The following is a 57671-nucleotide window of genomic DNA, read 5'->3' on the forward strand; positions in this document are numbered from 1 at the left end:
AAGCGGGTGTCAGGGTGACGGTGATGGTTGCGGCGCTCTCACTCTCTCTTCCAACTCTCTCTCTCTCTTCCAACTCTCTCCATTTTTCCCGGACGAAGGCCTGCGCAGGCAGGCCGCAGATCCGGGATCGACCGAAGATCACTTCAAGCGATGCGCTTCCCGTAGATCCCGGCACTCCGCCCGGCCTTCGCCGGGCATTCGACCGGGAAAAACGGGGGGGTGTTTGGATGCTTTAGATGATGATTGCTGCTTCAGCACCCCCGCTTCCCCACCGGGGAGAGGGAAACAGGGTGAGGGGCGGCCGCGGAGCGGCCTGCTTAAGACTTTTCTCAGCGCTGACGCGCGCCCCTCATCCGCCCTGCGGGCCCCTTCTCCCCGGTGGGGAGAAGGGGGAGCGCCGGGAAAAACGGATGTCTTGAGGTTGAAAGTGGCGGTCAGGCTCAGCGCTTGCCGGTGATCTGGCGTTCGGCGCGTTCTTTTTCGACGCCCGGCAGGTGGGCATCGAGATAGGCTTCCACGTGGCGCTGCAGCTCTTCGAGATGGTCGGAGAAGAGGTGGTTGGCGTCGGGCACGACTTCGGTCGTGATCTCGATACCCTTTTGCACACGCACCTTGGACATCACACGCTCGACATCGTCGGCCGGCACGATCTTGTCGGCGCCGCCATGAACGATGATGCCCGAGGCCGGGCAGGGGGCGAGGAAGGTGAAGTCATACATATTGGTCGGCGGGGCAACCGAGATGAAGCCGGCGATTTCCGGGCGGCGCATCAGAAGCTGCATGCCGATCCAGGCGCCGAAGGAGTGACCGGCCACCCAGCAGAAGCGGGCACCCTGGTTATAGCCCTGCACCCAGTCGAGCACGGTGGCGGCATCGGACAATTCGCCCAGGCCCTGGTCATAGCTGCCCTGGGAGCGGCCAACACCGCGGAAATTGAACCGCAGCGTCGCGAAACCGCGCTTGCGGAACGCGTCGTACATCATGTCGACGGTGGGGTTTTCCATATTGCCGCCGCCCAGCGGGTGGGCATGCAATATCAGCGCAATCGGGGCGGTCGGGTCTTCGCTCGGGCTGTAGCGCCCCTCAAGCCGGCCGGCGGGGCCGGGGATGATCACGTCAGGCATTCACACTCGCCTTTTTGGTCGTTCCAGTTCGCGTCCTGCAAATATGCGGCATTTCGTCCATTGCAACGCGGCGGACGGCAGCCCATATTCCTGACTGTTCTACTCGGTTATTGGCCGAACGCCGCATTCGCGAAGCCCGTCCGTTCCGGAAAGGCGGGTCTTAGCATGATCGGTACGCGGGATGCGAGCGTTTAAGGAGGTAAACGCATGAAGCTGAGCACAAAGGGACGTTACGCCGTGATGGCGATGGCCGATCTGGCCCTGGCCAGCCAGGACGGGCCTGTGACGCTGAGCGATATTGCCTCGCGCCAGTCCATCTCGCTGTCCTATCTGGAACAGCTCTTCGCCAAGCTGCGCCGCGCCGACATTGTCTCTTCGATCCGCGGCCCCGGCGGCGGTTACCGTCTGAGCCGCAAGCCGACGGAAATCCGCATCTCCGACATCATCGTCGCCGTCGACGAGCCGCTGCGCGCCACGCGCTGTTCCAGCGCCAAGGGCTGCCTCGCCGACGGGCGCCGCTGCATCACGCACGATCTGTGGGACGAGCTGGGCCGGCACATCTATCTCTTCCTGTCCTCGATCACGCTGGAAGACGTGCTCGAACGGCGCCTGCTGGGCGCTGCGAGTGGTGCTCTCGGTCGCATGGAGCGGCCCAAGCCTGTCGCCGAGCCCGCCACGGTCTGAGCCGATGCGGACATATCTCGACCATAACGCGACCACGCCGGTGAGACCGGACGTGATCGAGGCGGTGGCGCACGCCATGCGCCTGACGGGCAATGCCTCTTCAGTGCATGCCGACGGACAGGCCGCGCTGCGTCTTGTCGAGACGGCGCGGCGCCAGGTGGGCAAGGCGCTGTGCGCGCGGGCCGAGGATGTGATCTTCACCTCCTGCGGTACCGAGGCGCTGAATCTGGCGCTGCACAGTGCGATCCGGGCCGGCGGCGCCGGCCGCATCCTGCATTCGGCCATCGAGCATGAAGCCGTCGCCGACACCGCGAAGGCCTCCGGCCTGCCGGTCGAGGAAATTCCTGTCACGGCGGCGGGGCTGGCCGATCTGGGCTGGCTGGAAGACCGGCTGGGCCATTGGGACACAGCGCGCGATGGCCGCCCGGTACTGGCGCTGATGCTGGCGAATAACGAGATCGGCACGATCCAGCCGGTCGCCGAAGCTGCCGCCCTGGTGCGCGAGCATGACGGGCTGGTCGTGGTCGATGCGATACAGGCTGTGGGCAAGATCGCTGTCGATTTTGCCGGTCTGGGCGCCGACTACATGGCGATCTCGGCGCACAAATTCGGTGGCCCGCAGGGCGTGGGCGCGCTGATCGCCGCCTGCAATGCCCCGATGGAGCGGCAATTGCGCGGCGGCGGCCAGGAGAAAGGACGCCGTTCGGGCACGCTGAATGTCGCCGGTATTGCCGGACTTGGCCTGGCGATCGAACAGGCCGTGGCCGGTCTGGACGATTTCGCCCGCCTGGCAGACTGGCGCGATGCCATGGCGGCCGGGTTGAAACAGGCGGCGCCGGATATCCACATCCTGGGCGAGGGCGCGCCGCGCTTGCCCAATACGCTCGGCATTGCGGTGCCGGGCTGGAAGGGCGAGACCCAGGTGATGGCGCTGGATCTGGCGGGTTTTTCCGTCAGCGCAGGCTCGGCCTGCTCGTCCGGCAAGGCGCACGGATCGAAGATCGGCAACGCAACCGGGCTGGACGCGGATGCATCGCGCGGCTTCCTGCGTGTCTCGCTGGGTTGGAATTCGATGGCGGATCAGGCAGACGCCTTCGTGAAAGCCTGGAGCGAGGCTCACGGGCGCGCCCGACCCGAACATTCAAACGCACTCAAGGCGGTGAGCTGACATGGCTGCGGTCAAGGAAACCATTGAAGACGTCAAGAAGCTCGAGGCCGACAAGTACAAGTACGGCTTCACGACGGACGTCGAACAGGAATTCTCGCCCAAGGGTCTGGACGAGGAAACGGTGCGCTATATCTCGGCCAAGAAGGGCGAGCCGGCCTGGATGACCGAGTGGCGCCTGAAAGCGCTCGAGCGCTTCTTCCAGATGAAGGAGCCGGACTGGGCGAAGGTGAAATACCCGCCGATCGACTTCCAGGACATCTATTACTACGCCGAGCCGAAATCCGGCGCGAAGTATGACTCGATCGACGACGTGCCCGAGGAAATCCTCGCCGATTTCGAGAAGCTGGGCATTCCGCTGAAAGAGCAGGAAGTGCTGCTGGGCGTGAAGGGTTCGGAGAACCGCGTCGCCGTCGATGCCGTGTTTGACTCGGTGTCCGTTGTCACGACCTTCAAGGCGGAGCTTGCCAAGGCGGGCGTGATCTTCTGCTCGATCTCCGAGGCGCTGCGCGATCACCCCGAACTCGTGCGCAAATATCTCGGCTCGGTCGTGCCGGCGTCGGACAACTACTTCGCCACGCTGAACACGGCGGTCTTCTCCGACGGCTCCTTCGTCTATGTGCCGCCCGGCGTGCGCTGCCCGATGGAGTTGTCGACCTATTTCCGCATGAATGCGGAAGGCACGGGCCAGTTCGAGCGCACGCTGATCATCGCCGACAAGGGGGCTTATGTCTCCTATCTGGAAGGCTGCACGGCGCCGATGCGCGACGAGAACCAGCTGCACGCCGCTGTCGTGGAACTGGTCGCGCTGGACGATGCCGAGATCAAGTATTCCACCGTCCAGAACTGGTGGCCGGGCGACGAGAACGGCAAGGGCGGCGTCTATAATTTCGTCACCAAGCGCGGCGATTGCCGGGGCAAGAATTCCAAGATCTCCTGGACCCAGGTGGAGACCGGTTCGGCGATCACCTGGAAATACCCGTCCTGCGTCCTGAAGGGCGAGAACTCACGCGGTGAATTCTATTCCATCGCCGTCACCAACGGGCATCAGCAGGCCGATACCGGCACCAAGATGATCCATCTGGGCAAGGGCTCGACCAGCCGCATCATCTCCAAGGGGATTTCCGCGGGCCGGTCCGACCAGACCTATCGCGGCCTGGTCTCGATCCATGCCAAGGCGGAAGGCGCACGCAATTTCACCCAGTGCGACAGCCTCTTGATCGGCGATCAGTGCGGCGCCCACACCGTGCCCTATATCGAGTGCAAGACGCCCAAGGCCGTGCTCGAACACGAGGCGACGACGACGCGCCTGTCCGAGGACCAGCTCTTCTATGCCCGCCAGCGCGGGCTGGACGAGGAGGCCGCCACGGCGCTCCTGGTCAACGGTTTCGTGCGCGAGGTCCTGCAGGAACTCCCGATGGAATTCGCCGTGGAGGCCCAGAACCTCCTCAAAGTGAGCCTGGAAGGGAGTGTGGGGTGATGGAAACCGCACTGCCCGGAGAATGGGAGGCGAGGCTGGAGTCAGAAGCTCACATCGATAGGTCGACGATCCTTGGCTGGTTGGTGGCTGACGCCATTGTCGAAGTCTTCCCAAGCGATGGTCAGCTTCGCCGAAAGTCACTGCAAGAGGCGATTTTTAGACTCAATCGAGCGCGTCCAGAGGACGCAGCGCTGTTGAGCGCTTCGCTCGATGAAATGGCGAAATACGTACTGCATGACACGCACGGCACTCACGGACGGGAATGATGCTCAAGATAGAAAACCTCCACTGCAAGGTCGAAACCGCCGATGGCGAGGAGAAGCCGATCCTGAAAGGCCTCTCGCTGGAAGTTCCGGCGGGCGAGGTGCATGCCATCATGGGGCCTAACGGGTCCGGCAAGTCGACCCTGTCCTATGTGCTGACCGGGCGCGAGGGCTATGACGTCACCGGGGGCGCAATCGCGTTCGGTGGTGAGGATATCGGCGAGATGGAGCCGGAAGAGCGTGCCGCAAAGGGCCTCTACCTCTCCTTCCAGTATCCGGTGGAAATCCCCGGCGTGCCGACCATCACCTTCCTCAAGGAAGCCCTCAACGCCCAGCGCAAGGCGCGCGGCGAGACGGAAGTGTCGGCGCCGGAATTCATGAAGCTGATCCGCGAGAAGGCGAAACAGCTCGGCGTGTCGATGGACATGCTCAAACGGGCGGTGAATGTCGGCTTTTCCGGCGGCGAGAAGAAGCGGATGGAAATCCTGCAGGCGCTGGTACTGGAGCCGAAATTCCTGATCCTGGACGAGACGGATTCGGGCCTCGATATCGACGCGCTGAAAACGGTGTCCGACGGTGTGAATGCCCTGCGGGCGCCTGATCGCGGCATGTTGGTCATCACCCACTATCAGCGCCTTCTGGACCATATCACGCCGGACCGTGTGCACGTCATGGCAAACGGCCGGATCGTGAAGTCCGGCGGTCCCGAGCTCGCCCGCGAGCTGGAGGCGGAAGGCTATGACAAATATCTCGGCGAGGCGGCGTGATGCAGCTCGCTATTTATCACCAACACGCACAATTTTTCCCGGCCGGAAGTCTGCGAAGGCAGGCTGTAGAGCCGGGACCTAGCGTCATTCGGTCTCGCTCGCCGGACGTTCGGTGGATCCCGGATAACGCTGACGCGCTTCCGGGAAAAATGGATGGGTTTGAGGTGGAGATATGACGACTGCTGCGCTCACCCACACGCCCGCTGAACAGGCTCTTATAGAGGCGCTGCAAGGCGCCACCGGCTGGCGCGCGCAATTGCGCGAGGCGACGCGTGAACAGGGCCTGCCGACCAAGCGCAACGAGTTGTGGAAATGGTCGGACCTGCGCCGGGCCGCCAATGATGTCTCCGCCGCCGGCGAGCTTGTTGTTGATGGGCTCGACGCGGCGTTCCTGCGTCCGGATGACGGGGCACGGCTGAACCTGACGCTGACGGCGAAGCCGGGTGCCAGCGCGGCCGATGCGGAAGTCACCGTGCCGGCGGGGCATGCGGTGACGCTGGTCGAGCATTACCGGGCCGAGGCCGGAGCGCTGGGCAATTGGCATCTGAAGATCACGCTGGAAACGGGCGCGCGGCTTGACCGTGTGTGTATTGCCGCCGATGCGCCGGACGGTGTCTTCGTGTCGTCAGCCGAGATCGTGCTGGCGCCGGGCGCGGTGCTCAATCAGCGCACGCTGGATTTCGGCGCGAAGCTGTCGCGGATCGAAACGCATATCACGCATCCGGGCGAGGGCGCTGATGTGGATCTGGGCGGGGTCTATCTGCTCGATGCCAAACACCATGCCGACACGACGACGGTCGTGCATCACACGGGACCGGGCGGCCAGACGCGCCAGCTGGTGAAGGGCGCTGCGGCCTCGCACGGCCATGGTGTCTTCCAGGGCAAATTCATCGTCGACCGGGCCGCCCAGCAGACCGATGCGCGCATGACGCACCGGGCGCTGATGCTGGACGACCGCGCCGAGATCGACGCCAAGCCGGAGCTGGAAATCTATGCCGACGACGTGCAGTGCGCGCACGGCAATGCGCTGGGCGCGATCGACGAGACGGCGCTGTTCTACATGCGCCAGCGCGGCCTGCCGGCGCCGAAGGCGCGGGCGCTGCTGATCGAGAGCTTCCTGGCCGAACCGCTGGACGGCATCGCCGATGAAAGCCTGCGCGAAACCCTGAAGGGCGAACTGCGCAACCGGCTGGAGGCGCTGTCGTGACCGATAGGATCGTTTCAGTCGTGGCATCGCGCTTGACCTCCCTCTCCCTGGGGAGAGGGATTGAGGGAGAGGGGGAAGACATCGCCTTTCGAACTTTCAGCGCGGCCACCGGGATTTCCCCCTCATCCGCCCTTCGGGCATCGTCTCCCGCGGGGAGAAGGGGATGTTTGCTGGCTGGAGGGGCCGCATGACAGCCCACAAGAATATTCCCGCCAGCCTCAACATCGACGCCATCCGCGCCGAGTTTCCGATCCTGCAGCGCGAGATCAATGGCCGGCCGCTGGTCTATCTGGACAGTGCGGCCTCGGCGCAGAAGCCGGAATTCGTGATCGAGAGCGTGGCGGGCGTCTACCGCGCCTCCTACGCCAATGTTCACCGCGGGCTTCACACCCTGGCAAACGAGACGACCGAGGCCTTCGAGGCGGCGCGCGAGGATGTGCGCCGTTTCCTCAATGCCAAGAGCGCAAACGAGATCGTTTTCACGCGCGGCTCGACCGAGGCGATTAACCTTGTTGCCCACACTTTCTGCCAGATGCTCAGCCCGGGCGACGAGATCATCATCAGCCGGATGGAGCATCACTCCAATATCGTTCCGTGGATATTATTGAGTGAAAAGAATGGTTTCACCCTCAAATGGGCAGATGTCACCGAGGCTGGTGAACTCGACTACGAACAGCTGGCAGGCTTGGTTAATGACCGGACCCGCCTGATCGCGATCACGCATATGTCGAACGTGCTCGGCACGGTGAACGACATTGCCCGTATCCGTGCGATTCCGGGGGCGGGAGATACCCCGCTGCTGCTCGACGGATCACAATCGGCGGTGCATCTGGCGGTCGACGTGCAGGCCCTCGATTGCGACTTCTTCGTCTTCACCGGCCACAAGCTCTACGGCCCGTCGGGCGCCGGCGCGCTCTATGCCCGCGGCGACTGGCTCGACCGTCTGCCGCCCTTTATGGGCGGCGGCGAGATGATTGCCGACGTGTTCGAGGATCGCGTGACCTTTGCCGACGTACCGCACAAGTTCGAGGCGGGTACGCCGGCGATTGCCGATGTGATCGGCCTGGGCGCAGCGATCCGCTGGGTCGAACGCCATGACCGCGTGGCGGTGATGGAGCATGAGCGGGCGCTGATGGACCGGGCGATGACCGGGCTGGCGGAGATCGACGGTCTCACCGTGATCGGCACGGCGCAGGACAAGGGCGCCATCATCTCCTTCCACATGGAGGGCGCACATCCGCACGATGTCGCCCAGATCCTCGACAAGTACGGCGTGGCCGTGCGGGCCGGCCACCACTGCGCCCAGCCGCTGATGCGCCGTCTGGGGCTGAGCGCCACGGCGCGGGCCTCCTTTGCACTCTACAATACGTTCGAAGAGGCCGATGCGTTTGTCGACGCATTGAAAAAGGCCCGCCAGTTTCTCATCTAGGCTTTGAAATGACACAGACTACAGACCGGGACATGATCGATCTGTCCGCGCCGCGGACACCCGCCAAACCGGCCACGCCGGTTGAAGTCGCCGAGGCGGTGTCGCCGCCGGCGGGCGCGATTCCGCAGGACGAGCTGGCGCGCATCACCGATGATGTCGTCGCGGCGCTCAAGACGGTGTATGATCCGGAAATCCCGGTCGATATCTATGAGCTCGGCCTGATCTACAAGGTCGACCTTGAAGACGACCGGACCCTGAAGGTGGAAATGTCGCTGACGGCGCCGGGCTGTCCGGTGGCCGGCGAGATGCCCGGATGGGTCCAGGAGGCCGTGGAGAAGGTCGACGGGGTCGAGCGCGCCCTGGTCGAGCTGACATTCGAACCGCCCTGGACGCCGGACCGCATGTCCGACGAGGCGCGGCTGGCGCTGAACATGTTCTAGACGCAACTGGATGCGAAGCATGATGACCCGACGCGAAAGACCCAAGGCCGTCACCCTGACCGACGCCGCTGCTGCGCGCGTCAAGGAGATCATGGCCAATCGCGGCGCCGGCTTCCTGCGGGTCGGCGTCAAGAATGGCGGCTGTGCCGGCATGGAATACGAGATGGGCTATGTCGAGGCGCCCGAGGCGCTGGACGAGCGCGTCGAGGACAAGGGTGTGGAGATCGTGCTGGAATCGAAGGCGCTGCTTTTCCTGCTGGGCACCCGGATCGATTACGAAGTGACGCCGTTGCACGCCAAATTCGTGTTCAACAACCCCAATCAGACTGATGCCTGCGGCTGCGGGGAAAGTGTCACCATCGTCCCGGCCGTGAGTGCCTGATCTCCATGAAGCTGATCATCTCCTCGACCTCGCCCTATTCGCGCAAATGCCGTGTCATGGTGCGCGAATTCGCTCTGGGCGATGCGATCGAGGAGGTGGAGGCCCACCCCTTTGATGACGATCCGGACCTGCTCAGGGCCAATCCGCTGGGCCGCGTGCCGTGCCTCCTGATGGATGATGGCCAGGCGCTGACCGAAAGCGCCCTGATTGCCGACTATATCGCTGAACGGGCCGGCGAGCCCTGGCCGCGTGACTGGACGGATCGCCGCCTGGAAGCGCTGGGCAGTGGGCTGCTCGATCTGACGGTCATGCGCCGGGTCGAGATGGTGCGCGATGAAGGCATCCGGTCGGACTTCTGGATAGGCCGGCGCGAGCGCGGCATCCAGCGCGCGCTGGATGAGCTGGAAGCGGGCATGGGCGAGGCGGATAATCCGCACGCCCAGGGGCCGCTGACGATGGCCGTGGCGCTGGGCTATCTCGATTTCCGCTATCCCGAGTGTGACTGGCGATCGGGGCGTCCGCGACTGGTGGCCCTGCACGATGCCTGGGCCTCGCGGGCGAGCTTCCAGTCGACCCAGCCGCCGGCCGACGGATAGAGCCGCAAAGAAAAATGCCGCCCTTGAGGCGGCATCATCTTTTCCCGGCAGAGGCGCGGCTTGATCAGGCCGCGGCAGACCGGCTCGCCGTGCTCGCGTCGCTGGTCGAGCGGTTCCGCCCTTCCGTCTTGGACTTGTAGAGATTGGCGTCCGAACGCTCGATCAGTTCCTCGATCGACTCGCCGTCGCGATAGCCGGCAATGCCCAGCGAAACCGTGATATTGCCCAGATCCTCATTGGTGGATTTGCGCAGCAGTTTCTTGGATTCGACCGTCTTGCGGATCTTTTCCGCGATTTCCGTGGCCGTCGCCGTGTCGGTGTTCGGCATGACAATACCGAATTCCTCGCCGCCATAGCGGGCCACGACATGGTGTTCCAGCGAGTGACGGGTCAGGCAGCCGGCAACAAAACGGATGATCTGGTCACCGGTCTGGTGACCCCAGGTGTCGTTGAAGCGCTTGAAGAAGTCGATGTCGCACAGGATCAGGCTCATCGGCGTGCCATCGGACTCCGAAGCCCGGCGGGCGCGGCGCAGCGCTTCGTCGAAACGCTTGCGGTTGGCGATGCCGGTGAGGGCATCGGTCATGGCTTCTTCGCGGACCCGTTCCAGATGGGTCTTCAGCTTGGTGACTTCGTTGGACGTCGCCTGCAACTTGTCCTCAAGCGCCTGGCTGCGCCGTTGCATGCGCGCTGTGGCGGAAACCAGCGATTCGACCAGGCGCTTCATGCCGGCCGCATCCGGGCTGGCGACGAGTTCGTGCGTGGCGCCTTCCAGGGCCTTGCCGTAGGCGACAGTGTCGCGTTCGGCCGCTTCCAGCGACTGCTTCACGGCGCCGAGCTCGCGGCTCATCAGGCTGCCGCTCTCCAGGATCGCATCCTGGATGGCTTTCCACTGGAAATACTGTTCGAAGAGTTCCGCGTTTACGGTTTCGCTGAAGACCTCGCCGGCCTCGATATGGGTGCGCAGGGTTTCACAGAGTTCCGGATTGGTATCGCTCGCGAAGCAGATCCAGACGGCGTAGTTTTCCGGCGTTGGAGCGACGTCAAACTGATCCATGAGCTCGAGCGCCTTGTGCGCGAACTCACGTCCTTCCTTGCCTAGCAATCGACCGTTCACGAGATACGTCCTTCCCTTGGCGAACGAGCTTCTTCGTCCGCGACAATCGGAAGCCTAGGGGAGAAAGGAAAAGAAGAGGTAAAAATTGCTCATATCGTATGAGGGCGACGCAGATTGTACAGTCGTTTCATACGATTTCAGCGGGTGCGCCGCCGCTGCCCCGGCCGGTGCCGGAGCGGCGGCGTGCAGCAGGATCTAGGTCATGAAGTCGGGCACGTGATCGCCGAAACCGACGACGCGACTGTCGTCGTGATCCTGGCGCCGGCGCGACTTTTCGCGGGCAGGGCGGTTGCCGGACGGCTTGTCGTCACGTGCCGAAGCTGCGGGCTTTTCCGCCGGCTTTTCGGCTTTCTTTTCAGACGCCTTGCTGCCGCCACGCGTGCTGCGGCTCTTGCGCGATGCCGGCTTCTCGGCATCCGGAGCCGATGCCTTCACACCGTCAAGTGCCAGTTCCGGCACGTCCTGCTGGATCAGTTTGAGAACAGCAGACAGGGACTTGTCGTCGGCCGATGTCGTGATCGTGATCGCTTCACCGGTCTTGCCGGCACGGCCGGTGCGGCCGATGCGGTGGACATAATCATCGGCATGGTGCGGTACGTCATAATTGAAGACGTGGCTGACATCGGGGATGTCCAGTCCGCGCGCGGCGACGTCCGATGCCACCAGGAAGCGCAGTTCGCCCGACTTGAAACCGGCCAGCGTCGCGGTCCGCGTTGACTGGTCCAGATCGCCGTGAATCGGGGCGGCAGAAAAGCCGTGGCGCTGCAGCGAGCGGGCGACGATGTCGACATCGCGCTTGCGGTTGGCGAAGATGATGCCGTTCTTCACACCGTCGCGGTTCATGGCGGCGCGCAGGGCAGCGCGCTTGTCCTTGGCAGCCGAGGAGGCGGCCTTCACCAGGTATTGCTGGATATTCGCACTGGTCGTCGCCGGGCGGGCCACTTCGATCCGCTCGGGATCGTTGAGGAAGCGGTCGACGAGGCTTTTGATCTCCTTCGGCATTGTCGCCGAGAAGAACAGCACCTGGCGGCGCGGCGGTACCATGTTGAAGATGCGCTCGAGATCCGGAATGAAGCCCATGTCCAGCATGCGATCGGCCTCGTCGACGACGAGGAATTGCACGCCCGTCATCAACAGCTTGCCGCGCTCGAAATGGTCGAGCAGGCGGCCCGGCGTGGCGATCAGCACGTCGGCGCCCTTGTTGAGGATCTCTTCCTGGGGCCCGAAGGCAACGCCGCCGATCAGCAGCGCCATGGAGAGTTTCTGACCCTTGGAATAGGTCTCGAAATTCTCGGCGACCTGGGCCGCGAGCTCGCGCGTGGGCGCAATGATCAGCGAGCGCGGCATGCGTGCCTTGGCACGGCCGCGCGACAGGCGCTCGATCAGGGGCAGGGTGAAGGACGCGGTCTTGCCCGTACCGGTCTGGGCAATACCAAGGACATCGCGACCGGCCAGGGCGGGCGGGATGGCGCCAGCCTGGATCGGTGTCGGGTCGGTATACCCGGCAGCTTCAATCGCTTCGAGGAGTTTCGGGCTCAGTCCGAGTTCAGCGAACGTCATGGCGTCCTTTGTTTGACACACTAAGAACAGCGGCCGCGCCGTTAAGGCGCGGCCGCAGGTGGGCGCAAAATACGGACACCGTTCGTTGTGTCAACGCAACAGGGCCGAAAGCCTAGCGTCTGTAGGCGTATGGCGTGTCGTCCGTGATATTGATGTAACGGTCACGCAATTGAGTCTGGCGCGATTCAAGCGCAGTCGGTTCGCCGTCGATGAGGACTGCGACCGGTGCACTCATCACTTCCAGCGGGTCGCCATCCCACACTACGACATCGCCGGCATAGCCCGGAGCGAGGGCGCCATAGCGGTCGCCGACGCCATAGATTTCCGCCGGTGTCAGCGTGATGGCGCGGAAAGCCTCATCCCAGGGAACACCGTTGGCAACGGCATTGCCGGCATGCTGCGGCACCAGGCGGGCGTTGAAATACCCGTCCGCTGTCGGCGCCGTGGAATAGGCGACATCCACGCCGGCGTCCTGCAGGCGCGCGGCGTTCTGCAGCGAGGCGCCGAGCGCATCGAAGGAAGAAGGCAGGTCTTCCAGCGGATCGACGATCACCGGAATGCCGGCCGCGGCCAGCTCCTCGGCAACCATCCAGCCTTCCGCTGCGCCGACCAGGATCAGCTGGATCGGTGCATTGTCGGCCTTGAAGCGGATCGCCCGGCGGATGTCCGCCGCGCGGTTGACGGCCATGACCAGCGGCACGCGGCCACGGGCCACGGGCAGCAGGGCCGCCGCGTCATAGCGGTTCAGCGCATCGCCTTCATGATCGCCCGAGAACCGCCCCGGATAGCCGCGAGCGTCCGCCAGCGCGGCTTCCAGGAAGGCCCAGGCCGCCGGGCGCGAGCCGCCGGCACGGCCGGCGCCCGATTCGGACAGGTCGGCATAGACGAAGCTCCCGGCCTGGAAGAGCGAGTCGGCCTCGCCGCTGGTATCGATCAGCGCGCCCTGGCCAGCGAAGATATTGTGGCCGGTGGACGGGAAGATCGCGGCCCGCGTGACGCCTTCCATCCGGTTGGTCGCCAGATAGGTGCCCGCAGGGTTGAAGCCGTCGGCGACGTCGAGGGCGACCGAGAAGGGCGACTCGTTTGCGCTGTCGTCCGTAGTCGAGCCTTCCAGGGCGACCTCGATCAGGCCGAGCTGGGAAAAGGCCGCAAACACGCCGGGTGTGACCCAGTTGCCGGAGGCATCGATCACCGTGGCATCTTCGGGGATTTCCGCCCCCGCACCGACCGCGACGATATCGCCGTCACGCACGATCACGGTGGCATTCTCCAGAATGCCGGCATCGGTATTGGTGACGACCCGGCCATTGGTCACGGCATAGGTCTGGGCGGCAGCCGGTGCAGCGAGGGCCACACTGGCCGCCAGAACTGAAATCAGCTGTTTCATTACTGCTCTCCTTCGCCGGGCTGGCCGAGCATGAAGTCGCGGACGGGCTGGAGATCGGTATTGCGCCGGTCATAGCTCAGCGCACCGTCGATCCAGACCTGGTCGGCCCGCGTGTAGGTGGAAAAGGGATTGCCGGACCACAGCACCACATCGGCGCGATAGCCTTCCTGCAGCGAACCGGTCTCGTCGCCGATGCCCAGCGCCTGCGCCGGACGCGAGGACGCCCAGGCCCAGGCTTCGGCCTCGGAAATGTCCAGACCCGCACGGCGCCCGTCGGCGAGCGCCTTGGCGATTTCCTGGTTGAGCCGCTGGATGCCGTTGGCGTCGTCCGAGTGGATCATGGCGCAGGCGCCATTGGCGTGCGTCATGGCCAGGTTTTCACGGACCGTGTCATAGGCTTCCATCTTGAAGCCGCCCCAGTCCGCCCACACGGCGGCACACACATTGTGCTCGGCCAGCAGGTCGGGGATCTTGTAGGCTTCGACGGCGTGGTGGAAAGTCGTGACCTGGTAGCCGAACTCCTCGGCCATATCCATGATCTGGGCCATCTGGTCGGCGCGGTAGCAGTGCTGCTGCACCAGGATTTCGCCTTCCAGCACACCCATCAGCGTGTCGAGCTCGAGATCCTGCGTCGGCGGATCGACATCCTCGCCATTCTCCGCCGCTTCCCAGTATTCATGCCAGCTGTCGCGATAGTTCGACGCTTCGATCCAGGAGGCGCGGTAGCCGGCCATATTGCCCATGTCGGTAGCCGGCGAACGGCCGCGATTGCCATAGACGCGCGACGGGTTCTCGCCGCAGGCCATTTTCAGCGTGTAGGGCGCATCCGGGAATTTCATCTCCTGCACCGTACGCCCCGGCACATTGCGCAGGGTGATGCCGCGGCCGCCGAACAAATTGGCCGAGCCGGGCAGGACGTGCAGCGTGGTGACGCCGCCGGCCAGCGCATGCTCGAAACCGGGGTCCTGCGGCCAGACCGAGTGCTCGACCCAGACTTCCGCCGTCACCGGCTCGGTCGCCTCATTGCCGTCAGAATGGGCGCTGACGCCCGGCGACGGGTAGGCGCCCAGATGGGAGTGGATATCGATAATGCCCGGCGTGACATAGCGCCCGGCGCCATCGACGACGGTTGCACCGTCCGGCGCTTCCAGGCCGGTGCCGACAGCGGCGATACGGCCATTCTCGATCAGCACATCGCCATTCTCGATCTGCCCGCCGATCCCGTCGAGCACCGTGGCGCCGCGGATCAGCGTCGTGCCGCTGGGCCGCGGCGTATAGGTGGACGGATACGGGTCGAGATTGATCCGGACGATATCGCCGGATCCGCCCGAATTGCTGCCCGCGGACCCGGATTCGCCGGAGGAGGCGGTGTCCGAGCCATTGCTGCAGGCAGCCAGGGCGATTGCGGCTGTACACACCGCAAGGGCTGGCAGGCTTGGCTTCAGTGTCATCGTGATATCCCCATTTGCATCCGCAGGCCTTGTACCGCCGGCGGAGGAGCGGGGATTGAACGCGCTTCGGGGCCAAGCGTCAAATGCTGCCTTGCGGACAATTCAGACCGCGCCGGGTTCTTCGCCGAACAGCACGGCCAGCCGGGCACGCAGGCGTTCGCGCGATATCGTGCGTCTGCGCTCCGGCGGGGCACAGCGCAGTGACCGCATCATGCCGAAAGCGCAAATCGACATGAGGAAGGCGTCCGTCCGTGTCGGTGCGCGCGAACTTTTCAGAGAGGCCATAAGCCCCGCCGACGTCGTGCCGCGCGTGGCAGCGAGATGCAGCATCAGTCCCGACAGTTCCGGATCGCGCCTTGCGGCGAGGAATGTCTCTTCCATGGCGGTCAGTTCCGGGCGAATCTGCCCGTCGGCGCGATCGAGCGGTTCCGACATGGTCTCGACAAAATCGTCCACCGATTGCGAGGCCGGCGGCAGTGCCGGGCGCTGTTCCTCGATTTCCCGCACGAAGCCGAGATAAATGCGTTCAAACGTGGCCCGCAGGATCGCGTCGCGGCCGTCGAACAGGCGCGTGGTGGCCGACAGGGCGACGCCGGCTTCCTCGGAAATCGCCCGGTGGGTCAGGGCTGCGGCACCGTCGCGGATCAGAACGCGCGTGGCGCCGTCGAGAATGCGCTGCGCGGTGGGAGTGTCGGGAATGGCCCCCCGGTCCGCGCGCTGCCGGTCTGCCGCACTGGCCATGCGCTCGATCCGTTCCCGCCAGGGCGCGGCGTCCTGCCAGCGGCCCTGTGCCGTGTCAGCCAGGTAGCGCGCCGTGGATATGACCCAGGCGGAGGTTGCGGTCCCGCTTGCGGACGGCACCATGAGCGGTACGGCCGTGAAAAAATCGGCGAACATGCTCGCCTTTTCCGGAGACATCCCGAAAGCCGGCATGACTTCGGCGAAGAACCCGGTTGTTGCGGTGTCCCAGTCGCGCGCGATGTCGGCGAAGGCGCCGGAACGGGCTGCCTGCAGGGCGGTGTCGGCCGCGATCAGCGTGCTGTCCTGCCCGGCGACGGCGCGGTGAAGGCAGAGCGCAGCGAACCAGTCGGACAGCAGCGCCGGTTCCGTTTCAAGCCGCTGAACCTGACGGGCCTCCTCTTTCAGCCATGCGGCATCGGCGCGTTGGGTCTGGCGGGCCGCCTCGACCAGCAGCGCTTCCTTGGAGCCGAAATAATAATTGATGGCCGATACGGGAGCCGCTGCGGCAGTGCCGATGGCGCGCGCAGTTGCTCCGCGCACGCCGCTCCGGGCGAACAGGCTGGCAGCGGCGTCGACAAGGGCGTTGCGGGCTTCGGGTTGCGGCGGCGCCTGGGCGGTCGTCGTTTCGGGAAACATCATGGCATCGACACTAGCTGTGTTCGAACAGGCACACCAGTACAAGTGTGAATGGGTACAAATGTTCGAAATGCGAGCAAGGATCAATACGCGCCCGAAGCGGTTGCCCTGGCCGTTCGGCCGCAAACCCTTGACAATTCAAAATAATAGTAGGCAGTTTCACATTTTTATAACGGAAACGACGGAATTTCGACATGAGAGTGTCGTCCAAACTTCATTGGGTACAAATGTTCGAATTCGCTATGGCGTCCCGGGTTATCCACTCAGGGGGCGATCATGTCGCGTACGCATCTTCTCACTTCAATCTGTTCGATGGCGCTTGCAGGGGCCGGTCTTGCCGCGGCCGGGGCGCAGGAGGCCGCCGATACCGATGTCATTACCGTCACGGCATCGCCGATCCGCGATTCCCAGGCTGCGGCGATCAGCCTGAAGCGTGAGGCCGACAACGTGCTCGACGTTATCTCCGCGGATACGATCGGCCGCTTTCCGGACCAGAACCTGGCCGACAGCCTGGGCCGTCTGCCGGGCGTCGCCATCGAGCGCGACCAGGGTCAGGCCCGCTTCATCAATTTCCGCGGTGCGCCCTTCCGCTGGACCGCGATCGCCTTTGACGGCATCGACGTGCTGGGCGCCGAAAACGGCCGTATCCCGCGTTTCGACAGCTTTCCGTCAGTCATCACCTCGGCGGTGGAAGCGCACAAGGCGATCACGCCCGACATGCCGGGCGAAGCGGTTTCGGGCTTCGTGAATATCCGCACCTTCAACCCGTTCGACCGGGAGGGGCTGAGCGTATCGGTGGAAGCCGGTGCGGGCGAGCAGGAACTCGGCGGCGGGGATATCGGCAAGTACAATGCCCGGCTGTCCTGGTCCGGCGAGCGGTTCGGCTTCGCGCTCTTCGGCTCGAACAATTCGCGCGAACAGGTCACCGACAATCGTGAACTCGATCTCGAGATAGACGCCGGCGGCACGCTGACGGTCAACGAGCTCGACTTCCGCAACTATCTCGTCGAGCGTGAAGACAACGCCTATGGCGGCTATCTGGAATTCCGTCCCGAAGGGCCGGTCTCGCGTGTCTTCGCATCGACGCTGTATTCCGAGTTCATCGATCGTGAACAACGCAATCAGTACGTCTTCGATTTCGCGGGCGGAGCCGGCGCGCTTGGCGGTACGGTTTCTCCCGGCGCGACGGGTTATGCGCCCCTGGTGCTCGTCAGTCGCCTGCTGGAATACGGCGAGTATCACAACTCGACCTGGACCAACACGATCGGCGCCGATGCCGACATCGGCGCATGGTTCGTCGAGGGCCGGCTGAATTACACCGAAACGAGTAATGACACGGACCTGCCGATCGCCTACAGCGCCGGCGGTACGGCAGCCGCGGCCTTCGACGTCAGCGACGTCAACGCGCCGCTTGTGAGCGTCTACCAGCCCTTCAGCCAGACGGCCGCAAACCCGTCGACGCTGCCTTACGGGGCCAATCTGGCCTATATCATCGACATGGCGCTCGACACCGAAGCCTGGAAGCTGCGCATCGACGGTGAGCGCGCCATCACCCTGTTCGGTCGGGACACCGATCTGCGCACGGGGTTTCAGTACGATACGCGTGAAGCGGTCGGCAACGGCCTGAGCTTCTCGATCGGCAGTTTCCCGTCCTCGATCGACATCGCCAGCTTCGATACCGGCGAGGCGTGGAATACCGGTTTCAGCAATACGATCGGCGGCACTTACTACGACAATAACGGCCTGCGCGACGCTTGGGACGCGGCTGCGGGCGGTCTCGGAATATCGCCCTCTGCCGACCAGCTGATCGAGATCGAGGAGGATATCCTCGCCGCCTACGCCATGGCGACGACGCATTTCGACGGCGGCAATATTGTCTATGGCGCCCGCTTCGAGATGACCGACTACAGCACGGACGGTCCCCAGCTCGCCTCGGCCTATTCGGACGACTATGTGAGCGTGCTGCCCAGCGTGCACATCAATTTCGACTTGCGCGACGACCTCAAATTCCGCGTCTCCGCGTCCACGGGCCTGTCCCGGCCGACCTATACCGAATTGCGCGCCTCGGCCTCGGTCGACCCGACCAGCCGGACGGTCAGCGGCGGCAACCCGACGCTGGACCCGGAAACGACCTGGGGATTCGACGCCGCGCTGGAATGGTATTTCGCACCGGCCAGCCTGCTCTCGGCGGGGGTTTTCTACCGGCATGTCGATGACGTGATCTATGTCGACACGACCACGATCGACGGCGGTCTCTACCTGCCGTCGGCCGCCGGCGAGGACTGGACGCTGGCCGGCCCGGTGAACGGCAATGAAGGCGAGCTGTCCGGTATCGAACTCAACTTCATCGGCCAGGCGACCGATCTTCTTCCGGCGCCGCTGGACGGGTTCGGCGTGTCGGCCAATCTCACCGTGCTCGACAGCTCGTTCGACACGCTCTCCGGTAACAGCTTCTCGCTGCCGGGCACGTCGGACGTGATCTACAATGCCTCGCTCTTCTACGAGAAGGCGGGCTTTTCGGCGCGCGTGAACTATCAGTATCGCGACGCCTGGCTGTCCACGACGGAGAATGACAGCCTGGCCGAATACTGGGACGAGCAGGAGCGGGTCGACGCGTCCTTGCGCTACGTCCTTCCGGTCACGCCGGGCGGGGCAGGTGTGACCCTGTTCGCCAACGCCAACAATCTCACCGACGCCATCGATGTCCGCTATGCGGGCACGCGTGCGACGCCGAACCAGGTGGAGGGCTATGGCCGCCGCTTCCTGTTCGGCATCCGCGTTGACTACTGACCTCTCGAGCTACGAAGCCGGTGGGCCGGATGCTTTCGGGTGTCCGGCCGCCAAAATTCAGGAGACCCCCGATGTATCGCAATCTGTTCGCCGGCATTGCCGCGATCGCGCTGACCGCCGCTGCTCATGCCGAGGCCCCCGTGGCTGAAGCCATCCGGACCGCGGATGGCATGATCGCAGTCAGCTGGACCCTGGAAGGCCCGGTCGACGTGTTCGTCGCGCACGAGGCCGATGCCGGTATCGAGGAGGCCACACCACTGTCCATGGATGATGAAGACCGCAACTTCACCTACCAACCGGCCGGAACCGGCCGCCCCTATTTCCTGCTCCGCCCCGAAGCGGGTGCAGTGATCGAGGTGGCTGAACGTGTCCTGCCGCTGGAAGGCGGCCGCAATTTCCGGGATCTGGGCGGTTATCGTACGGCGGATGGCCAAAGCGTCAAATGGGGCCGGCTCTACCGCTCAGGCGCGATGCACGAGCTGACGGCGCAGGACTATCAATACCTGGCCGATCTCGATATCGCCGTGATCTGCGACTTCCGCGCCAATTCGGAACGGGCCGAGGAGCCGACCGAATGGGCTGGCGGACCGGTCGAGCATATCGACTGGGATTATGAAATGGATACGTCCGGCTTTGCCGCGGCATTCGCAGGCGAAATGTCGCCTGAGCGGTCGGCTGCGGCGATGACGGAGTTCTACCGCCAGGCACCGACCGAGTTTGCGCCGCGCTATGCCGTGATGTTCGAGCGGCTTGCCGCGGGCGACCTGCCGCTGGCCTTCCACTGCACCGCCGGCAAGGACCGCACCGGCGTGGCGGCCGGACTGATCCTGACGGCGCTGGGCGTGCCGCGCGAAACCATCCTTGCCGACTATGCCATGTCCGACGATCTCGTCGATTACATGGCCGAACTGCGCGAGGAGCGCGAGGCGATCGATCCGGAGGATCCGATGGCGTTCTGGGCGCAACTGCCCGAAGCGGTCATCGCGCCCTTCATGGCGTCCGATCCGGCCTATCTCCAGGCGGCACTCGAACAGATCGAGGCCGATCACGGCAGTGTCGAGGCCTATCTTCTCGAAGCGCTGGATGTCAGCGAGGCGGACCTTGCCGCAATGCGCAGCGAACTGCTCGAATAGGGCCGGGCAAAGCCCTTGAACAAAAAGGGCCGGCGCGGGGTGTCCGGGCCGGCCTTTCTTGTCAGGTGCGCCTGCCTGTTACTGATAGTCGCCGCGGGGACGATCGATCAGGCCGCCGAAGAAGATGGCGTTCATGAACATCTTCTCCGAACCGCGGAAAGTGGCGCGGAAGTTGGGATTGTCGGCGAACAGGATCACCGAGCCCCGGCCCAGCCGGCGGGCGACGACGGCCGGCGTGCCGGTGATCTCGTCGAGACGCCGCTGCGAGGCATAGCCCGACAGCAGCGGGTCTTCCGGATACTCCACGACGACGGCGAACGGATCGTCCTCCGGACGCGCCAGGGTCAGCGTGGTGTTGCGGTGAAGCGGGACGAAGCGGTCGGTATAGCCGAAGCCGATCGGGTGGCTGGTATCCAGATCGCCGGCAAAGATCGCACCGCCGATGACGTGTTCGGCATCATCCACCGGCATGGCGGAATAATTGCGGCGGGCCAGCGGCTCGTCGTTGCCGGTCTCGTCCTCCTCATCCTCGACATCGAAGAAGGTGCGTTCGGCCATGCGGGCAGCCTGGCGGGTGGCGATGATCACACCGCCGTCCTCGCGCACCCATTGCTCGACGCGTTCGCGGGCGCTGGAGGGCAGGGCGGTATTGCCGCCACCGACGATCACCATGTGCGTATAGCGCGACCAGTCGAGGCCCGAGAGATCGTTCTTGCGGCGAAGCGTGACGGGGATGTGCATGCGGTGATCCAGCTGGTGCCAGACTTCACCGGCATCATAGGTCGCCAGCCCGTCCTCGATCAGAACCAGGACTTCCGGGCGTTCCACCGCACGGAAACCGCTGCTGTCGCCGATGTCCGGCGTGCCCGAGGCGGTCGAGCCGGAGGTCACGGCATAAACGGCCACCCCGTCCTCGGCGGCGATATCGCTGACCATGGCGTGGATGGCGTCACGACCGGTGTCCTGGCCGACCAGCGGCACGAAGACACTGCCCGGGCCGAAATCGATCCGGCCTTCGCTGGTCGAGATGGTCGCCGGTTCGGTGGCGACACGCACGCGGATATCGGCGTCCAGCAGGCGGTAGAGCGCACGCGGGGCGTAATAGTCTGACCAGCGCAGGACATAGCCGTAGGAGGAGGCCGGCGGGGCCGGCTGCACGACCGGCTCGGCGGTCACTTCATCACCGAGGATGGCGGCGTTGAAGCTGCGGCCGACGGCGGCGTAGTCGAGATCGTAGGCCAGCGGCAGGGTCCAGCCGGACACGTCGTAGAAGATGTTTTCCTCGAACTCGGTGACCCGGTCGAACATCGAACGGATCATCGTGTATTGCGGCTGGGCCAGCTCGACGACATAGGCCTCGCCGGCGCGCCAGGTCCGGCCGTCGACGGTGATGTCGCGGGCCAGCGCGTTGACGCGGATATCGTGACGTTCCAAGAGGTCGACAAACAGCCCCGCCCGCACCGGATCGCCCTCGGCGGAGAAGACAAAGGCGCGGTCGGCATCATTGCGGCCGGCTTGCAGGGAGTTGGCGAAGAACTCGCGCTGATAGTCCGCGATCTCGCGGTGCTGGGCGAGGGCGCCAGACACGGTCGTCAGCGACGTGCGGAAATGGGTGCGCACATTGTCGGCATGGCTGACGAGGCCCCGGTCGCTCTCGATCAGGCCGCCGCGGGCCGCGCCGATCTCGAACAGGATGCCCAGCGAGCCATTGACCTGCGGATAGGTCGAGCCCTTGCCGACATAGAAATTGTCGAAGCCTTCCTCGGAGGTGTAGAGGCGCGCCTCGCTGTCCAGGAAGGCGATATGGTGCTGGGCGATGCCCTGGGTCAGTTCGCGCGCCTGTTCCGGGATCAGCGGATTGCGGCGACGCGGCTCACCGGGGTGAAAGTAGAAAGTGCTCTCGGTGCCCATTTCGTGGAAATCGGCCGAGACCATCGGCTTCCAGCGATGCCACTGGCTCAGCCAGGCCTGGCTTTCCGGCTGGGTCTGCAACAGCCATTGGCGGTTGAGGTCGAACCAGTAGTGATTGGTCCGCGCCGAGGTCCACAGATTGTGCTGCTCGTGATCGGGATCGGTGACCGGAACGGTCGCGCCATAGGTCTCGACATGGTTCACCCGGCGCGAATGGCCGTCCGGATTGAAGATGGCGGTGATCAGGATGACGCTCTCGCGCAGGTCCGCCTCGACTTCCAGGCCTTCGGCGGCGGCATAGTGGTAGAGCGTCGGGATCGCCGCATCCATGCCGGCCGACTCGGCGCCGTGGACGCCGTAGTTGAGCCAGATCACCGCCGGCGCGTCCGGATCGGCTTCGGCGCCGGGCTCGAGACTGGCCAGGTGCGCCTCGCGAATCTCCTCGATCCGGGCGTGGTTCTCCGGCGAGGTCACCGTGAAGAACAGGATCGGCCGGCCTTCATGAGAATAGCCGATCGTCTCGACCGTGATCCGGTCGGAGGTTTCGGCCAGCTGGGTGAGGTAGGCGACCATCTGGTCGTGGCGGACCGGGCGGTCGCCGACGCCAAAGCCGAGCACATCCTCGGGCGCCGGAACGCTCTCGTCATACGGCGTCGCGTCCAGCTGGAAAAATTCGATCGGTTCAGCCTGGGCAGACGCGGCGGTGAGTGCCGCCAATGCGCCGGCCAGAGCGGTCAGTCGAGCCATGATATCCCCTCATCATCGTGTTTGAGAGGAAAGCTAGCGCTCCGGCCGCGCAACGCCAATGCCCATGACAGAAGTTGCCTCGCGCGACCGTGACCGGGCGATGGGTTGATCCGGGCTCCGGACCCGGCATGGTGGCGCGTGTGCAGCAATCCCGAAGGAGAACGGTTATGGAGCAGCGCACGCTGGCCGTTGCCGGCCTGCTGGCAGCCGGCCTGGCAATACTTCCCGCCGCGCAGGCCCGGCAGGCAGAGCTTTCCTGTGCGCCGGTGCACCAGATCCGGATTTACGAGGTGCCGGCGGAGAACGAGACGGTTTTCCACGCGCGTTTCCGCGACCACGCCGCCCGTATCATGGCGGCTCACGATTTCGACATCGTCGAGACATGGGCCTCGCGCTTCGAAGGCCGGGTCGAGTTTGTCTATCTGTTGCGTTGGCCGGATACCGAAACCATGCAGGCGCGCTGGGCGGATTTTATGGCCGACGAGGAATGGTCGGCGATCAAGGCGGAGACCGGTGCGCGCCACGGCACCTTTGTAACCGGTATCGAGGACAGGACGCTGTGCCCTGCTGACGGGTCGCCGGGCGGGATTGCGGAGCCGGACTAGAGATCCAGCTCGGCTTCGTCGACGAAGGCGGCATTGTCCTGGATGAATTTGAAGCGGGCTTCCGGCTTCTTGCCCATCAGGGTCTCCACCAGCGCTTCCAGGGTCGGCAACTCGTCGGCATCGATCACCACCCGGGCCAGCGTGCGCTTGTCGGGATCCATGGTGGTCTCCTTGAGCTGGGACGGTGTCATCTCGCCCAGACCCTTGAAGCGGCCGATCTCGACCTTGGCGTTCGGCTTGAACTCGTCGGCCAAGATCTGGTCGCGGTGCGCATCGTCGCGGGCATAGAGCGTGCGGCTGCCCTGCGTCATGCGGTAGAGCGGCGGCTGGGCCAGGAAAAGCCGTCCGGAATGAATGAGTTCCGGCATGGAACGGTAGAAGAAAGTGATCAGGAGGGCCGCGATGTGGGCGCCGTCGACATCGGCGTCGGTCATGATCACGACGCGCTCATAGCGCAGATCGTCCAGCTGGAAACGGCTGCCAGTCTGACAGCCCAGCGCCTGCAGGAGATCGGAGATTTCCTGGTTGGCGGCGATCTTGTCGGCCGTGGCCGAGGCGACGTTCAGGATCTTGCCGCGCAGGGGCAGAATGGCCTGGGTCTGGCGTGAGCGGGCCTGTTTGGCGGAGCCGCCGGCCGAGTCGCCCTCGACGATGAACAGCTCGGTGCCGTCGGCGCCGGAGCGCGAACAGTCGGCCAGCTTGCCCGGCAGGCGCAGGCGCCGCGAGGCGGTCTGGCGCTTGACGTTCTTTTCCTTGCGGCGGCGCATCCGGTCGTCCGCGCGCTCGATGACAAACTCGACGAGTTTCGTCGCTTCCTTGGGTGATCCCGCCAGCCAGTGATCGAACTGGTCGCGCACGGCCGTCTCGACCAGCTTGGCCGCTTCCGGCGTCGCCAGGCGTTCCTTGGTCTGGCCCTGGAATTCCGGGTCGCCGATGAAGACGGAGACGAGAGCACCGGCCCCCCCCAGCACGTCTTCCGGCGTGATATTCGCCGCCTTCTTGGCGTGGGTATGTTCGGCATAGGCGCGCACGCCCTTGGTCAGTGCCGCGCGCAGGCCCTGTTCGTGCGTGCCGCCCTGGGGCGTCGGCACGGTGTTGCAGTAGGACTGGCAGAAGCCGTCGGCCTCGCTGCCATAGCCATTGCCCGACCAGGTAACGGCCCATTCCACACCGCCGGCGCCATCCTCGCGCTCGACCTTGCCGGAGAAGGTCTCCGCCGTGATCAGCGCGCTCTTGGCCGCCATTTCGGTCATCCGGTCGGCCAGGCCGCCCGGGAAGCACAGGATGTCATCGGCCGGGGTCTCCGTGCCTTCGACGAGGGAGGGCGCGCAGCGCCACTGGATCTTCACGCCGCGACGCAGGAAGGCCTTGGAGCGTGCCATGGCATAGACGCGCGCCGGCTTGACCCGCATCTTGTCGCCGAAAATCTCCGGATCGGGCCGGAAGCGGATCTTGGTGCCGCGGCGATTGGGGGCGGGGCCGACCTTCTCGATCGGACCCAGCGGCAGGCCGCGCGAATAGGACTGGCGCCACAGCGTCTTTTCGCGGGCGACCTCGATCTCCATCGCTTCCGACAAGGCGTTGACCACGGAGATACCCACGCCGTGCAGACCGCCGGAAGTCTTGTAGGCGCTGTCGGAGAATTTGCCGCCGGCGTGCAGCACGGTCAGCACGACTTCCAGCGCGGACTTGTCGGGATATTTCGGGTGCGGATCGACCGGGATGCCGCGGCCATTATCCGTCACCGTGATGAAACCGTCCTCATCGACTACGACCTCGATCCGGTCGGCCCAGCCGGCCACGGCTTCGTCCATCGAGTTGTCGAGGATTTCCGCGAACAGGTGGTGGAAGGCGCGCTCGTCGGTGCCGCCGATATACATGCCCGGCCGGCGGCGCACGGCCTCCAGACCTTCAAGAACCTCGATATGGGCGGCCGAATATCCCGGCGCCGGCGCTTTTTCCGGTGTCGGGGCGGGGGCCCCGCCGAACAGGTCGTTGTGCGAGTTCTGCGAAGACATGGTCCCAGCATGCACCAGGCGCAGCGATTCGGGTATTTTTCAGAGCAGCCAGAACCGGCCGCGCGACAGGCGGCGTTCGCAGCGATCGATCTGGGCCTGATAGCTGGCGGCATCGCGAGCCACGCTGTTGGCCGCATTCATCAGCCAGCCCTTGGAGCGGTAGGTGCCGCGATTATAACCGCCATGGCCCTCATGATAGGTCAGGTAGAGCTCGCGCGCCTGGTGCGGCTGGACGCCGGACAGCTGACGGCTCTTGGACGAATACCAGCCAATGAAATCCACAGCATCCTCGAAATCGTCGCGATCGGCGCCGCGGCGTCCCGTGTCGCGGCGATACCAGTCCCAGGTGCCATCGAGTGCCTGGGCATAGCCATAGGCGCTGGACGGACGGCTGGTCGGGATGATGCCGAGCAGACGGTTACGGGCGGGGCGGGCATGGGCGTTGAAGCTGGATTCGCGGCGCAGGATGGCCATCTGTACGCCCGGCGGAATGCCCCAGCGCTGTTCGGTGCGCTGCAGGGCGCGCCACCAGGCGCGATTGTCTTCCAGGATCAGGCAGGCATCGGTGACCTGGTCCGGCGGACGGTGTCCGCAGGCGGAAAGGCCCACAAGGGCGCACAAAAGAAGAAGGCTCGCACGCATCATGCGCGCGAGCCTCGCTTATTGTGGTTAACCGGCGGTTGCCGGAGCGTGTTTTCGCAAGATCAGAAGACCATGCGCATCACGAGACGGGCCGTGTGGCGGATGAAGTCGTCACGCACATCGGCGTCATAGTCGAGCGAGAAGGTGGAGTAGCCCGAACCGGCGCTGACACCGAAGCCGAACAGCAGGCCGGAGCCCGGCAGCTGTTGCGAGCGCAGGATGAAGGTGTCGTCATAGTCGGCGAAGCGCGCTTCGGTTTCCAGGATGTCGTTGGAGAATTCGCTGCGATAGCCCAGGCGGACAACCGGCGACCACCAGCGGCTGGAGTTCTCGTACAGCGCGCCCATCGTCAGGACGGCCGAGCCCGAGAAGCTCGTCGAGTCACGGTCGGCGATTGACAGGTCGACGCCGATGCCGCCGCCGGTCTCGGTATAGCCTTCCTCGAACAGGTGCAGGTAGTCGACCGAGAGCGCCGGGCGGGCATAATAGCGGCCGCCGAACTCGAAATCGCGCGAGACACGGGCCGAGCCGGTGATGTGATAACCGGTCCACTCGGCCGACGGGCTGGCGTCGAACTCGCCAATCACGACACGGCGATTATGTTCGAAACTGTCGAAGCCGGCACCGCCATAAATGTCGAAATTGACACCGGACATGCGCGAGCCGGCATAGACGCCGAGCTGGCCGGTGAGCGCCGTCATCGGGTCGTCAACACCCTCGACTTCGGACACTTCGCTGGCCGCCCCGACGAAATTCACACCGACGGCGTAGAAGGGGCCGGCCGGGCGGTCGAAGCCCACGGCGACACCGATGCCCTGACCGCGATAGCCCGGACCGAAGGCCGTGCCGGCGCGGTCGGCGAAATAGCCGAATTCCTGCACCCACAGACCGCCGGTATCTTCCGGGCTGCGGCGCACGGCTTCCAGGCGGTTGGCCAGGGCACCGATGGCACTGTCATTGCTCGCCATGGCGAACTGGATCGCGCTGGCAGCGTATTCCGGCAGCAGCTGGTCGTAGGCGTCGAAGAAGGCGTTCTGGTTGGTGAGCGACGCAATCGCAGCCCCCAGCGACTCGTTCTCGCCCCAGCTCTCGAAGGCACTGGCATAGGCCGCGGCCTGGTTGGCATTCATGCCGAGTGCGTCCGCGTCCTTGCGCTCCAGCGTGAGCACGATGACGTTGTCGTCGTCGGCAGAGCGTTCCAAGCTGGTATTGTAGAGGAAGGGCGAGGGCGAGTCGTTGAGCGTCGCCAGGTCTTCCTCGACGGTCAGCGATCCGGCCCGGACGAGTTCGAACGTGCCGCCGCCGCCGATCAGGTTGGACAGCGATACCGACAGACGCGAGCCGGTTTCAAACGTGATGTTCCCGGAGGAGACGATGCGGCGGACGTCATTATTTTCCGCATCGACCTGCAACATCAGGACCGAGCCGTCGCCGAAACGGCCTTCGGAAATCTCCAGATCACCGCTTTCCACGAGTTCCAGCGTCGCGAAATCCAGCGCGATGGAGAGGTTGCCGTCGGAATCGGAAATCGCGCTGGTGATATACGGCAGCGCCGCCCAGATTTCCTCGTCGGTCATCGGGTCGACAATGCCTTCCTCGATAAGGCGCAGGATTTCGGCGTGGACCGTCGATCCGTCGACCACCAGGGCATCCTGCCCGTCGCCGAAGGAAATCGCGCCATTGATGCGTCCGGCTTCGACCGTCAGCGTGTCGTCGCCGCTGCCGAACAGCACATCGCCGATCATGTAGATGGACGTGTCGAGCACGGTCGGCTCGGTCGTGTCGTCATCGCCATCGTCCGGGACGGCTTCCCAGTGCTGGCGATAGGTTACGCCGGTGGTGTTGCTCGACACATCGAGTGCGACCGTGCGGTAGTCCGGATTGTCGTCGGGTTCGATCAGGTCGCCGTCGGAATCATAATAAGCAGGGCGCGGGGTGTGAGACGCGAGGATGCGGCCGGTATTCTCGATCGAGCGCAGCGTACCGGAGCGGTCGACGATTGCGTAGCCGCTGCCGCCATTGCCGCCAGAGGCGACGATCTGGCCCGAATTGACCAGTTCTTCCAGCACCGCACCATCTTCGATGACGATGGTATAAGCACTGCCGAAGGCTGTCGCATCGACGGTATTCTGGGACGTGGACGATATCGCGCCTTCATTGGTCAGGATCGGCAGGATCGCGCCCTCTTCGAGATGCAGGGCGACTGCGGTCGCTGCGATCGTATCGGAGAACGAGATCGCAGAGATCGAGCCAGTATTCAAGAAGCCGTGCAGGAGCTCGGCCGTAAACACCGAGCCGTTCCCGTCGTCGCCGCCGCCGATCAGAATGCCGGTGGAAGACGTGTCATTGAGGTCGGAGGTTGTGGTGATAGAGCCGCGATTGACCCAAGAATAACCCAGCGGCGTTTCCGGGACGCTTTCGTCCTCGTCTTCGGTCGTATCGTCGTCCTCGACTGCGGGCTGGATGACTTCGCCGAAGGTGATATTGCCGTCTGACGCCAGGATCTGGACCGCAGGCGCCTCACCGCGATGCGACACGGTGGCGGTGCGACTGACGCGGTTGTCGTCGGTCGGTGCGTCGAAGAGGATACCGCCCTCAATGCTTGACTGGATCAGGATCGTCGCCGCTGCCTGGAAAACATCGTCTTCGTCGAGCGTGGCCAGATATTCCTCGTTATTGGTGTAGCTGCTGAACTGGTAGCCAGTCGTGCTCACTGCGCTGTTCAGATAGAAGGCGCCACCAACATCGCCGGCCAGGACGATCGCCGAACTGTCCTCGCCGCGTGCAGCGACACTGCCGGTTATCGCGAAATCGCCGGTGAGCGTGTCCTGGATATCGATACCGACGGACCGGTCACCGACTATGGAAACAGAGCCCTCGAGGCGGACTTCCCCCTCGATGCCCGTGAGCACCCGGATGCCGGCGGAGTCATTGCCGCGAACGATAATTGAACCGGAGCTGTCCATGTAGATATCGCCGACGAAGGCGCCATCCCCGTCAACCAGAACACCGACGCGGTTGCCGCCAATCGCAGACGGTCCGTCCAGATCGCTGAACCCGGTATCCTCGTCTTCGCCGTCGTCTTCCGGGTCGCTTTCGGACTCTACCGTGATGGGGCCGCTGATCGTCAGATTGCCGGTATTGCCGCCGACAACATGAACACCGATCCCGCCATCATCGTCGCTGACCACATCGATCGAGCCATCGATCGTGACGTCGTTATTGCTGTCCAGCGTGACGGCCGTGCCCGGCGTGGAGAGGGCCACCCGGCCATTCGCCGTGATCACGATATTGTCGGCACCGCCCCCGGAGCCCGCCGTGGATGTCGCGACCGGCGTCGTGATCTCGTCATTGATCTCGCGATCGGCGAGGGCGGACGGGGCGGCGACGGTCAGCGTGGCGATAGCGCTGGCAAACATGAGACGGCGACGCATGCGAACTCCTGACGAGACTTCCCGAGACAAGCACAGGGCGAATGGAAAGCGATTTGTAGCGAATGGATTGCGCCGCGTCGACCTCGCCGGACGCCGGGATGCAGACAGAAAAACGGCCGGGCGATAACCCGGCCGTTTCCAGTTCTCCTTCAACTGCGCGGCGCAAGGCCTAGCAGGAGTAGTACATGTCGAACTCGACCGGGTGCGGATGCATCTCGTAACGCAGCACTTCTTCCATCTTCAGGTCGATGTAGGCGTCGATCTGGTCGTCATCCATCACGCCGCCCTTCTTGAGGAAGCCGCGGTCGGCGTCGAGCGATTCGAGGGCTTCACGCAGCGAACGGCAGACGGTCGGGATGTCCTTGAGCTCTTCCGGCGGCAGGTCGTAGAGATCCTTGTCCATCGGATCGCCTGGATGAATCTTGTTCTCGATACCGTCCAGACCGGCCATCAGCAGGGCGGCGAAGGTCAGGTAGGGATTGCCGGCCGGATCCGGGAAACGGGTTTCCAGGCGCTTGGCCTTCGGCGAGGAGACCCACGGAATACGGATGGATGCGGAGCGGTTGCGGGCCGAATAGGCCAGCAGGACCGGCGCTTCGAAGCCCGGCACCAGACGCTTGTAGGAGTTCGTCGAGGCGTTGGCGAAGGCGTTGATCGCGCGGGCGTGCTTGATGATGCCGCCGATATAGTGGAGGCAGGTCTCCGACAGGTCGGCATAGCGGTCGCCGGCGAACAGCGGATTGCCGTCCTTCCAGATCGACTGGTGCACGTGCATGCCGGTGCCGTTGTCGTTCCAGATCGGCTTGGGCATGAAGGTCGCAGTCTTGCCATAGGCATGGGCGACCATGTGCACGGTGTACTTATACAGCTGCATGCGGTCGGCCATCGTCGTCATCGACGAGAACTTCATGCCCAGCTCGTGCTGTGACGGTGCCACCTCGTGGTGATGCTTTTCCGGCTCGCAGCCCAGCTCCTCGAGAACCGCCAGCATCTCGGTGCGCATGTCCTGGCCGCTGTCGATCGGGTTGACCGGGAAATAGCCGCCCTTGGGACCCGGACGGTGGCCCATGTTTCCGCCTTCGAAGTCGCCGCCGGAATTCCAGGGGCCTTCCTCGCTGTCGATCTTGTAGCCGGTCTCTTCCTGGGAGGTTTTCCAGCGCACATCGTCGAACACGAAGAATTCGGCTTCCGGGCCGAAATAGGCCGTGTCGCCGATGCCGCTCGCCTTCAGGAAGGCTTCGGCCTTCTTGGCGGTCGTACGCGGGTCGCGATTATAGCTCTCGCCCGTGCCCGGCTCGAGAATGTCGCACAAGAGGACCAGGGTCGGCTGCTGATAGAACGGGTCCATGTGCGCCATCGTGGTGTCCGGCTTGAGCACCATGTCGGACTCGTTGATGGCCTTCCAGCCGGCGATCGACGAACCGTCGAACATCACGCCGTCCTCGAAGAAGTCCTCATTGACCTGGGACCGGTCGAAGGTGACGTGCTGCAGCTTGCCGCGCGGGTCGGTGAAGCGAAGATCGACGTATTTGATGTCTTCGTCTTTGAGTTTCTTCAGGATTTCGTCTGACATGACGGAGCTCCGGATAGTGGGGTCGCTGGGAACAGGGTGAGGTGACTAGAGCGCGTCACGGCCGGTCTCGCCGGTCCGGATGCGGATGACGCTTTCGATCGGGCTGACGAAGATCTTGCCGTCGCCGATCCGGCCTGTCTGGGCCGCATTCTGGATCGCCTCGATCGCCGCATCGACACGGTCGGCCGGCAGAACGAGTTCGATCTTGATCTTGGGCAGGAAGTCGACGACGTACTCGGCGCCGCGATAGAGTTCCGTATGCCCTTTTTGCCGGCCAAACCCCTTGGCCTCGATGACGGTCAGGCCCTGGACGCCGATTTCCTGCAGCGCCTCCTTCACGTCGTCGAGCTTGAAAGGTTTGATGATGGCTTCGATTTTCTTCATCACGGACTCCATGATCTTGTCGCGACGCTAGAGACGGGCAGAAAGCTGACAAGCTTCAATCCGTTCCCGCGATCAGCCAAACCGGGAAATGCCTCACAATCGGGCACGCATGCCACACAATGGAGCGACCATGCACGATGACATCCTGAACACCAAGGACTGTGGTGTCTGCGATCGCCATGCGGCGGAAAACGGCGTGTCCGGTGAAAGCCTTATGGCACGTGCCGGAGCAGCCGTGGCGCAGGCGATTCGTCACCGTTGGGCGCCGCGGGAAACGCTGGTGCTGTGCGGTCCGGGCAATAATGGCGGCGACGGTTTCGGCTGCGCCGCAGCCCTGCGCGAGGCGGGCTGGCCGGTGCGCGTGTGCCTGATGGGCGAGCCGGACCGGCTCAGGGGCGATGCGGCCTGGGCGGCGGGTGTCTGGCGCGAGACGCCGGAGCGCGCCGCGCCGGCCGCGTTCGATACGGCAGACCTCATTGTGGATGCTCTTTTCGGTGCCGGCCTCAACCGTCCGCCCGAAGGCGAGGCGGCGGCGCTGATCACGGCGATGCGCGAGCGCGGCGTGCCGGTGGTCGCCATCGATCTGCCCTCCGGCGTGTCCGGCGATCTGGCACGGGCTGACGGCGCTGTCGCTGCGGCCGGGCTGACCGTCACCTTCCACCGGCGCAAGCCGGCCCATATTCTCGAACCGGCGGCCAGCCTGTGCGGCGAGGTCGTGCTGGCCGATATCGGTATCCCCGCCAGCTGGCGCGATGCCATATCACCGTGTGCGCGGGAAAACGGGCCGCCGCTCTGGTTCTCCGCCCTGCCGGCAGTCCGTACCGGCGATCACAAGCATGCCCGCGGCCGGCTGGCCGTCTTCTCCGGCGGGGCGAGCTCGACCGGGGCCGCGCGCCTGGCAGCGGGGGCCGGGCTGCGCGCCGGCGCCGGCCTCGTCACCCTGGCCAGCCCGCCCTCTGCCCTGATCGTCAACGCCTCGGCCTCGACGGCCGTGATGGTGCGGCGCTGGTCCGATCCGGGCGCGACTGACGCCTTGCTTGAGGATTTGCGCGCCGATGCGGCGGTGCTGGGGCCGGCCATGGGCGTGGGCGAGGGGACGCGTGAGGCGGTCGTCTCGGCGGCGCAGACAGACGCGGCCCTCATTCTCGATGCCGATGCCCTGACCAGTTTCGAGGATGCACCGGAGGCCTTGTTCGCCGTGCTGCGCCCCGGCGATGTGCTGACGCCGCATCCGGGCGAATTCCGGCGGCTGTTTCCCGATATCGCCGCCCGCGAGGATATCAACCGGATCGAGGCTGCGGCGATGGCCGCCGGGCGGGCCGGGTGCTGTGTGCTTTTGAAAGGACCGGACACGGTGATCGCCGCGCCGGGGCATCTGCCCGTGGTCAACCGCCATGCCTCGCCGGCCCTGGCGACCGCGGGCAGCGGCGATGTTCTGGCCGGTCTGATCGGCGGGCTGGCGGCGCAGGGCGTCGGCGGATTCGACGCCGCCTGCGCGGCCGCCTGGCTGCACGGCGATTGCGCTTTGAGACTGGGAACAGGCCTGATCGCGGAAGACCTGGCCGACATCCTGCCGGAGCGCCTGTCCACGCTGCACCGCACCATGCAGCGGCAGCGTGCGCTGGGCCATCTCCTCGCGCATAAGAGCTAGGCGCCGCCGGGGCTTGGCTCCGGCCGCGGCCCGGTACATGTTCGCCGCTCACCTTCCAGCGAAGAGTCTTCACACAATGGCTTCCGAATCCACCGTCCGTCCCGACCAGCAGCTCGATGCCGATGCCCTGGACTTCCACATGAAGCCTGTGCCGGGCAAGCTGGGGGTCGCGCCGACCAAGCCGATGGCGACCCAGCGCGATCTGGCGCTGGCCTATTCGCCGGGCGTGGCCGCGCCGGTCCGGGCGATCGCGGCGGATCCGGAAACGGTCTACGACTACACCTCCAAGGGCAATATGGTTGCCGTCGTGTCGAACGGTACGGCGATCCTGGGCCTGGGCAATCTGGGCGCTGCGGCCTCGAAACCGGTGATGGAAGGCAAGGCGGTCCTGTTCAAGCGCTTTGCCGATCTCGACGCGGTCGACATCGAGGTCGACTACACCGATCCCGACCAGTTCATCGAATGCGTGCGCGGTTTCGGCAATACGTTCGGCGGCATCAATCTGGAAGACATCAAGGCGCCGGAATGCTTCGAGATCGAGCGGCGCCTTCGCGAGGAACTGGATATCCCGGTCTTCCATGACGACCAGCACGGCACGGCGATCATCGCGGCGGCGGGGCTGATCAATGCCTGCGACCTGACCGGCAAGAAGATGGAAGACCTCAAAGTCGTGCTGTGCGGTGCCGGTGCCGCCGGCCTCTCCGTGCTCGAGCTTATCGAGTCGCTGGGCGTGCAGTCGAAGAACACCACCGTCGTGGACATTGATGGCGTGGTCTACAAGGGCCGCCCCGGCGGTCACGAGCGGCTGATGAAGCATGCCGTGGAGACCGACAAGCGCACGCTGGCCGAAGCCGCCAAGGGCGCCGATGTCCTGCTGGGCCTGTCCGCGGCCGGCGTGTTCACCAAGGACATCGTCGCCTCCCTGGCCCCGGACCCGATCATTTTCGCCATGGCCAATCCGACGCCGGAGATCACGCCGGAAGAAGTGGCCGAGGTGCGCAGCGATGTCATCATGGCGACGGGACGCTCGGACTATCCCAACCAGGTCAATAACGTCCTGGGCTTCCCCTATATCTTCCGCGGCGCGCTCGATGTGCGCGCCCGCACGATCAATGAAGAGATGAAGATCGCCGCCGCCAGGGCGCTCGCCGCGCTGGCGCGCGAGGATGTGCCTGACGAGGTGGCCAAGGCCTACAAGGTCGACCGTCTGCAATTCGGACGCGACTACATCATCCCGACACCCTTCGATCCGCGCCTCATCGCCTGGGTGCCGCCCTTCGTGGCCCAGGCCGCGATCGATACAGGCGTCGCCCGCCGTCCGATCGAACATGCCGACAGCTACAAGCAGGTGCTGGCGCGCCGTCTCGATCCGACAGCCGCGCTGCAGCAGCGCATCTCCGCCTCGATCCGGGCCGAGCAGAAGACCATCGTCTTTGCCGAAGGCGAGGAGCCGGCGGTGATCCGCGCCGCCCACGCCTTCCAGACCCAGGGTCTGGGCAAGGCGATCCTGGTGGCGCGCGAGAATGTCGTGGCCGAGAACATGAAGGAACTGGGCATCCCGGCGGGCTCGCTGGACGTGTGCAATGCCCGCCTGTCCGAGCATAATTCGGAGTATGCCGACTATCTCTACGAGCGCTTGCAGCGTCAGGGCTATCTGCGCCGCGACGTGCAGCGCCGGGTCAACAACGACCGGAATGTCTTCTCTGCCTGCATGCTGAAAATGGGCCATGCCGACGGCATGGTCACCGGCGTCACCCGCCACTCGAATGTGGTGATGAATGATGTCGAACTCGTGCTCGATCCGGTTGCCGGCAGCCGCACGGTCGGTGTGACGGCGGCGGTGACCCGCGGACGCACGCTGATCATCGGCGATGTCTCGGTGACGGAATTCCCCGAAGCCCAGGCCCTGGCCGAGATCGCGATCGCCACGGCCAATGCCGCCAAGCGTCTGGGCCTGACGCCGCATGTCGCCTTCCTGTCCTACTCCTCCTTCGGCAATCCGCCGGGCGAGCGCTCGACCAAGATCCAGCATGCCGTCAGCCTGCTCGATGAACAGGGTGTCGACTTTGAATACGAAGGCGAGATGGCGGCCGATGTCGCGCTCGATCCCGACCACCACCAGCTCTATCCCTTCTCGCGCCTGACCCAGCCGGCCAATGTGCTGATCATGCCGGCCGTACACTCCGCCTCGATCGCCGTGCGTCTGCTAAAGGCGGCCGGCGGGGCAACGGTGATCGGTCCGATGCTGGTCGGTCTGGAAAAACCGGTCCAGATCGCGCGTCTGGGTGCCTCGGTCAGCGATATCGTGAACCTCGCCGGCATCGCCGCCTACGACCTCAACCAGCCGGCAGTCGCGGCCAAATAGGCATCCGGCCTGAGCTTTGCTCAGCCCGCGATGCCGCCCGAGGTGAATTGCCAGGCGAGATAGGCGGTATAGGCCGCCAGCATGGCCAGGCCGACGCCGCGGCCGATCCGTTTTGTCGCGACGAGCAGCAGCACGACCAGCACCGACACACCCAGCATCAGGGGCACATCGAGGACGCGGAATTGCGGTCCGACCGGGATCGGCGTCACCAGGGCCGTGATGCCCAGGATGGCGAGGATGTTGAAGATGTTCGAGCCGATCACATTGCCCAGCACCACATCGGAATGACGCTTCCAGGCGGCCACGATCGAGGTGGCCAGCTCGGGCAGGGAGGTGCCGATCGCCACCAGGGTCAGCCCGATCACCGCATCGGACACACCGAAGGTCCGCGCGATCGAGACCGCGCCGCGCACCAGCAGGTCGGCGCCCAGCATCAGGGCGAGAATCCCGCCGATCACGAAGGCCGCTGCGATCCAGACCGATTGTGTGGCGACGCCTTCGAATTCTTCGGTCTCGTGCTCGTGCTGGCGGGAGGGGCGGCCGCGCCGTTCCAGCCAGTAGGAGACGGCCAGATAGGCCAGCAGCACGGCGAAAAGCGCCGCGCCCTCGATCAGGCCGATGACATGGCCGAAAGTCAGTCCGAACAGGGCCAGCGCGGCGATGCTCATCACCACCGCATCGCGCATCGCTGTCCGCTGCCAGCCGACGATGGGCGTGATCACGGCGGCGACGCCGAGGATCAAGAGGACATTGGCGATGTTCGAGCCGACGACATTGCCCAGCGCGATGTCCGGCGCTCCGCCCAGGGCCGCATTCACCGATACGAGGAGTTCGGGCGTCGAGGTGCCGAAGGCGACTACGGTCAGGCCGATCAGGAGTTTGGACAGGCCCAGCTTCCCGGCGACGGCGACACTGCCGCGGACCAGGCCTTCCCCGCCCATAAAGAGCAGAACGAAGCCTGCGACGATGAAACCGGTATCCTGGAGCATCGGGCGTATCCCTGTCAGCGGAGCGGGGGAGATTCCGGCGCGGGCCGGACGCCCGGTGTCATCGCATGACGGGCAGGACAGGCAAGGGGGATTGCGCTGCGGCCGCCCGGCAGACAGGCGGGATTCACGGCGTTTCCAATCCCCCTTGACGCCCAGCCGACCGGGCCCGCAGCGCCGCGGCCGTACGCTCATCGCGATGTTTTCACACCAATTTGACCGTCACGGGCTGCAGACAGGGGCGGGGCTTCCTATCTATGCTCGGCGGCGAACAGGAGGGGTACGCCATGGCCGGACGGTCTGCACACGACATGACGCAAGGTCCGGTCTTCGGGCATATCGTGCGGATGATGATGCCGATGAGTTTCGGCATTCTCGCCATGATGCTCGTCGGTATTGTCGATACCTACTGGGTCGGCACGCTGGGTACGGCCCAGCAGGCGGCCGTGCAGATGAGCTTTCCGGTCACCATGCTGGTGATGAGCGTCTCGATCGGCCTGGGCGCCGGCGCGGTCTCGGCGGTATCGCGGGCGGCCGGCCGCAAGGACGGATCCTCCATCCCGCGCATTTCCACCGACGCCATGACCCTGGCCCTGCTGCTGGTCGGCATCGTGTCCTTCATCGGCGTCCTGACCGTCGAGGACATCTTCCGCGCGCTGGGCGCCAGCGACACCATGCTGCCGCACGTGGTCGACTATATGCGCGTCTGGTTCGGCGGTATCGTGCTGATCGTCGGCCCGATGGTGGCCGGCAATATCCTGCGGGCGCTGGGTAATGCGGTGATTCCCTCGATCATGATGATGGCCGCCGCGGCGATCAATCTCGTGCTCGACCCGGTCTTCATCCTCGACGATGTCTTCGGTCTTTTCCCCGGCCTGGGCTGGGGCGTCTCCGGTGCGGCCCTGGCAACCGTCGCGGCGAATGCCTGCACCTTCCTGATGGTGCTCTGGTATCTGGTCTTCCGCGAGAAACTGCTCGACTTCAACTGGGAGGATCTCGGCGAGGTCTGGCACCACTGGTCCGACATCGCCCGCGTCGGCATTCCCGCCTGCATCTCCAACATCTTCAATCCCGTCGCGATGACCGTCGCCATGTCGGGCCTGGCCATGGCGCGCTTCGGCGATGCCGCGGTCGGCGGCCTGGGCGTGGCGGGACGTCTGGAAGCCTTCGCCATCGTGCCGCTGTTCGCACTGTCGGCCTGTATCGGTGCAGTGACCGGCCAGAATGGCGGCGCCGAACGGATCGACCGCGTGCGCGAGGCCTTCCGCACCTCCTTCCTCTTCGCCCTGGCCTGGGGGCTGGGCGTGGCGGCGGTGCTGTGGATCTTCGCCGATGTGCTCGCCGCAATCTTCCTGCCGTCCGAAGCCGGGCAGGCGGCGGCCGTGGCCTATTGGCGGATCGCGGCGCTGACCATTGCCGGTTATGGCATCACCATCGCCGGCAGCGCCGGGTTCAACGGTCTGGGCCGTCCCAGCTATGGCATGATGATCACGGCCGGCCGCGCGCTGGGCCTGATGGTGCCCTTCGTGCTGCTCGGAAGCTTCCTGGTCAATGCTCCGGTCGGCGTGATCGGCGGCATCGCCGCGGCGAATGTCCTGTCCGGCCTGGCGACAGCCCTCTTCGTCCTCACCCGCGCCCCGATGACCGCCAAGCACGGCAAGGCCCGCAAGCGCAAACCGGTGGATGCGGCGGCAGAAGAGCCGGCGTGATACCAGGGCTCGCCCCGCTTGCGGGGGAGCTGTCCGCGTCAGCGGACTGAGGGGGCGGCGCGCAGCGCCGCAGAGCGCGTAGCGCGCATACACTCACCCCCTTCGACCTCACCTGGCCCGTGGGCCAGGCTCGGCCACTTCCCCCGCTCACGCAGGGGAAGCCTGTTACCGCCTCACCAGAACCCCGCCCAGTTCCGGCTTGCCGTTGAGCGAGGGGTGGGGCCAGGCGGTGAAGGCGTTATCGGCCGGCCATTCCCAGCGTTCGGCCGGGAACAGCGCATGCATCGCCTCGAGCGAACAGCCATAGGGCGGCCCGCCGTGCTCGGCCTTCTGCATGAAGAGGGCGAGCAGGCGGCCGCCGGGCTTCAGCCAGGCATGGACCGCACGCTCATAGTCCTCGCGCAGGCGGGGCGGGATGGCGCACAGGAAGGTCTGCTCATAGACCAGATCGGCCGGGGTTTCGGGGCGCCATTGCGTCAGGTCGGCCTCGACCAGGCTGGCGTCCAGCCCGGCGGCGTCCAGCCGCTCGCGCTGCCAGGCGAGGGCGGTCGGCGCGACATCGCCGGCGGTGACGTGCAGCCCCGCCCGGGCAAAGGCGACGACTTCCGGTGCCCGGCCGCAACCCGGCACGATCACGCTGAGACCCGGCGCCAGCACGCCTTCGGCCAGCCAGTGCGCGGCGGCCGGATGCAGCTGGCGGCGCTCCCACGGCGTGTCGCCATCGCGGAAACGCGTCTCCCAGTCGAACGGGGTGCGCTCTTCGGATATCCCGGTCATGCCGTGATATAGAACCGCCGCAGCCCGCCCGGCAATGGCCGCTTGCCTAGCCGCGCCGCCCCGTGCCAAGAGATCGCCACCAGACGTGCGGATGTGGCGGAACTGGTAGACGCGCTGGATTTAGGTTCCAGTGCCGCAAGGCGTGGAGGTTCGAGTCCTCTCATCCGCACCAGCCTACGCTCGCTGGCGCGAGCTTCGGCTAGGCAAGCCCGGTTTCAATGGCGAGCGTCGGCTGTCTAGCCGAAGCCTTTGGCGGAGGCGGACTGTTGGCGCCACGCGCCCCACCCGTCCGATCCCCCAGTCCCCGCATGCGAACAAGCTGCATTCCCCTCATCTGCACCCGTCAACCGCTGCCCGGCGTTGCACAGCGCGAATCCCCGTGACATAACGCGCGCTCGATTTTGCACGCGCATGTCTGCGCACCCTTACTTAGAACACCAAGGCCAACCCATGAACGTCACCGAGAAATCTTCCGAAGGCTTGAGCCGCACTTTCGAGATCGTCTTCCCGGCCGACGATCTGCAAGCTCGCCTCGCAGCGAAGATCGAAGAGATCCGTCCGGAAGTCCGCCTGAAGGGCTTCCGCCCGGGCAAGGTTCCCACGAGCCACATCCGCAAGATGTTCGGCGAGTCGATCATGGGCGATCTGCTGAACGAGCTGGTCCCGCAGACCACGCAGAAGACGCTCGACGAGAAGAATATCCGCCCGGCCACCCAGCCGGACATCAAGGTCACCAGCGAGGCGCAGGACGTGCTGTCCGGCAAGGCCGATTTCTCCTTCGAGATCTCGCTGGAAGTGATGCCGGAATTCGAACCGGCCGATCCGTCCAAGCTGAAGGTCGCGCGCCCGGTCGCCGAGGTCGATGAGGCCGAGGTCGACGAGGCGCTGCAGAAGCTGGCCGAGGAAAACCGCGAATTCTCCGCCAAGAAGGGCGGCAAGAATGCCAAGGCGGAAGAGGGCGATGTCGTCGTCATCGATTTCGTCGGCAAGCTGGATGGCGAACCCTTCGAGGGTGGCGCTGCGGAAGACGCGCGCGTGGCCATCGGCGACGGTGCCTTCATTCCGGGCTTCGAGGAACAGCTGGTCGGCGCCAAGCCGGGCGAAGAGCGCGTTCTCAAGGTGACTTTCCCGGCGCAATACCAGGCCGCTCATCTGGCCGGCAAGGACGCCGAATTCGACGTCACCGTGAAGTCGGTGGAAGCACCGGGTGAAGCCAAGGTCGACGACGAACTGGCCAAGCGTCTGGGTCTCGACGGTCTGGACGGCCTGAAGGATGCGCTGAAGAAGCGCTTCGCCCAGGAGCACGCCCAGCAGTCGCGCATGAAGGTGAAGCGGGCCCTGCTCGACCAGCTCGATGCCGCGCACAGCTTCGATCTGCCGCCGCAGATGGTGGATGCCGAGTTCGACAATATCTGGCGCGAAGTCCAGCACGCCATCGAGCACGACCACCTCGAGGAAGAGGACAAGGGCAAGTCGGAAGACGAGCTGAAGACCGAGTATCGCGGCATTGCCGAGCGCCGTGTGCGCCTGGGCCTCGTGCTCGCCGAGATCGGCCGCCGCAACAATGTCGACGTGACCCAGGAAGAACTCTCCCGCGCCATCAACCAGGAAGCCGTGCGCTATCCGGGTCAGGAGCGCCAGGTTGTCGAGTTCTACCAGAAGAACCCGCAGGCCATCGCCCAGCTGCGTGCGCCGATCTATGAGGAAAAAGTCGTCGACTACATCCTCGAGCTCGCCGACGTCACCGAGGTGACCGTGTCCAAGGACGCGCTCTACGCCGAGGAAGACGAAGCGCCGGCTCCGGCCAAGAAGAAGGCTGCGCCGAAGAAGAAGGCGGCTGCCAAGAAGGACGACGACAAGCCGGCCGCGAAGAAGAAGGCTCCGGCCAAGAAAGCGGCGGCCAAGGACGGCGACAAGGCCGAGGCCAAGAAGCCGGCGGCCAAGAAAGCCGCTCCGAAGAAAAAGGCTGCGGCCAAGAAGGACGCCTGATCGTCAGGCTCTTTCGCACACGATCAGCGCCGGCGTCCCAGGACGCCGGCGCTTTTCGTTTCCGGCTGCTGTTTTGTGTGCCGTTGCGGGAATTCGCACAGGCGTGTGCAGCGTCTGCCTTGCACGCCGGAGCGAGCACCGCAATATTTGACCAATCCCGTCTGACGAGAATCGGCGCCGACCGGCTGCCGGAACCCCAAGGAGCGCGACATGCATGATCCCCAGGACAGGACGATGAATCTGGTTCCGATCGTCGTCGAGCAGACCAGCCGGGGCGAACGCTCCTTCGATATCTATTCGCGGCTTCTCAAGGAGCGCATCATCTTCGTCACCGGTCCGATCGAGGACCATATGGCGAGCCTGATCGTCGCCCAGCTGCTTTTCCTTGAATCGGAAAATCCGAAGAAGGAAATCTCGATGTACATCAACTCGCCCGGCGGCGTGGTCTCGGCCGGCCTGGCGATCTACGACACGATGCAGCACATCCGCTGCCCGGTCTCCACCATGTGTATCGGCATGGCCGCCTCGATGGGCTCGCTGCTGCTGACGGCGGGCGAGGACAAGAAGCGCTACGCCACGCCGAATGCGCGGATCATGGTGCACCAGCCCTCCGGCGGTTTCCGCGGCCAGGCCTCGGACATCGAGCGGCATGCGGCGGACATCCAGAAGATCAAGCGCCGGCTGAACGAGATCTATGTGCACCACACCGGCCGCACCTATGACGAGATTGAACAGGCCCTCGACCGCGACAACTTCATGTCGGCGGACGATGCCAAGGAATTCGGCCTCATTGACGAGGTCTTTACGCGTCGCAGCGAGGATGAAGGCGAAGGCAAGTCCGGCTAGGGCATGATTGCCGGGCGCGGTTGGAGCTTGATCCATGCCGCGCCCATGTGATCGAATGCACAGTGACGGAAACCTTTCGCTAAAGTTCGGCCCTGATTTTGCTCAGGACTGGATGCGAGGCGGGACAAATGCCGGTATGGTATTGTAATGATACCATTCAGATGCCGGGACCTGCGGGTTGAATTGGAGCGGTCATGAGTAAGACGACGGGCGGAGACGGCGAGTCGAAGAACACCCTCTACTGTTCTTTCTGCGGAAAGAGCCAGCATGAGGTGCGCAAGCTGATTGCCGGGCCCACCGTGTTCATCTGCGATGAATGCGTCGAGCTCTGCATGGATATCATCCGCGAGGAGAACAAGTCTTCGCTGGTGAAGTCCAAGGAAGGCGTGCCCACGCCGCAGGAAATCTTCAACGTCCTGAACGACTACGTGATCGGCCAGGCGCACGCCAAGCGCGTGCTCGCGGTGGCCGTGCACAATCACTACAAGCGCCTCAACCACGCCTCGGCCAATTCCGACGTGGAACTGGCCAAGTCGAACATCCTGCTGATCGGCCCGACCGGTTGCGGCAAGACGCTGCTGGCCCAGACGCTGGCGCGCATCCTCGATGTGCCCTTCACCATGGCCGATGCGACGACGCTGACCGAAGCGGGCTATGTCGGCGAGGACGTCGAGAACATCGTGCTGAAACTGCTGCAGTCGGCCGACTACAATGTCGAGCGGGCCCAGCGCGGCATCGTCTACATCGACGAGATCGACAAGATTTCCCGCAAGTCCGACAATCCGTCCATCACGCGCGACGTGTCGGGCGAGGGCGTGCAGCAGGCCCTGCTGAAGATCATGGAAGGCACGGTCGCCTCCGTGCCGCCGCAGGGTGGCCGCAAGCATCCCCAGCAGGAATTCCTGCAGGTGGACACGACCAATATCCTCTTCGTCGTCGGCGGCGCCTTTGCCGGTCTCGACAAGGTGATCTCCCAGCGCGGCAAGGGGTCTGCCATCGGTTTCGGCGCCGATGTGCGCGAGACCGACGACCGCCGCACGGGCGATATCCTGCGCGAAGTGGAACCGGACGATCTCCTGCGTTTCGGCCTGATCCCGGAATTCGTCGGCCGTCTGCCGGTCATCGCGACCCTGGAAGACCTGGACGAGGACGCCCTGGTACAGATCCTGACCGAGCCGAAGAATGCGCTCGTGAAGCAGTATCAGCGCCTGTTCGAGATGGAAGGCGTCGGCCTGACCTTCACCGAGGATGCGCTCAAGGCCGTGGCTGCCAAGGCCATTGCCCGCAAGACCGGTGCGCGCGGCCTGCGTTCCATCATGGAAGGCATCCTGCTGGAAACGATGTTCGATCTGCCGGGCCTGGAAGGCGTGGAAGAGATCGTCGTCAACGCGGAAGTCGTCGAAGGCAATGCCAAACCGCTCTTCATCTATGCCGAGCGCAAGGACGACAAGCGGACGGGTGCTTGAGGACGCTTGAATTCGGCGATCGCGATCGCCACTTCATGATCCAGGTGGGACGTGCCGGGCAAGACCCAGAGCGCTTGCCGGCCGTCCCGTATCGATAGAAAGATCCGACGAGATCTGCACGCGCCCCTGTATCGGGCGCGCATGGAGTAAGCATGTCCAATACGAAGACACTTCCGCTTCTGCCGCTGCGCGACATTGTGGTTTTCCCCCACATGATCGTTCCCCTCTTCGTGGGGCGCGAGAAGTCGGTGAAAGCGCTGGAAGAGGTGATGAAGGCGGACAAGCAGATCCTGCTTGCCACCCAGCGCAATGCCGCGGACGACGAGCCGACGCCGGATGCGATCCATCGCACCGGTGTGGTCGCCTCTGTCCTGCAGCTGCTGAAACTGCCCGACGGCACGGTGAAAGTGCTGGTGGAAGGCGGCGTCCGCGTCGAGATCACCGGCTTTACGCCGCGTGACGAATACTACGAAGCGGTCTGCGAACCCGTGGCCGAGGATTCCGGCGACGAGTCCGAGCTGGAAGCGCTGATGCGCACGGTCGCGGCCAAGTTCGAAGACTATGTGAAGCTGAACAAGAAGGTGCCGCCGGAAGCGCTCGCCTCGCTGTCGCAGATCCAGGAGCCGGGCAAGCTGGCCGACTCCATCTCGGCCCATCTGGCCGTGAAGATCGACGAGAAGCAGTCGCTGCTGGAAGAACCCGATGTCGCCAACCGGCTGGAGCGCGTGCTCGGCCTGATGGAAGGCGAGATCGGCGTGCTGCAGGTCGAGAAGAAAATCCGTTCGCGCGTGAAGCGCCAGATGGAGAAGACCCAGCGCGAGTATTATCTCAACGAGCAGATGAAGGCGATCCAGCGCGAGCTGGGTGAGGGCGATGACGGCCGCGAGGAACTCGCCGAGCTGGAACAGCGCCTGACCGAGGCCAAGCTGCCCAAGGAAGCGCGCGCCAAGGCCGACGCCGAATTCAAGAAACTGCGCCAGATGAGCCCGATGTCCGCCGAGGCCACGGTCGTGCGCAATTATCTCGACTGGATCCTGGCGCTGCCCTGGAACAAGCGCAAACGCCTGAAGAACGACCTGGAACGCGCCGAGGGCGTGCTCGAGGACGATCACTACGGGCTGGAGAAGGTCAAGGAACGCATTCTCGAACACCTGGCGGTGCAGTCGCGCACCCGCAAGCTGCGCGGTCCGATCCTGTGCCTCGTCGGTCCGCCCGGCGTCGGCAAGACCTCGCTGGGCCGTTCGATCGCCAAGGCGACGGGGCGTGACTTCGTGCGCATGTCGCTGGGCGGCGTGCGGGACGAGGCCGAGATCCGCGGCCACCGGCGCACCTATATCGGCTCCATGCCGGGCCGCATCATCCAGTCGATGAAGAAGGTGAAGTCCGCCAATCCGCTCTTCCTGCTGGACGAGATCGACAAGCTGGGCGCCGATTATCGCGGCGATCCGGCCTCGGCCCTGCTGGAAGTGCTCGATCCGGAACAGAACTCGACCTTCAACGACCACTATCTGGAAGTCGATTACGACTTGTCCGACATCATGTTCGTGACCACCGCGAACACGCTCAACCTGCCGCAGCCGCTTCTCGACCGGATGGAGATCATCCGCATCGCCGGCTACACCGAGGACGAGAAGGTCGAGATCGCCAAGCGTCACCTCCTGCCCAAGCAGATGTCCAATCACGCTCTGCGCGACAAGGACTTCGTGCTGGAAGAGGCGGCCCTGCGCGACCTCATCCGCTACTATACCCGCGAGGCGGGCGTGCGGAATCTCGAGCGCGAGATCGCCAATCTGGCCCGCAAGGCCGTGCGCCAGATCCAGAGCGGCAAGGCTGACAGCGTCACCGTCACGCCGGACAATCTCGGCGATTTCGCCGGCGTGCGGAAATTCCGCTTCGGCGAGACCGACAAGGAAGACCAGGTCGGTGTTGTCACCGGGCTGGCCTGGACCGAAGTCGGGGGCGACCTCCTGACCATCGAGGCCGTGCGCATGCCGGGACGCGGCAAGTTCACCGTGACGGGCAATCTGCGCGATGTGATGAAGGAGTCGATCTCGGCGGCGAATTCCTTCGTGCAGTCGCGGGCGCCTTCGCTCGGTATCAAGCCGACCGTGTTCCGCTCGTCCGACATCCACGTCCACGTCCCCGAGGGCGCGACGCCGAAGGACGGTCCGTCGGCCGGTATCGGCATGATGACGGGCATTGTCTCGGTGCTGACCGGTATTCCGGTGCGCAAGGATATCGCCATGACCGGCGAGATCACCCTGCGCGGCCGGGTCCTGCCGATCGGCGGTCTCAAGGAGAAACTCCTCGCGGCGCTGCGCGGCGGTGTGAAGACGGTGCTCATCCCCAAGGACAATGAAAAGGATCTCACCGAGATCCCGGACAATGTGAAACAGGGGCTGGAGATCATCCCGGTGGAAACCGCCGACGAGGTGCTCAAGCTGGCGCTCACCGAACCGGTGCAGCCGGTCGAATGGACCGAGGCCGACGAAGCCGCCCTCGCGGCGATGGCCTCGCAGACCGGAGCGGAAACAGGCGAGACACCTGTGGCGCACTAGTGTTGCCCTAACCGGGCACCCATGGTGGCGTTACGTGACAGGAAAAGGGCGGCTCCGGCCGCCCTTTTTCATGGCCGCTGCCAGTTTTTTGCACACGCACGACGCAGATGCGGAAATTGAGCATTGACCTTGCGCAAAACCCCCGCCACTCTCGTCTCATGACTTTCGCGACGTTCTATTTTTTCGGCTACTTTACCAACGCAACCCGTGAGGGGGCGGTGGCCGGCTGACGTGTGTGAAAGCACCGGATTTGCAGGGCCTCCCCCTCGGGGAGGCCCTTTTCTTTTGCGTGAAAAGGAAGGGTGAGACCGTGACGACGACAAAGAGCCGGGACGAGATCCGGGCGGAGATTACGCAGATCGACGGCCAGTTGATCGATGCCATTGCGCGCCGCCAGGAGCTGGTCGACGAGATCCAGGCCGCTAAGGCCGCCAGCGGTCAGCCGGTGCGCGACCGCGAGCGCGAGCAGGCCGTCCTGCGTGACGCGCTCGCACGCGGCAAGGCGCAGGGCCTGCCGCCCGAACTGGTCGAGAGCCTGTTCCACGCCCTGTTCGAGGTCTCGATCCGCCGTCAGCGCGAGCGCTTCGACTCCATGCGCAATGAGGATCTCAACGAGGCCACTGTCGCCTATCTCGGCGGGCCGGGCAGTTACAGTCACATTGCGGCCCAGAAGGTCTTTGAGCGCCGCAACGCCACCGTCGTGCCGTCGCCCAAGCGCGATTTCGTCTCGATCTTCCGGTCGGTCGAGAATGCCGAGGTCGATTACGGCGTGGTGCCGATCGAGAACACCACGACGGGCTCGATCAACGAAGTCTATGATATCCTGATCAATTCACGCACCCAGATCATCGGCGAATTCCTCCTGCGCGTCGATCATTGCCTGGTCGGAAAGGCCAGCGGGCAGGGGCGTATCAGCCGGGTCTTCGGTCACCCGCAGGCGCTGGCCCAGTGCCGCCGCTACATCGCCTCCCACCCGGAGCTGGAAACGCATATGGCGGCCTCGACGACGCGGGCGCTGGAGCGTCTGCTGGAGGATGACGACACGGCGGCTGCGGTCGCCGGCGAAGACGCGGCACGCCTGTTCGGCATGGACATCCTGGCCCGCGGCATCGGCGATCACGAGCAGAACATCACCCGTTTCATCGTGATTGCCCGCAAGGCCAAGCTGCCGACCCGCGAGGTGGAGTGCAAGACGTCGATGATGTTCACCACCCGCGACACACCGGGCTGCCTGGTCGACGCATTGACCGGGTTCCGCGACCAGGGCGTGAATATCGTCAAGCTGGAAAGCCGTCCGATTGCCGGTAATCCCTGGGAGGAGATGTTCATCATGGATGTGGAGGGCCATGTCGAGGACGAACGGGTCCGCCAGGCGATGAGCGTCATCGAGGAGCATACCCGCGAGATCAAGCTGCTCGGCTGCTATGCCGCCGACGCCATCGACCGCGTCACCGTTGCCGAATAGCGACACGGGCCGTGAATGCCGCCGCTGTGCGTGATGCAGCGGCGGCAAAACCGGTTGAAATTTGCTACCAGTCTGAATTCAATGGTCTGTAGACGAATGACCTCCATCATGGACTGGATGATGTCGGCCCGTGCCACGCGCCTGCGCGGCGCGGCCGGCTGACGCTGCGAGCGGGAAGTGCGTATGGATACACAACAGGCGACGCCGGCCCGGCCGCGTCCCCGGGGGCGGCCCGGCCTGACGCCGGAAGTCCGGGAGCAGGCGCTGCTGACGGCGGGCGAACTGCTTGCAGAGCAGGGCCTCAAGGGCATGCAGGCGCGCACGATTGCGGCGCGGGCCGGCCTGTCTGTCGGGTCGATCTACAAGCTCTTCGGCGATATCGACGACCTGATCCGCGAACTCAATCTGCGTACCTATCGCGATATCGAGATCCATCACAGCTCGGCGCTCGAGGCCTCCGGACTGCCGCAGGAAGCGGTGTTCGAGCGGGCCCTGGTCCTGGCTCGTGCCTATATCGAATTTGTCGTGACCCAGAATGCGCGCTGGAGGGCGCTTTTGTCCTTCAATCGCCGTCAGTCCGGCGCTGCGCCGAAAGCCTATACCGAGACCGAGGATGCCCTGTTCGGGATCGTGGAAGGTGTGCTGGAGGCGGGCAGGGGGTTCGAGGACGCGGACTTCCGCCGGCGTGCGGCGCGGACGTTGTGGGCGTCGGTGCACGGCATTGTCACCATGACATTGCCCAATGCTGCGCTGGAGGATCCGGTTGCCGAAGCCCTGGAACAGGCCTCGATGATGATCGGTGCACTCATCCGCGATGCTGCGGCGCAGAAGTAGCGCATGCTTGCGTCGAAGGGCTGCGGCGGACTAAAAGCGCGGCTCACCTTGGATCGGGCGGTTAGCTCAGCTGGGAGAGCGACTGGTTTACACCCAGTAGGTCGGGGGTTCGAACCCCTCACCGCCCACCATCCTTCGCCCTGCGGGCTTCGGGTGGCAAGCCACCCGCAGCGCGCACCTGGGGCGAAGAGGTGTCCCCCGAAGCCTTGGCGTAGGGGGACTTTCGAGGACAGGCTCCGGACCTGCTTCCGCCACCGCCCTGCGGGCTCCAAGGTGGCAAGCTACCCCATCCTTGATCCACATGAACTCACAGCGCACCATCGTGTGCGAAGCGGATCCGGTCCGAGCGGCCGGCGGACAAGCTTGAGTGAGCGATCGTGAAACTGATTCTGGCCCTGTTCCTGGCGAATTCGATCTGCGGTGCGTCCGGGGACGATCTCGCGCCGGCGCCTTCGCAGGCGGAGAGCGGGATCTGCCTTTCTTGCAACGCCTTCGAGCGCTTCTACGACGGACGTGACAATGCGCCGGCCTGGACGGGGTGGCGCAGGCGCAAGCATTTCCAGGCCCTCCTGGAGGCCGTACGCGATGCCGGCTCGCACGGTCTCGATCCGGCCAGCTACGGTCTCGATCTGCTCGAAGCGGCCAATCCGCGCCGGTCGGACCGGCGGCTCGATGAAATCGCCACCCGCGCCTATCTCGACCTTGCCCATGATTTGCTGCGCGGCCGGCTGGATCCGCAGACGGTCGAGCGGGGCTGGTCTGCGCCGCGGCGCGATCTGGACCTTGCTACCTATCTCGCCAGTGCGCTCGAGAATGATCGGGTGCCGGAAAGCCTTGAAGCGCTGGCGCCGCGGGATGACGGTTATGCGCGGCTGCGCACGGCTCTGACAGATTATCGTGCGGTGAACGCCAAGGGAGCCTGGCCGCGGATCGAGCCCGGCGTGGCGCTGCATCCCGGTGACCGGTCGCCCCGCGTGGCGCAATTGCGGGCGCGGCTGCAAGCGACGGGTGAGGTCTTCCGGCTGGTGCCTGAAACCGAGCGGGACCTGTTCGATGACGAGATGGCGGCGGCCGTGCTGCGCCTGCAGCAGCGCGCGCATCTCGACGGGGACGGCGTGGCCGGGGCCGAGACGATCGACTGGCTGAATGTGCCTTCGGAAGACCGGGTGCGGCAGATCGCCGCGAACCTCGAGCGCCTGCGCTGGCAGGGCGGATCGCTGGAGGGGCGGCTCCTGCGCGTCAATATTCCCGACTTCTTGCTGGAAGCCTGGTCCGGGGGAGAGGTCGAGCAACGCCACAGACTGATTGTCGGCCGGCGCTCGCGACCGACGCCGGTCTTCTCCGCCGAACTTGCCTATTTCATTCTCAATCCCTGGTGGGAGACGCCGCACAGCCTGGCCGTCCGCGACGAATTGCCGGCCTTCCGCCGCGATCCCGACATGGTGCAGCGTCTGGGCTTCCAGGTGCTCGACCGCGACGGCAACCTTGTCGATCCTGCTGAAATCGATTGGGATACCGTGCCCGCCAGCGCTTTTCCCTATCGGCTGCGCCAGGCGCCGGGGCCGCAGAATGCGCTGGGACAGGTGAAGTTCATCTTCCCCAATCCATACAACACCTATCTGCACGACACGCCGACCCGGCAATTGTTCGATGAGGAGCGTCGCGCATTTTCCTCCGGCTGCATGCGCGTCGACCGGCCGGTCGACCTGACACGCTGGGTCGCCGAGGGAATGCCTGACTGGCCGCCCGAGCGGATCGACCGGGTGCTGGCCAGCGGTGTGGAAACCCGTGTCGATCTCTCCGAAAGGATCCCGGTCGAGGTCGTCTATTGGACGGTAGTGCCTGACGCCCCTCTTGGCGTCCGCTTTCTCGACGACCTATATAACAGGGACGGGATCATCATCGACGAACTTGAGGGAGCAGGTTCGACAGTGTCGGAGTAGTGCGTGTTCACCACGTTCCTGTTAGCGGCAACCGCCGCACTTCCCAGCGCGACGAGCCGTGACGTTTCCACGGATCTCGCTGTCGCTTCCGCCCCGATCCGGGTCGAAAGGCTTGATACGGGTTTCGATCCCGGCCGCACCGGTTTCACGGTAACCACGCCCGGTGGGGTCGACATCGACTATCGCGAGTTCACGCTCTTTCTGCGTCCCGGCGAGACTGTCTCGCTGACGGCCAGCGAGCCCGTCGCCTGGGAGGGCGAGGACTTGTCGATGACGCCGGTGTGGACTGCGCCGGACACGCCCGGCCATCACCACATGACACTGACCGCCGCGGACGGTGCGCAGATGGACCTGCATCTCATCGTCATGCGTCCACGCGAAACCGCCGATGCCGAGATCAACGGCTATCGGCTCGGCCACTATCCGGCCGAACCTTATCGCGGCCTGGAGACCTACCGGGCGCCGGAATATTTCGTCGAGGTTTCCCCCGGCATCGAGGAGCTCCCCCTGTCGCCACACTTCCGTCTCGGCCAGTTCCTGTGCAAGCAGGAGGGTGGGGATGGACCTGCCTATCTCGTCGTCTCCGAACGCCTCGTGCTCAAGCTGGAGCAGATCCTGGAAGCGGCCAATGCCCGCGGCTGGCGCACCGACAGCTTCGCCGTGATGAGCGGCTATCGCACGCCGGACTACAATGCCGGCCTGGGCAATGGCAGCTATTCTCGCCACATCTATGGTGGCGCCGCCGACATCTTCATCGACACCGATGGCGATGGCGTGATGGACGATCTCAATGGTGATGGCCGTCACGACCGCGCCGATGCGGCGGCGCTCTACGATCTCGTCGAGGAAATGTCGGGCGCCGGCCATGAGAGCTGGCTGGCCGGCGGCCTCGGCGAATACGGACCGAATGCCCACCATGGCGCCTTCGTCCATGTCGACGAACGCGGCTTTCGCGCGCGTTGGGGGCGCTGAGGATCAGCTTGCCGCCGGTTCCGGCAGGGCGAAAAGGTCGACAAGTCCGCTGGCATCGCCGGCGAAGACACGCACATCGGCCCGCGGTGCAAAGCGCTGGATGGTCCGGGCAACGTCGCGGGCCGGGACGGGTTCAGCGTTGAAATCATTGACGATCACGGTGCAGCGGGCGTCCAGGACACGCAGCGCTGTCAGCGTGTGCGAGATCGCGCCGAGATAGGCGCCGGCGACGAGGATCGGCCGCGCGTCGAGATCGCGGATCAGGTCGAGATTGAGCCCGTCTGCCGTGAGCGGTGACATCACGCCGCCGGCGCCTTCCACGATCGTCGGCATGCCGGGATCGATCTGGTCGAGGCACCAGTGCAGCACGGCGTCGATCGCGAGTTCGCGGTTTTCCTGCCGGGCGGCCATGTCGGGCGATAGCGGGGCCTTGAAGCGCCACGGTGATACGGACTGCACCCCTTCGCCCGTCAATTCAGCCCCGTTGGCGCGCATCAGGCGTATCGTATCTGTGGCATTGAGTTGCGCCGGATCGAAGCCGGAGATCACCGGTTTGAGCACGCGCGCCTTTCCGCCGGCCCGGCGATGGGCCTCCAGCATGGCGCAGAGGATGTGGGTCTTGCCGACGTCGGTGCCGGTCCCCGTCACGAAAATGGGGCGCATTACTCGGCGGCCTCCGTCTGTTGCAGGATGGATTTCAGCGCGGCAGCAAGCCGGTCGATATCGGCGGTCTCGTGTGCGGCGGAGAAGGTGAAGCGCAGGCGTGCTGTTCCCGGCGGCACGGTCGGCGGACGGATCGCGGTCACCAGGAAGCCTTCGGCCTCCAGGGCAGCCGAAGCGGCGAGTGCGGCGGTCTCGCTGCCCAGGATGACGGGCACGACCGGTGAGACGGGTCTGGAAAGGCCCAGCTTGCTCGCAAAGCGCTGTGCCAGTTCGAGCGGGCGTTCGCACAGGCCCGGATCGGCCGAGATGAGATCGAGTGCGGCAAGCGCGGCGGCGGCGCTGGCCGGGGGCAGGGCGGTGGTGAAGACCAGCGGCCGGGCGCGCGAGCGCAGCAGCTCGCACACGCGTTCGGACGCGCACAGATAGCCGCCATAGCTTCCCAGTGCCTTGGACAGCGTGCCCATCTGCAGCGGTGCGGCGGCGGGCGGCGCGAAGGCATGCGCCGAACCGCGCCCGCCGCCGACCACGCCGATCCCGTGCGCATCGTCGACCAGCGTCCAGGCGTCGAATTCCTCGCCCAGGGCCAGAATATCCGGCAGGGGGGCGAAATCGCCATCCATGGAAAACACGCCATCGGTGAGAATCATGGCGTGGCGGGCTTCGCCGCGATGTTCGGCCAGCAGGCTGCGCAGCTGGTCCATGTCATTATGGCGGAAGACTTCGACACGGGCCCGGGACAGGCGCGCGCCGGCATGCAGGCAGGCATGGGCGAGGCTGTCGATCAGGACGAGGTCGTCCGGTCCCGCCAGCGCCGGCGTAATGGCCAGATTGGCCAGATAGCCCGAACCGAAGACGATGCAGTCCTCGGTGCCCTTGAAGGCCGCCAGGCGGCGTTCCAGCTGGAAGAGGAGCGGGTGGCCGCCGGTCACCAGGCGGGATGCGCCGGAGCCGGCGCCCCATTCGGCCGTCGCGGCGCGTGCGGCTTCGATCACCTGGGGGTGATGGGCCAGGCCCAGATAATCGTTCGAGCAGACATTGATCAGCGACCGCCCGTCGCGCTCGACATGGACCGCGTCGCGGTGGCGCGTCTCGACCGTCCGCCGGCGGAGGGATTTGCGGTCCAGCGCGGAAAGCTTGTCGGCGGCAAAGCGCTCGAGTGAGGCGGCTGCGGAAGTCATATCAAGCCTGTCGTTCGGGTGAGAGGCCTGCTAAAGCCCGCCCGTCATGTCCAACACATTGAAAACTGCGTTGCCCGGCGGGTTCAAGCCCGAAGGGCGACATCTCTGGCGGCCCTATACCCAGATGAAGACCGCACAGCCGGCCCTGCCGGTCGTGTCGGCGGAGGGCGTGCGGCTGAAACTCGCCGATGGCCGCAGCCTGATCGACGGTGTCTCCTCCTGGTGGACCACCGTTCACGGCTACAGCCACCCGCATATTGTCGGCGCGATTTGCGATCAGGTCGAGCGCCTGTCCCATGTCATGCTGGGCGGGCTGACCCATGAACCGGCCGAAAGGCTGGCGGCGCGCCTCGCGGCGCTGGCGCCGGGCGATCTCGATCATGTCTTCTTCTGCGAGTCGGGCTCGGTCTCGGTCGAGATCGCGATGAAGATGGCAGTCCAGTCCTGGATCAATCGCGGTGTCCATGGCCGCACGCGCTTTGTATGCTTTCGCGGCGGCTATCATGGCGACACCATCGCCACCATGTCGGTGTGCGATCCGGAGGAGGGGATGCACAGCCTGTTTGCGGGCTCCCTGCCGCAGCAGATTGTCGCCGACCTGCCGCAGGACCCTGAAAGCACGGCGCGATTCGAGGCGCTGCTCGACGCGCATGCGCACGAGATTGCCGGCGTGGTGACCGAGCCGCTGGTGCAGGGTGCGGGCGGGATGCGATTCTTTTCGCCGGAAACCCTGCGCACGATCCGCGCGGCCTGCGATGCGCGCGGTCTGCCGCTGATCGTCGACGAGATCATGACCGGCTTTGGCCGGCTGGGCACGATGTTCGCCTGCGAGAAGGCGGGGATCGTCCCGGATGTGATGACGGTCTCCAAGGCGCTCACGGGCGGCACACTGCCCCTGGCGGCGGCAATCGCCTCGCGCGGCATGTTCGAACATTTCTGGCGCGACGAAGCCTCTGCCGCGCTGATGCACGGGCCGACCTATATGGGCAATCCGGCGGCCTGTGCGGCGGCCAATGCCTCGCTCGACCTGTTCGAGCGCGAACCGCGGCTGGAGCAGGTCGCCGCAATAGAAGCCGCCTATGCGGCGCTCCTGCCGCAGGCCCGCGATATTCCCGGCGTCGTTGATGTGCGCTGGCAGGGCGCGATCGGCGTCATAGAAATGCCCGGACTGCCGGAGCTCGACGCGCTGAAATCGGCCTTTGTCGAGGCAGGCATCTGGGTGCGGCCGTTTGGAAATATCGTCTATCTCATGCCGCCTTACGTGATTTCACAGGGAGATCTGGAGCATCTGATCCGCACGACTGTCGCGGTGACACGCGCCTGGGCGGAAGGCCATTTTGCGGCCAGCTGAACAAGGTGCTGCATTATCTGCAGATCGCTTGCATTGGCCGCTTGACCGGACCGCGGTCTGCTCATAAACAACGCACCTCGCTTCGGCGAGCCGCTCAAGCGGGTGTAGCTCAGTTGGTTAGAGCGCCGGCCTGTCACGCCGGAGGTCGCGGGTTCGAGTCCCGTCACTCGCGCCATTTCCCTCTTCCCGGAGGGGGTGGTGCACGGATCGAAAAACGGCCGCTCCTGCCTGGAGCGGCCGTTTTCGTTTGCCAAACCGTTCGAAGCATGAAAAAGAGCGCCCACGTTCTGCGGTGAGTAGTCAGTCCTTTGAGGCTGCATTGCAGACGTTGGCGAGACTTTCCGCCCTTTCAAGGCCCGGTTCCGGGCCGGGCGCGTATTGATCATTGCCACCCTGGCGCCAGGCCGGCGCCGACAAGACGGCGGCTGATCTACGCAGGCTTCCACACTGAAAACCCGTTCGTTCGTGCGCGCGGCCTTTTGGCGGCGCTCCGGACCCATGAAAGATATATTTTGACCCAGTTCAATGAACTCGGCCTGGCCGAGCCCATTCTCCGCGCGCTTGAAGATGCCGGCTATAACGAGCCGACCCCGATCCAGCGCGAAGCGATTCCTGCCCTTATCGAAGGGCGCGACGTGCTCGGTATTGCCCAGACGGGCACCGGCAAGACGGCGGCCTTCGTGCTGCCCATCCTCCATTCCATCAGCGCCGACAACAAGCGGCCGGCGCCCAAGACCTGCCGGGCGCTGATCCTGTCGCCGACACGCGAACTCTCGGCACAGATTCTCGAAAACCTGCGGGGCTATGCCCAGCACATGCGCATTTCCTCGGCGCTGGTCGTGGGCGGGCTGAAAATCGGTCCGCAGGTGAAGATGCTGGCGCGCGGCGTCGATGTCGTCGTGGCCACGCCCGGCCGTCTGCTCGACCTCGTGCGCTCCGGCGCGGTGAGCCTGTCGCAGGTGCGCACCCTGGTGCTGGACGAGGCCGACCAGATGCTGGATCTCGGCTTCATCCCGGCGATCCGCGATATCGTGTCCCGCCTGCCCCAAGACCGCCAGACGGCGTTGCTCTCGGCGACGATGCCCAAGCCGATCAAGGCACTGGCGCATGATCTCCTGACCGATCCCAAGCAGATCTCGGTCGCTCCGGCCTCGCGCCCGATCGAGCGGATCGAGCAGTCGGTGGTGCTGACGCCGCGCGATTCCAAGCGCGACCTGCTGCTGGAATTGCTGTCGGACCGGTCCGTGGAGCGCTCGATCGTCTTCACCCGCACCAAGCGCGGTGCCGACCGGGTCAACAAGAGCCTCGTCCAGTACGGTCTCAAATCGGCTGCCATCCACGGCGACAAGACCCAGGGCCAGCGCGTGAAGGCGCTGGACGGCTTCAAGTCCGGCCATGTGAAAATCCTCGTCGCCACCGACATTGCCGCGCGCGGTATCGATGTCGACGACGTCTCCCACGTCGTGAACTACGAGCTGCCGAATATCCCGGAAAGCTATGTTCACCGGATCGGCCGTACGGCCCGTGCGGGCAAGACCGGTGTCGCCGTCTCGCTGTGCGATCCGTCCGAGTACGAATATCTGTGCGATATCGAAAAGCTCACCGGTGTCGAGATCGAGCGGGCGATTGTCGGCGAGGAAGCCGATTTCTTCGCTGAAGCCCGCAACACCAAGCCGGTGAAGAAGAAGCGCTCGCGCAGCCGCAATAATCAGGGCCAGGGTCAGGGCCAGCGGGCCCAGGGCCAGAATGCCCAGGATCACAAGCCCCGCGGTCAGAAGCCGCGCGGTCCCAAGTCCCAGGGTCCCAAGTCCCAGGGGCAACGCGGCGAGCGCCAGCAGGGCGACGGCCAGAGGGCCGAGGGCAAGCCGTTCCGTGGCGATCGCGCCCCGCGCGGCGAGCGTCCCGATCAGGCTGCCCGCAGCGAGCGCAAGCCGGGCCGGTCGCAGGAGCGTTCCGGTGAGCGTCAGCAGGCGCGGGGCGATGCCGGCGGCAAGCCGCGGCGTCCGCGCAAGCGCCGCACCGGCAATGCGTCACAAGGATCGGGTGGAGCGCACGTCCCCGCGTGATCAGGGTGCGCCTCGTTTCCAACTGACGAGGACGCATCATGTCACTTCTGACGAACAAGACCGCCATCATCACAGGTGCCAGCGCAGGGATCGGCCGTTCGGCCGCCCTGCGCTTTGCCCATGAGGGCGCCCGCCTGGTGATCAATGCCCGCGGGCCGGAGGCGCTGGACCGCGTCGCCGGCGAAATCCGCCAAGCCGGCGGCGAGGTTCTGGCACTTGCCGGCGACGCGGCTGACCCGGCTCTTGCCGAACGCCTGGTCGAGACGGCCACGCAGCATTTCGGCGGGCTGGATATTGCCTTCAACAATGCCGGCGGGCTGGGCGATCTCGCGCCGATCGAACAGCAGACCGCGCAGAACTGGCACGCGACGCTCGACGCCAATCTGACAAGCGCCTTCCATGCGGCCCGTTTCCAGCTGCCCGCGCTTTATGCCCGCGGCGGCGGCTCGCTGATCTTCACCGGCTCCTTTGTCGGCCATACGGCCGGAATGCCGGGCATGAGCGTCTATTCTGCCGGCAAGGCCGGTCTGATCGGACTGGTACAGGCGCTGGCCGCCGAGGCCGGCCCGCGCGGCGTGCGCGTCAATGCGCTGCTGCCGGGTGGCACTGATACCGCGATGGCGGCCCAGTTCGCCACGACCGACGAGATCCGCGCCTATGTCCAGGGTATTCACGCGCTCGGCCGGATCGCCGATCCCGACGAGATCGCCGGCGCAGCGCTATATCTGGCCAGCGATCTGTCGAGCTTTGTGACCGGCACCGCCCATCTTGTGGATGGCGGCGTTTCGATCACGAAATGACCGGGAGCCGGCGGGGCGTCAATTCTCTCCGCCGGTATCCTGAACCACTGTCGAGATATCGTAGTGGAAGCTGGCACCGTCCGGTCCCAACGGCAGATCGAGCGCAAACCAGATGCCCAGAAGGGCAATCGAGCTGAGCAGGATGGCGACGGAGTAGGGCAGCATGGTTGCGATTAGGCTGCCCAGGCCGAATTCCGGCACGTAGCGCTGGGCGAAGATGAGGATGAGCGGCAGGTAGGGCATCAGTGGCGTGATGATGTTCGTCGCCTGGTCGCCCATGCGGTAGGCCAGCGTCGAGCCTTCCGGCGAAATACCCAGCAGCATCAGCATCGGCACGAAGATCGGCGCCAGCAGCGCCCATTTGGCCGAGGCCGAGCCCATGAACA

Annotated in this window: 44 protein-coding genes and 3 tRNA genes (1 of these 47 running past the window's edge); 30 read left to right on the forward strand and 17 right to left on the reverse strand. The window is 65.0% G+C overall.

The window, feature by feature from the left end; translation table 11 throughout:
• Positions 1–440: 440 nt before the first annotated feature.
• Positions 441–1124: an alpha/beta hydrolase gene (locus JJ918_RS07905; RefSeq protein WP_271186808.1), complete on the reverse strand. Its 684-nt coding sequence runs from the start codon at positions 1122–1124 to the stop codon at positions 441–443.
• A gap of 207 nt (positions 1125–1331) precedes the next feature.
• Here JJ918_RS07905 and JJ918_RS07910 point away from each other — a divergent pair, with 207 nt between their 5' ends.
• The 10 genes from JJ918_RS07910 to JJ918_RS07955 all read left to right on the forward strand — a co-directional run bounded on the left by JJ918_RS07910 (position 1332) and on the right by JJ918_RS07955 (position 9537).
• A complete protein-coding gene (locus JJ918_RS07910; protein ID WP_291885530.1) occupies positions 1332–1808 on the forward strand; it encodes an Rrf2 family transcriptional regulator in 477 nt (158 codons plus the stop codon).
• A gap of 4 nt (positions 1809–1812) precedes the next feature.
• On the forward strand, positions 1813–2976 hold the full coding sequence (locus tag JJ918_RS07915) for a cysteine desulfurase family protein (protein WP_291885533.1): 1164 nt from the start codon (positions 1813–1815) through the stop codon (positions 2974–2976).
• 1 nt (position 2977) lies between these two features.
• Positions 2978–4453 carry a Fe-S cluster assembly protein SufB gene (sufB, locus tag JJ918_RS07920; protein ID WP_291885536.1) on the forward strand — a complete coding sequence of 492 codons (1476 nt, stop codon included), beginning with the start codon at positions 2978–2980 and terminating at the stop codon, positions 4451–4453.
• Entirely contained in the window at positions 4453–4719 is a 267-nt protein-coding gene (locus tag JJ918_RS07925) for a hypothetical protein (RefSeq protein ID WP_291885539.1), read from the forward strand. The genes sufB and JJ918_RS07925 overlap by 1 nt, the downstream gene beginning before the upstream one ends.
• The gene (gene sufC / locus JJ918_RS07930) at positions 4719–5483 is read left to right on the forward strand and encodes a Fe-S cluster assembly ATPase SufC (RefSeq protein WP_291885542.1); all 765 of its coding nucleotides are present in this window, start codon (positions 4719–4721) and stop codon (positions 5481–5483) included. Before JJ918_RS07925 ends, sufC begins: the two co-directional genes overlap by 1 nt.
• 172 nt (positions 5484–5655) lie before the next feature.
• The gene (gene sufD / locus JJ918_RS07935) at positions 5656–6690 is read left to right on the forward strand and encodes a Fe-S cluster assembly protein SufD (protein ID WP_291885545.1); all 1035 of its coding nucleotides are present in this window, start codon (positions 5656–5658) and stop codon (positions 6688–6690) included.
• A 187-nt stretch (positions 6691–6877) separates the two neighbouring features.
• Entirely contained in the window at positions 6878–8119 is a 1242-nt protein-coding gene (locus tag JJ918_RS07940) for a cysteine desulfurase (RefSeq protein ID WP_291885548.1), read from the forward strand.
• Between the two features lie 98 nt (positions 8120–8217).
• Positions 8218–8559 (forward strand): SUF system Fe-S cluster assembly protein, encoded by a 342-nt coding sequence (locus JJ918_RS07945; RefSeq protein ID WP_367277676.1) that lies wholly within the window; start codon positions 8218–8220, stop codon positions 8557–8559.
• 22 nt (positions 8560–8581) lie between these two features.
• Positions 8582–8941: a HesB/IscA family protein gene (locus JJ918_RS07950; RefSeq protein WP_367277677.1), complete on the forward strand. Its 360-nt coding sequence runs from the start codon at positions 8582–8584 to the stop codon at positions 8939–8941.
• A 5-nt stretch (positions 8942–8946) separates the two neighbouring features.
• Positions 8947–9537, forward strand: coding sequence for a glutathione S-transferase N-terminal domain-containing protein (locus tag JJ918_RS07955; RefSeq protein ID WP_291885556.1), 591 nt, complete (start codon positions 8947–8949; stop codon positions 9535–9537).
• 64 nt (positions 9538–9601) lie between these two features.
• Here JJ918_RS07955 and JJ918_RS07960 read toward each other — a convergent pair whose 3' ends face one another.
• From JJ918_RS07960 to JJ918_RS07980, 5 genes are all read right to left on the reverse strand, one after another.
• Positions 9602–10594, reverse strand: coding sequence for a GGDEF domain-containing protein (locus tag JJ918_RS07960; protein ID WP_291885559.1), 993 nt, complete (start codon positions 10592–10594; stop codon positions 9602–9604).
• Positions 10595–10849: 255 nt separating this feature from the next.
• On the reverse strand, positions 10850–12214 hold the full coding sequence (locus JJ918_RS07965; RefSeq protein ID WP_291885562.1) for a DEAD/DEAH box helicase: 1365 nt from the start codon (positions 12212–12214) through the stop codon (positions 10850–10852).
• A 112-nt stretch (positions 12215–12326) separates the two neighbouring features.
• On the reverse strand, positions 12327–13601 hold the full coding sequence (locus JJ918_RS07970; RefSeq protein WP_291885565.1) for an amidohydrolase family protein: 1275 nt from the start codon (positions 13599–13601) through the stop codon (positions 12327–12329).
• The gene (locus JJ918_RS07975) at positions 13601–15052 is read right to left on the reverse strand and encodes an amidohydrolase (protein ID WP_291885566.1); all 1452 of its coding nucleotides are present in this window, start codon (positions 15050–15052) and stop codon (positions 13601–13603) included. The genes JJ918_RS07970 and JJ918_RS07975 overlap by 1 nt, the downstream gene beginning before the upstream one ends.
• Positions 15053–15154: 102 nt before the next feature.
• Positions 15155–16432, reverse strand: a complete 1278-nt coding sequence (locus JJ918_RS07980) for a TetR family transcriptional regulator (RefSeq protein ID WP_291885568.1) — start codon at positions 16430–16432, stop codon at positions 15155–15157.
• Between the two features lie 273 nt (positions 16433–16705).
• On the opposite strand from JJ918_RS07980, the gene JJ918_RS07985 reads away from it, so the two are divergent.
• Both JJ918_RS07985 and JJ918_RS07990 read left to right on the forward strand, forming a co-directional pair.
• Positions 16706–19219, forward strand: a complete 2514-nt coding sequence (locus JJ918_RS07985) for a TonB-dependent receptor (protein WP_291885571.1) — start codon at positions 16706–16708, stop codon at positions 19217–19219.
• A gap of 71 nt (positions 19220–19290) precedes the next feature.
• Positions 19291–20352 (forward strand): tyrosine-protein phosphatase, encoded by a 1062-nt coding sequence (locus JJ918_RS07990; protein ID WP_291885574.1) that lies wholly within the window; start codon positions 19291–19293, stop codon positions 20350–20352.
• 78 nt (positions 20353–20430) lie between these two features.
• On the opposite strand, the gene JJ918_RS07995 is transcribed toward JJ918_RS07990, so the two are convergent.
• Positions 20431–23010 carry a M14 family zinc carboxypeptidase gene (locus JJ918_RS07995; protein WP_291885578.1) on the reverse strand — a complete coding sequence of 860 codons (2580 nt, stop codon included), beginning with the start codon at positions 23008–23010 and terminating at the stop codon, positions 20431–20433.
• Between the two features lie 167 nt (positions 23011–23177).
• On the opposite strand from JJ918_RS07995, the gene JJ918_RS08000 reads away from it, so the two are divergent.
• Positions 23178–23615, forward strand: a complete 438-nt coding sequence (locus tag JJ918_RS08000) for an NIPSNAP family protein (protein ID WP_291885580.1) — start codon at positions 23178–23180, stop codon at positions 23613–23615.
• Here the strand turns inward: JJ918_RS08000 and parE are convergent.
• The 5 genes from parE to JJ918_RS08025 form a co-directional block, all read right to left on the reverse strand.
• A complete protein-coding gene (gene parE, locus JJ918_RS08005) occupies positions 23612–25633 on the reverse strand; it encodes a DNA topoisomerase IV subunit B (protein ID WP_291885583.1) in 2022 nt (673 codons plus the stop codon). The two genes, JJ918_RS08000 and parE, sit on opposite strands and share 4 nt — an antisense overlap.
• A gap of 39 nt (positions 25634–25672) precedes the next feature.
• Positions 25673–26278 (reverse strand): hypothetical protein, encoded by a 606-nt coding sequence (locus JJ918_RS08010; protein WP_291885586.1) that lies wholly within the window; start codon positions 26276–26278, stop codon positions 25673–25675.
• 59 nt (positions 26279–26337) lie between these two features.
• Positions 26338–29709: an autotransporter outer membrane beta-barrel domain-containing protein gene (locus tag JJ918_RS08015; protein ID WP_291885589.1), complete on the reverse strand. Its 3372-nt coding sequence runs from the start codon at positions 29707–29709 to the stop codon at positions 26338–26340.
• Positions 29710–29878: 169 nt separating this feature from the next.
• Positions 29879–31282: a type I glutamate--ammonia ligase gene (glnA, locus tag JJ918_RS08020; RefSeq protein ID WP_271186786.1), complete on the reverse strand. Its 1404-nt coding sequence runs from the start codon at positions 31280–31282 to the stop codon at positions 29879–29881.
• Between the two features lie 45 nt (positions 31283–31327).
• Entirely contained in the window at positions 31328–31666 is a 339-nt protein-coding gene (locus tag JJ918_RS08025) for a P-II family nitrogen regulator (protein ID WP_271186785.1), read from the reverse strand.
• Positions 31667–31796: 130 nt separating this feature from the next.
• Between JJ918_RS08025 and JJ918_RS08030 the strand changes: the two genes are divergently transcribed.
• The gene (locus tag JJ918_RS08030) at positions 31797–33317 is read left to right on the forward strand and encodes an NAD(P)H-hydrate dehydratase (RefSeq protein WP_291885595.1); all 1521 of its coding nucleotides are present in this window, start codon (positions 31797–31799) and stop codon (positions 33315–33317) included.
• Positions 33318–33393: 76 nt separating this feature from the next.
• Positions 33394–35682 (forward strand): NADP-dependent malic enzyme, encoded by a 2289-nt coding sequence (locus JJ918_RS08035; RefSeq protein WP_291885599.1) that lies wholly within the window; start codon positions 33394–33396, stop codon positions 35680–35682.
• A gap of 20 nt (positions 35683–35702) precedes the next feature.
• On the opposite strand, the gene JJ918_RS08040 is transcribed toward JJ918_RS08035, so the two are convergent.
• Positions 35703–36671 carry a calcium/sodium antiporter gene (locus JJ918_RS08040; protein ID WP_291885602.1) on the reverse strand — a complete coding sequence of 323 codons (969 nt, stop codon included), beginning with the start codon at positions 36669–36671 and terminating at the stop codon, positions 35703–35705.
• A 284-nt stretch (positions 36672–36955) separates the two neighbouring features.
• Here JJ918_RS08040 and JJ918_RS08045 point away from each other — a divergent pair, with 284 nt between their 5' ends.
• Entirely contained in the window at positions 36956–38377 is a 1422-nt protein-coding gene (locus JJ918_RS08045; RefSeq protein WP_291885604.1) for an MATE family efflux transporter, read from the forward strand.
• Between the two features lie 165 nt (positions 38378–38542).
• Here JJ918_RS08045 and JJ918_RS08050 read toward each other — a convergent pair whose 3' ends face one another.
• Positions 38543–39154, reverse strand: a complete 612-nt coding sequence (locus tag JJ918_RS08050) for a methyltransferase domain-containing protein (protein WP_291885606.1) — start codon at positions 39152–39154, stop codon at positions 38543–38545.
• 87 nt (positions 39155–39241) lie between these two features.
• Here JJ918_RS08050 and JJ918_RS08055 point away from each other — a divergent pair.
• The 10 genes from JJ918_RS08055 (at position 39242) to JJ918_RS08100 (ending at position 51227) form a co-directional block, all read left to right on the forward strand.
• Positions 39242–39326, forward strand: a tRNA-Leu gene (locus JJ918_RS08055).
• Between the two features lie 278 nt (positions 39327–39604).
• On the forward strand, positions 39605–41143 hold the full coding sequence (gene tig / locus JJ918_RS08060; RefSeq protein ID WP_291885609.1) for a trigger factor: 1539 nt from the start codon (positions 39605–39607) through the stop codon (positions 41141–41143).
• 210 nt (positions 41144–41353) lie between these two features.
• Positions 41354–41989, forward strand: a complete 636-nt coding sequence (locus JJ918_RS08065; RefSeq protein WP_291885612.1) for an ATP-dependent Clp protease proteolytic subunit — start codon at positions 41354–41356, stop codon at positions 41987–41989.
• A gap of 194 nt (positions 41990–42183) precedes the next feature.
• Positions 42184–43455: an ATP-dependent Clp protease ATP-binding subunit ClpX gene (gene clpX / locus JJ918_RS08070; protein ID WP_291885614.1), complete on the forward strand. Its 1272-nt coding sequence runs from the start codon at positions 42184–42186 to the stop codon at positions 43453–43455.
• Between the two features lie 152 nt (positions 43456–43607).
• Positions 43608–46013, forward strand: coding sequence for an endopeptidase La (gene lon / locus JJ918_RS08075; protein WP_291885616.1), 2406 nt, complete (start codon positions 43608–43610; stop codon positions 46011–46013).
• Positions 46014–46323: 310 nt separating this feature from the next.
• Positions 46324–47478: a prephenate dehydratase gene (pheA, locus tag JJ918_RS08080; RefSeq protein ID WP_291885618.1), complete on the forward strand. Its 1155-nt coding sequence runs from the start codon at positions 46324–46326 to the stop codon at positions 47476–47478.
• 183 nt (positions 47479–47661) lie between these two features.
• Complete coding sequence (locus JJ918_RS08085; protein ID WP_291885621.1) at positions 47662–48312, forward strand: TetR/AcrR family transcriptional regulator; 651 nt, start codon at positions 47662–47664, stop codon at positions 48310–48312.
• 55 nt (positions 48313–48367) lie between these two features.
• Positions 48368–48443: transfer RNA gene (locus tag JJ918_RS08090), tRNA-Val, on the forward strand.
• Positions 48444–48689: 246 nt separating this feature from the next.
• Complete coding sequence (locus tag JJ918_RS08095) at positions 48690–50255, forward strand: L,D-transpeptidase family protein (RefSeq protein ID WP_291885624.1); 1566 nt, start codon at positions 48690–48692, stop codon at positions 50253–50255.
• A 3-nt stretch (positions 50256–50258) separates the two neighbouring features.
• Complete coding sequence (locus tag JJ918_RS08100) at positions 50259–51227, forward strand: D-Ala-D-Ala carboxypeptidase family metallohydrolase (RefSeq protein WP_291885627.1); 969 nt, start codon at positions 50259–50261, stop codon at positions 51225–51227.
• A gap of 3 nt (positions 51228–51230) precedes the next feature.
• Here JJ918_RS08100 and bioD read toward each other — a convergent pair whose 3' ends face one another.
• Together bioD and bioF are read right to left on the reverse strand one after the other, a co-directional pair.
• Entirely contained in the window at positions 51231–51890 is a 660-nt protein-coding gene (bioD, locus tag JJ918_RS08105) for a dethiobiotin synthase (RefSeq protein WP_291885632.1), read from the reverse strand.
• Entirely contained in the window at positions 51890–53068 is a 1179-nt protein-coding gene (gene bioF, locus JJ918_RS08110; RefSeq protein ID WP_291885634.1) for an 8-amino-7-oxononanoate synthase, read from the reverse strand. The genes bioD and bioF overlap by 1 nt, the downstream gene beginning before the upstream one ends.
• A 46-nt stretch (positions 53069–53114) precedes the next feature.
• Between bioF and JJ918_RS08115 the strand changes: the two genes are divergently transcribed.
• The 4 genes from JJ918_RS08115 (at position 53115) to JJ918_RS08130 (ending at position 57285) form a co-directional block, all read left to right on the forward strand.
• Positions 53115–54419, forward strand: coding sequence for an adenosylmethionine--8-amino-7-oxononanoate transaminase (locus JJ918_RS08115; protein WP_291885635.1), 1305 nt, complete (start codon positions 53115–53117; stop codon positions 54417–54419).
• A 98-nt stretch (positions 54420–54517) separates the two neighbouring features.
• Positions 54518–54594 (forward strand) — tRNA-Asp (locus JJ918_RS08120).
• Between the two features lie 337 nt (positions 54595–54931).
• Positions 54932–56485: a DEAD/DEAH box helicase gene (locus tag JJ918_RS08125; protein ID WP_291885637.1), complete on the forward strand. Its 1554-nt coding sequence runs from the start codon at positions 54932–54934 to the stop codon at positions 56483–56485.
• Between the two features lie 38 nt (positions 56486–56523).
• A complete protein-coding gene (locus JJ918_RS08130) occupies positions 56524–57285 on the forward strand; it encodes an SDR family oxidoreductase (protein ID WP_291885639.1) in 762 nt (253 codons plus the stop codon).
• Between the two features lie 18 nt (positions 57286–57303).
• Here JJ918_RS08130 and JJ918_RS08135 read toward each other — a convergent pair whose 3' ends face one another.
• Positions 57304–57671, reverse strand: partial view of an AbgT family transporter gene (locus JJ918_RS08135; RefSeq protein ID WP_291885642.1) — the final stretch only. It continues 1177 nt past the right edge of the window; the window shows 368 of its 1545 coding nt (coding positions 1178–1545); the start codon falls outside the window, past its right edge; it ends in the stop codon at positions 57304–57306.

The organism is Maricaulis sp. (genome assembly GCF_017642925.1).
Lineage (GTDB): Bacteria > Pseudomonadota > Alphaproteobacteria > Caulobacterales > Maricaulaceae > Maricaulis.

Coding starts and splice junctions, on each gene's coding strand:
- JJ918_RS07960 (WP_291885559.1), bottom strand. CDS start 10,594: ATGGATCAGTTTGACGTCGCTCCAACGCCGGAAAACTACGCCGTCTGG.
- JJ918_RS07915 (WP_291885533.1), top strand. CDS start 1,813: ATGCGGACATATCTCGACCATAACGCGACCACGCCGGTGAGACCGGAC.
- JJ918_RS07950 (WP_367277677.1), top strand. CDS start 8,582: ATGACCCGACGCGAAAGACCCAAGGCCGTCACCCTGACCGACGCCGCT.
- JJ918_RS08040 (WP_291885602.1), bottom strand. CDS start 36,671: ATGCTCCAGGATACCGGTTTCATCGTCGCAGGCTTCGTTCTGCTCTTT.
- JJ918_RS07965 (WP_291885562.1), bottom strand. CDS start 12,214: ATGACGTTCGCTGAACTCGGACTGAGCCCGAAACTCCTCGAAGCGATT.
- JJ918_RS07940 (WP_291885548.1), top strand. CDS start 6,878: ATGACAGCCCACAAGAATATTCCCGCCAGCCTCAACATCGACGCCATC.
- JJ918_RS07975 (WP_291885566.1), bottom strand. CDS start 15,052: ATGACACTGAAGCCAAGCCTGCCAGCCCTTGCGGTGTGTACAGCCGCA.
- parE (WP_291885583.1), bottom strand. CDS start 25,633: ATGTCTTCGCAGAACTCGCACAACGACCTGTTCGGCGGGGCCCCCGCC.
- JJ918_RS08030 (WP_291885595.1), top strand. CDS start 31,797: ATGCACGATGACATCCTGAACACCAAGGACTGTGGTGTCTGCGATCGC.
- JJ918_RS07910 (WP_291885530.1), top strand. CDS start 1,332: ATGAAGCTGAGCACAAAGGGACGTTACGCCGTGATGGCGATGGCCGAT.
- sufB (WP_291885536.1), top strand. CDS start 2,978: ATGGCTGCGGTCAAGGAAACCATTGAAGACGTCAAGAAGCTCGAGGCC.
- bioD (WP_291885632.1), bottom strand. CDS start 51,890: ATGCGCCCCATTTTCGTGACGGGGACCGGCACCGACGTCGGCAAGACC.
- sufD (WP_291885545.1), top strand. CDS start 5,656: ATGACGACTGCTGCGCTCACCCACACGCCCGCTGAACAGGCTCTTATA.
- JJ918_RS07955 (WP_291885556.1), top strand. CDS start 8,947: ATGAAGCTGATCATCTCCTCGACCTCGCCCTATTCGCGCAAATGCCGT.
- sufC (WP_291885542.1), top strand. CDS start 4,719: ATGCTCAAGATAGAAAACCTCCACTGCAAGGTCGAAACCGCCGATGGC.
- JJ918_RS07990 (WP_291885574.1), top strand. CDS start 19,291: ATGTATCGCAATCTGTTCGCCGGCATTGCCGCGATCGCGCTGACCGCC.
- JJ918_RS07995 (WP_291885578.1), bottom strand. CDS start 23,010: ATGGCTCGACTGACCGCTCTGGCCGGCGCATTGGCGGCACTCACCGCC.
- bioF (WP_291885634.1), bottom strand. CDS start 53,068: ATGACTTCCGCAGCCGCCTCACTCGAGCGCTTTGCCGCCGACAAGCTT.
- JJ918_RS08000 (WP_291885580.1), top strand. CDS start 23,178: ATGGAGCAGCGCACGCTGGCCGTTGCCGGCCTGCTGGCAGCCGGCCTG.
- JJ918_RS07925 (WP_291885539.1), top strand. CDS start 4,453: ATGGAAACCGCACTGCCCGGAGAATGGGAGGCGAGGCTGGAGTCAGAA.
- JJ918_RS08035 (WP_291885599.1), top strand. CDS start 33,394: ATGGCTTCCGAATCCACCGTCCGTCCCGACCAGCAGCTCGATGCCGAT.
- JJ918_RS08010 (WP_291885586.1), bottom strand. CDS start 26,278: ATGATGCGTGCGAGCCTTCTTCTTTTGTGCGCCCTTGTGGGCCTTTCC.
- JJ918_RS08085 (WP_291885621.1), top strand. CDS start 47,662: ATGGATACACAACAGGCGACGCCGGCCCGGCCGCGTCCCCGGGGGCGG.
- JJ918_RS08130 (WP_291885639.1), top strand. CDS start 56,524: ATGTCACTTCTGACGAACAAGACCGCCATCATCACAGGTGCCAGCGCA.
- glnA (WP_271186786.1), bottom strand. CDS start 31,282: ATGTCAGACGAAATCCTGAAGAAACTCAAAGACGAAGACATCAAATAC.
- JJ918_RS07970 (WP_291885565.1), bottom strand. CDS start 13,601: ATGAAACAGCTGATTTCAGTTCTGGCGGCCAGTGTGGCCCTCGCTGCA.
- JJ918_RS08045 (WP_291885604.1), top strand. CDS start 36,956: ATGGCCGGACGGTCTGCACACGACATGACGCAAGGTCCGGTCTTCGGG.
- JJ918_RS08025 (WP_271186785.1), bottom strand. CDS start 31,666: ATGAAGAAAATCGAAGCCATCATCAAACCTTTCAAGCTCGACGACGTG.
- tig (WP_291885609.1), top strand. CDS start 39,605: ATGAACGTCACCGAGAAATCTTCCGAAGGCTTGAGCCGCACTTTCGAG.
- JJ918_RS07985 (WP_291885571.1), top strand. CDS start 16,706: ATGTCGCGTACGCATCTTCTCACTTCAATCTGTTCGATGGCGCTTGCA.
- JJ918_RS08050 (WP_291885606.1), bottom strand. CDS start 39,154: ATGACCGGGATATCCGAAGAGCGCACCCCGTTCGACTGGGAGACGCGT.
- JJ918_RS07905 (WP_271186808.1), bottom strand. CDS start 1,124: ATGCCTGACGTGATCATCCCCGGCCCCGCCGGCCGGCTTGAGGGGCGC.
- lon (WP_291885616.1), top strand. CDS start 43,608: ATGTCCAATACGAAGACACTTCCGCTTCTGCCGCTGCGCGACATTGTG.
- JJ918_RS08015 (WP_291885589.1), bottom strand. CDS start 29,709: ATGCGTCGCCGTCTCATGTTTGCCAGCGCTATCGCCACGCTGACCGTC.
- JJ918_RS07980 (WP_291885568.1), bottom strand. CDS start 16,432: ATGATGTTTCCCGAAACGACGACCGCCCAGGCGCCGCCGCAACCCGAA.
- JJ918_RS08065 (WP_291885612.1), top strand. CDS start 41,354: ATGCATGATCCCCAGGACAGGACGATGAATCTGGTTCCGATCGTCGTC.
- JJ918_RS08115 (WP_291885635.1), top strand. CDS start 53,115: ATGTCCAACACATTGAAAACTGCGTTGCCCGGCGGGTTCAAGCCCGAA.
- clpX (WP_291885614.1), top strand. CDS start 42,184: ATGAGTAAGACGACGGGCGGAGACGGCGAGTCGAAGAACACCCTCTAC.